Below are 57172 nucleotides of genomic sequence, written 5' to 3'. Positions count from 1 at the left end.
TCCTGATTCATGGCGACATGCTCCTGGATTCAATCGTTGGGGCTCGCGTTTTTTTGGCGAGCTGAACGACTGTACAGCAAGAGTATGCACGCCTGAAAGACCGCTTTCGCGAGCAGGCTCGCTCCCACAGTTGATCCGGGTTGCCGCACATATTGGCGCTCGACACCTGACCCCCTTGTGGGAGCGAGCCTGCTCGCGAAGAGGCCAGCCGCCTCACCACAGGGTCTGAGTCAATCCCGATACCCCGGCGCCACCCGATCCAGCAATCTCAACAACGCCGCCCAGGCCAGTTGCATGGCATCCGGGTCAGTCAGTTCACCCTCCTCCAGCGGCCGCCCCGGGTCATTGAACTGGCGCTCGGTGTGTTCGCACACCTCAGCCGATGGCAGCACCAGTTCGCCGGCAGCTTGCGCGGCCAACTGAATTTCACAGGCCTTTTCCAGGTAATACATGCGCAGGAACGCCTGGCTGACGGTTTCACCCACGGTCAGCAAACCATGGTTGCGCAACATCAGCACTGGCTTGTCGCCCATGTCCGCCACCAGCCGCTGCTGCTCGCTCATGTCCAGCGCCACGCCTTCGTAGTCGTGGTAAGCGACCTTGCCGTAGAACTCCATGGAAATCTGGTTCACCGGCAGCAACCCGCACTTCAACGCGGCGACCGCGCAGCCGGATTTGGTGTGGGTGTGGAGCACGCATTGCGCGTCCTCGCGGGCGCCGTGAATCGCGCTGTGAATCACGAATCCGGCAGGATTGACCGGATACGGCGACGGTTCGACCGCCCGGCCCTCCAGATCAATCTTCACCAGATTCGACGCAGTGATTTCATCGAACATCAGCCCATAAGGGTTGATCAGGAAATGATGCTCCGGCCCCGGCAGGCGCACCGAAATGTGGGTAAAGATCAGGTCGGTCATGCGGAAATGCGCAATCAGGCGATAACAGGCGGCCAGTTCTTCGCGCAGGCGCTGTTCAAGGGTGCTGCGCACAGGCGCGGCAGTCAGGTCATTCATTGTTGTGGTTCTCCAGGCAGATCGGCTGGCAGACATTACGGCTGGACGTGCACCGACGTCCAGCCGCCGTCGTTTACCTGCTGGCCCAGGCGTTGAAGCGTTCCTCAAGCTCCTCGCCATGATCGACCCAGAAGCCGACGTTCATCGACAGCGCACCCTTGAGGTTCTGCGGGGCGGTCGGCACCCACTTGGCCAATTTGTCGTCCAGTTGCGCGGCAGCCAGGGTGTTGGTCGGCCCGTAAGGGATCAGGTTCACATAGTTGACCTGGGCATCCGGCTGATTGGTAAAGGCGATGAAGCGCTTGGCCTGATCAACATGTTTGGAGCCCTTGATGATCGCCCAGTAATCCATGCCGTACAGGCTGCCGGGCCAGACCAGGCCAAGGTGGCTGCCTTTTTGCGCGGCGTCGGCAATGCGTCCGCTGTAGGTCGAAGTCATCACCACATCGCCGGACATCAGCCATTGAGGGGGTTGCGCGCCGGCCTCCCACCACTGGATCCAGGGCTTGAGTTCGGTCAGTTTGGCGAACGCTCGGTCCACGCCTTGCGGGGTGGCGAGTACCTTGTAGACGTCTTCGGTTTTCACCCCGTCGGCAAGCAAGGCGAATTCCAGGTTGTACACCGCACGCTTGCGCAGCCCGCGTTTGCCGGGGGTTTTCTTCACGTCCCAGAAATCGGCCCACGAGGTCGGGGCTTGCGCCAGTTTGTCGGTGTCGTAGGCAATCGCCACGCTCCAGACCATTGCCGCCGATCCACATTCCTGTGCCGCTTCGGGGATCAACTGCTCGGCACGCCCCAGTCGCGTCCAGTCAAGACGCTCGTACATGCCCTCTTCGCAACCGCGCATCAGGTCCGGGCCTTCGATCTGCACCACATCCCAATCGACGTTGCCGGTGTCGACCATCACTTTGATCTTCGCCATCTCACCGTTGTATTCGGCTTGCATGACCTTGCTTTGATCCAGCGTGGCGAAAGGCTGAAAGAACGCCGCGTCGAGGGCTTTCTGCCCGGCCCCGCCGTATCCGACCACCACCATGTCCGATCCTGCCTGAGCGTTGCCAAGGCCCAGGGCCATGGACAACACCAAGGGATAAAAACCGTGCTTGAGCATGTTCGATTTCATCAATGGTTCCTCGTGCAGGTGCCGCCGGATTTGTGTCCGTTTGGCCCTTTTTTATTGTTGGTGAGGTTCGCCCCAGGAGCGGGCTAGAAACGAAACTACTGCAAGCCACAGTAAAAAAACAAGTTGATTTTTTACTGGCGGTAAATTTCTATAGAACAATAATAACAACCGAAAACCTGATACCTCTGTAGGAGCGAGCCTGCTCGCGATGGACGTTAACGAAAACTCGGGCCGCCTGATTCCCCGCGGTGCCCGGACTTCCATCGCGAGCAGGCTCGCTCCCACAAAGGCCAGCCCGCTGGAGTAGCCGTACATGTCGACCCCCGCCTTCGCGCACCTGTTCGAACCCTTGCAGATCCGTGGCAAGCGCCTGAAAAACCGCATCATGTCCAGCGGTCACGACACCTCCATGCCCACCGACAACCTGGTCAACGAGCAGTTGATCGCCTATCACCGGGCGCGCGCCGAAGGCGGTGCCGGGCTGATCGTGTTGCAAGTGGCCGGCGTGCATGACAGTGCGCGGTACACCTCCCATGTGCTGATGGCCACCGACGACGCCTGTATCGACGGCTACCGGAAAATCGCCGACACCTGCCATGCCCACGGCACTGTGGTGCTGTCCCAGGTGTTCCATCCGGGGCGGGAGATTATGGAGTCCAGCGATGGCCTGCTGGCGGTGGCCTACTCCGCCTCTGCGGTGCCCAATGAGCGTTTCCGGGTGATGCCACGGGCGCTGGATCAAGGGATGATCGACGAGATTGTCGCCGGTTATGCCGCCGCCGCCCGACGCCTGCATCAGGCCGGGATCGATGGCGTGGAAGTGGTGGCCAGCCACGGTTACCTGCCGGCGCAATTCATCAATCCACGGGTCAACCGCCGCACCGATGGCTACAACGGTGAACTGGAACAGCGCCTGCGTTTCCTCCGTGAAGTCATCGCTGCAATACGCGCCAGCACCGAACAAGACTTCATCGTCGGCCTGCGGATTTCCGCCGACGAGCGCGACCCCGAAGGCCTGACCGAAGACGAATCCCTGGCCGCCGTGCAATCGCTGCAGAGACAACTGGATTACGTGCACATCGTCGCCGGCACCTCGGCCTCGCTCGGCGGCGCGGTGCACATCGTGCCGCCGATGGCGATTGAAGCGGCGTACCTGGCCAAGGAAGGCGGGACGTTCAAGGCCAGCCTGGACATTCCGTTGTTCGTCACCGGGCGCATCAACCAGCCCCAGGAAGCCGAGCTGATGATCGCCCGTGGCCAGGCCGATGTCTGCGGCATGACCCGGGCGCTGATCTGCGACCCGCAAATGCCCAACAAGACCGACACCGGCCACGTCGAGGACGTGCGTGCGTGCATCGCCTGCAATCAGGCCTGTATCGGCCACTTCCATAAAGGGCTGCCGATTTCCTGCATCCAGGCCCCGGAAACCGGACGCGAGCTGATCTTCGGCCAGCGCCAGGCGGCAAAAACCCGCAAACGCATCATGATCGCCGGCGGTGGTCCCGCCGGGATGAAAGCCGCCGCCGTCGCCGCCCAGCGCGGGCATGAGGTGACGCTGTACGAGGCCAGCTCGCAACTCGGCGGTCAGGTGCTGCTGGCGCAATTGCTGCCTCGGCGCAGCGAATTCGGCGGTGCCAGCACCAACCTGCAGCGGGAAATGGAACTGGCCGGGGTGCGCGTGGTGCGCAACACCCGGGTCGACCGAGCTTTGGTGGAACAGGAAAAACCCGACATGGTGATCGTCGCGACCGGCGCCGAACCCTACTGGCCACACTTCGAGCGCGGGGGTGAATTGCAGGTGGTGGATGCCTGGCAGGTCCTGCGTGATGAAGTGAAGATCGGCCGCTCGGTGGTGGTGGTCGACTGGCGCTGCGACTGGATCGGCCCCGGTATCGCCGAACGCCTGACCCGCGCCGGGCATCAGGTGCAACTGGCGGTCAACGGTACCCATTGCGGGGAAAACCTGCCGTTGTACGTGCGCGATCACCTGGCCGGCGAGCTGCACAAACTGGGTGTGCCGATCACCCCTTATGCGCGGTTGTATGGCTGCGACGACGACACCGTCTACCTGCAACACACCGCCAGCGGCGAAGCGATGCTGATGGAAAACATCGATACGCTGGTGTTGTGCCAGGGCCATCAGCCGGTAGATACCCTTGGCGCCGAGTTGCAAGGGTTGGTGGAGTTCCGACGTATCGGCGACTGCCTGGCACCGCGCACTGCCGAAGAAGCGATTTATGAAGGGCTGAAAGTCGCGTGGGCGCTTTAAGCCTGTTTATACTCCGGGGCCTTTGACGAACAACGCATAAAACTGTGGGAGCGAGCCTGCTCGCGAAGGCGTCATGCCAGTCGATATCAATGTCGTCTGACAGACCGCTTTCGCGAGCAGGCTCGCTCCCACAGGGATTGTGCACATTAGCTCAAGCCCCTCCCCGGTTCGGAATTGACCATGAGCACCAACAGCACCACACAACCCGCAACCGGCGCCGCCGAACAACACTTTCTCGGCACGCGGATTCGCGGCCTGCGCAAACGCCGGGGCATGACCCTGGCGGAACTGGCGCAACAGAGCGAACTCACCGCCGGCTACATCAGCCAGCTGGAACGCAACCTCGCCTATCCATCGATCCCGGCGCTGTTCAACATTGCCCGCAGCCTGGGGGTGACCATCCAGTGGTTCTTCGCCAGCGAAGCCAACACCAACCCCGAAGACGACGGTGTGGTGGTGCGCAAGAACAGTCGCCTGAGCGTGCATTACGAGGACGGCATCGTCGACCAGTTGCTGACCCCGCCACCCAACCGCCAACTGGAAATGCTCCACTCGCGGTTCCCGCCGGGTACTTACAGTCAGCAGAGCTACAGCCACGAAGGTGAAGAAGCCGGATACCTGCTGTCGGGCAGTTTCGAGTTGTGGGTGGGCGAGCGTTATTTCCAGCTCAACGAAGGCGACAGCTTCAGCTTCTCCAGCCAGGAGCCGCACCGTTACGGCAACCCTGGCGAGGTGGATGCGGTGGTGATCTGGGTGATCACCCCGCCCACCTTCTAACGCCGCCCGCGCCCGGGCGGAGTGACACTCGCGCGCTTGAGGGTGTCGCTCGGCAATTCCTTGAACAGCGCGCGATAACTGCTGGAAAACCGACCCAAATGCCAGAACGACCAGTGCATCGCCACTTCGGCCACGGTGGTCTGCGTCGGCGTGCTGCCGAGCAGTTCGCGACGGGCGCTGTTGAGCCGGCGCAGGCGTAGCCATTGGGTCGGCGCCATGCCGGTATAGGTTTTGAAAGCGTGCTGCAACTGACGCAATGAAACCCCGGCGACCTGGGACAGTTCCAGCAGATTCAAGTGTTCTTCCGGCGTGTCCGCCGCCCATTCCCCTACCCGCTTCATGATCGCCCGCTCGCCAGCCCGGCGCTGCAACGCACCCTGGTCCAGGCACACGCAGGCGTTGTCGAGAATGAACAGGCAATCGTCCAGCAATTGCTCGGTCAGGGCTTCCCGGCTCGGGGGATCGAAGGTCTGCGACAGCCGCGTCAGCGTCCCGCTGAGCCAGCGGCTGAACAATGCGTTCTGCTGCGAATTGAGCGGCGCGAGGAACAGCCCTTCGAGCCGGGCGACGTCCAGTTTGTGACGCTGGACAAACTCCGGACCGAACACCACGGCGATTTCCTGATAGTTCTCCGGGGTGATCCAGATGTTGCGGCTCTCGCCATTGAGCACGTACAGCGCGTTGTCGCTGCGATCGAAACAGAACGCCAACGACCCCTGGGGTGCACTGAAATTCTGCTCGACCCGCGTGTTCATCGACTCCTCGTAAATCTCCACGCCCTGCAAATCCAGATAACGCACCAGACCGGCGAAATGCCCCGGCGACATCTGCTGGTAATGCTGGACCCAACCCGGCGTGGCGCGGATTTGCTCGGCGACATCGGCGGTGTTGAAGGCTTGGACTTGTAGTGAGTTACACACGTTCATGGGACGATCTCGCGCACTCTTTTGGTGCGCTTTGTATTGCTTAAAGTGGATAGATGGAACCGCAAGGCTCGCCCAAGATAGTCGTCAACGCGCCACAGGGGAAGTCTCCCGAAGATGAAAACGGCCTTCTCCCGCGTTAACAAAACCAATAACGAGGTCTTTATGAATGCCCCTTTCGATCAGCTGTTCACTTGGCTGAAAGATCACAAGATTACCGAAGTCGAGTGCGTCGTCAGCGACCTGACCGGCATTGCACGCGGCAAAATCGCACCCACCAACAAGTTCCTGCATGAGCGAGGCATGCGCCTGCCGGAAAGTGTGCTGTTGCAAACGGTAACCGGGGATTTTGTCGACGACGACATCTACTACGACCTGCTCGACCCGGCCGATATCGACATGGTGTGCAAGCCGGTGTCCGACGCGGTGTACGTGGTGCCTTGGGCCATCGAGCCGACGGCCATCGTGATTCACGACACCTTCGACAAATTCGGCAACCCCATCGAACTGTCGCCGCGCAACGTGCTGAAGAAAGTCTTGCAGCTGTACACCGACAAAGGCTGGCGGCCAATCGTTGCACCGGAAATGGAGTTCTACCTGACCCAACGTTGCGAAGACCCGGACTTGCCTTTGAAGGCGCCACTGGGCCGTTCGGGTCGCGCGGAAAGCGGTCGGCAGTCGTTCTCCATCGACGCCGCCAACGAATTCGATCCGCTGTTCGAAGACGTTTATGACTGGTGCGAATTGCAAGGCCTGGACCTCGATACGCTGATCCACGAAGACGGCCCGGCGCAGATGGAAATCAACTTCCGTCACGGCGACGCCCTCGACCTGGCCGACCAGATCACCGTGTTCAAGCGCACCCTGCGTGAAGCCGCGCTCAAGCACAACGTCACTGCGACCTTCATGGCCAAGCCAATTGGCGACGAGCCCGGCAGCGCCATGCACATTCACCAGAGCGTGGTGGAGATCGCCACCGGCAAGCCGATCTTCGCCGATGACAACGGCAACATGAGCGAGCTGTTCCTGCACCACATCGGTGGCTTGCAGCGGTACATCCCCAAAGTGCTGCCGATGTTCGCGCCGAACGTGAACTCGTTCCGCCGCTTCCTGCCGGACACCTCGGCACCGGTCAACGTCGAATGGGGCGAAGAAAACCGCACCGTCGGCCTGCGCGTGCCGACCTCCAGCCCCGAGGCGATGCGTGTGGAAAACCGTCTGCCGGGCGCCGACGCCAACCCGTACCTGGCCATCGCCGCGAGCCTGTTGTGCGGCTACATCGGCATGGTCGAGGGCATCGAGCCGAGCGCCGCGGTCCAGGGCCGGGCCTATGAACGGCGCAACCTGCGCCTGCCGATCACCATCGAAGACGCCCTGACCCAGATGGAAGAGTGCGACACCGTCAGCCGCTACCTGGGCGACAAGTTCGTGCGCGGCTACGTCGCGGTCAAACGCGCCGAGCACGAGAACTTCAAGCGGGTGATCAGCTCGTGGGAGCGGGAGTTCCTGCTGCTGAGCGTCTGATTACTCTGCTGTTTGCAAGGGCCCCTTCGCGAGCAGGCTCGCTCCCACATGTTGGAATGCATTCCCCTGTGGGAGCGAGCCTGCTCGCGAAAGCGGCCGCCTGCTCACCAAAGATTCACCTGAAAAAACCAATAATTCCAAGAGGTGTCGACATGCGTCTATTGAAATCCATGGTCCCGCTCGCGCTCACTGTTTTGTGCAGCGCCGTTGCCCAGGCCCAGCCACAGGTCAGCGTCTACAACTGGACCGATTACATCGGCGAAACCACCCTCGCCGACTTCCAGGCGAAAACCGGGATCAAGGTGATCTACGACGTCTTCGATTCCAACGAAACCCTGGAAGGCAAGCTGCTCGCAGGGCGCACCGGGTATGACGTGGTCGTGCCTTCCAACCACTTCCTGGCCCGCCAGGTAAAGGCCGGCGCGTTCCTGAAACTGGATCGCGCGCAGCTGCCGAACTTCAAGAACCTCGATCCGAAGCTGTTGGCATTGCTGGAGAAAAACGATCCGGGCAACGAACACTCGGTGCCGTACCTGTGGGGCACCAACGGCATCGGTTACAACGTCGACAAGGTCAAGCAAGTGCTGGGCATCGACCACATCGATTCCTGGGCCGTGCTGTTCGAACCGGAGAACATCAAGAAGCTCAGCCAGTGTGGCGTGTCGATCATGGACTCGGCGGATGAAGTGTTCCCCGCCGTGCTCAACTACATGGGCATGAACCCGCGCAGCGAGAACCCCGAGGACTTCAAGAAGGCCGAAGCCAAGCTGCTGAGCATCCGTCCGTACGTGACCTACTTCCATTCTTCCAAATACGTTTCGGACCTGGCCAACGGCGACATCTGCGTGGCCTTCGGTTATTCAGGCGATGTGTTCCAGGCCGCCAACCGCGCCAAGGAAGCCAAGAACAATGTGAACATCGCCTACGCCATCCCCAAGGAAGGCAGCAACCTGTGGTTCGACCTGCTGGCCATTCCCGCCGACGCCAGCAACCCGAAAGAAGCCCACGCCTTCATCAACTACCTGCTCGATCCGCAGGTCATCGCCAAGGTCAGCGCCTCGGTCGGCTATGCCAACCCGAACCCGGCCGCCAAGCAGTACATGGACGCTGAACTGGTCAACAACCCCGAGGTTTACCCGTCCCAGGCCGTCCTCGACAAGCTGTACATCTCGACCACCCCGCCGCAGTCGATCATGCGCCTGATGACCCGTTCCTGGAGCAAAGTGAAGTCCAACCAATGAACCAGTACACCCAGGAACATACGCACTCTTACTACGCTGCGTCGGCCCACAGCCTGGCGCCCTTCCCCGCACTGGCCGAAGACCTGGTGGCCGATGTCTGCGTGATTGGCGGCGGCTTTACCGGCGTCAATACGGCAATCGAGCTGGCCCAGCGCGGGCTCTCGGTGATCCTGCTGGAGGCCCGGCGGATTGGCTGGGGGGCCAGCGGGCGCAATGGCGGGCAATTGATTCGCGGCATCGGCCATGACGTCAGCGGTTTCGCCCGCTATGTCGGCGCCGAAGGCGTGCGCTATATGGAGCGCGCGGGCACGGAGTCGGTGGAACTGGTGGGTCGGCGAATCCGTGAGCATGGCATCGATTGCGACTTGCGCTGGGGCTTTTGCGAGCTGGCCAACACCCCGGTGCAGTTTGCCGGGTTGAAGGCCGAACACGCAGCACTGGTCGAGTCGGGTTATGCCCATGAAACCCGCCTGGTCGAACCCGGACAGATCGCCGGGCAGGTGGTGAACTCTGACCTGTATGCGGGGGGATTGATCGACATGGGCTCGGGTCACCTGCATCCGCTGAACCTGGTGCTCGGCGAAGCACAGCTTGCGCAATCCCTTGGCGTGCGGGTCTTCGAGCAAAGCCCGGTGCTGGAGTTGATCCATGGCAGCACGGTGCAGGCTCGCTGCGCCGGTGGCACGGTACGCGCCGGCAGCCTGGTGTTGGGCTGCAATGCCCACCTGGAAGAACTGGAGCCGAAACTCAGCGGCAAGGTCCTGCCGGCGGGCAGTTACATCATCGCCACCGAACCCTTGTCTCCGGAATTGGCGGCGCAATTGATCCCGCAGAACCTGGCACTGTGCGACCAGAAAGTCGGCCTGGACTACTACCGGCTCTCGGCGGACCGTCGCTTGCTGTTCGGGGGAGCCTGCCATTACTCGGGGCGCGATCCCCGGGATATCGCGGCCTACATGCGTCCGCAGATGCTCAAGGTCTTCCCGCAACTGGCCGCCGTGCGCATCGACTACCAATGGGGCGGCAAGATCGGCATCACCGCCAATCGCTTCCCTCAGGTCGGTCGCTTGAGCCAGCACCCCAATGTGTTCTACGCCCAGGGCTACTCCGGCCATGGCCTGAATGTCACGCACTGGTGCGCCAAGTTGCTGGGCGAGGCGATCCATGCCGGGCACAGCCAGGGCTTCGACGTGTTCAGCGCCGTGCCGCACATGACCTTCCCCGGCGGCCGCGCCTTGCGCTCGCCACTGCTGGCCTTGGGCATGCTGTGGTATCGCATGCGCGAAGTACTCGGCTGAAAAAAATCAGATCGTTCCCTCTGTGGGAGCGAGCCCGCTCGCGAAGACGGTCCGGCAATCGACAAACCTGACATCTGACACACCGCTTTCGCGAGCAGGCTCGCTCCCACGGTTTTTTGCGCCGCATGTGCGGTCCTTCGTTGTGTGTTTCGATTTGCTCAATTGCAAGTCGCTTCTATATTGAGGAGGTGCTCATCAATTCCTGACTTCTGTCGAGCTTTGCCAATGGCGACGAGTGAACAACTGATCATCTGCGAGCACTGTGATTGCGTGTACGAAAAAACCACGCTTTCCAAACATCAGAAAACCCTGTGCACGCGCTGCGGCGGTGTGCTTCAGCGTTATAGCGGCCTGACGGTGGAACAACGCCTGGCGTTGACTTTCACCGCGCTGATGCTGTGGATCTTCGCCAACTTCTACCCGGTCATGAGCATCAGCCTGCAAGGGCTCAAAAACAGTGCGACGCTGTGGGACTCGGTGCTGGCCCTGAGCCTGGGGCCGATCACCTTCATCGCGATGGTGGCGGCGATCTCCATGATCATCGCGCCGATCATCCAACTGGCGCTGCTGATCTGGGTCCTGGGTTTCGCCCTGAGCCATCGACGCGCACCGGCGTTCAAATTCTGCATGCGCTGGCTGGAAACCCTCAGGCCCTGGAGCATGCTGGAGGTCTGCCTGCTGGGGGCGATGGTGGCGGTGATCAAACTCGCCGGTTTTCTCGATGTACTGCCCGGTATCGGCCTGATCGCCCTGGCCATCCTCAGCCTGATGATGATCCGTATCGCCGGCCGCGATATCCGTGATCTGTGGGATCTCCCATGACCACACCACCGACAGCCGGCGAGCTCAACCTGTGCCTGTGCCACACCTGTGGCCTGGCCTGTGACATGACCTCTGAGCCCCACGAATGCGAGCGCTGTGGCGCCCCCCTGCATCGACGCAAGACCAACTCGCTGACCCGGACCTGGGCCTATCTGTTCACTTCCCTGGTGTTTTACATACCGGCCAACGTGCTGCCGGTGATGAACACCAAGATGGTCGGCAGCGGCGCCGACAGCACGATCATGAGTGGCGTGCTGGACTTCTGGGCCCACGGTGCCTGGGACATCGCCCTGATCATTTTCATCGCCAGCATCGCGGTACCGGGCATCAAGTTCGTCGCCCTGACCATGCTGCTGGTCACCGTGCAACGTAACAGTCTGTGGGCACAAAAGGAGCGGTCGAAGATGTACCGCTTCGTTGAGGTGATCGGTTACTGGTCGATGCTCGACGTGATAGTTGTGGCCCTGGTGGCCTCGCTGGTGAAATTTCAAGCCCTGGCCGACATCGAGCCGCGTCCGGGCATTCTGTTTTTTGGCCTGGTGGTGGTGTTTACCATGTTGTCGGCCATGAGTTTCGACCCGCGCCTGATCTGGGATGCCAAGGGCGAAGGTTCACATTTGAAGGAGGTCACGGATGAAGCAACAAGCCACTGACGGGCCACAGGCCCCTGGTCAGGCCCCCGTCAAGACCCGTCGTTTCAGCGTGTCGCTGGTCTGGATCGTGCCGATTGTCGCGGTGCTGGTGGGGATTTCCCTGGTGGTACACAGCATCCTGCAGGAGGGGCCGACCATCACCGTCAACTTCAAGACCGGCAGTGGCCTGGTCGCTAACAAGACCGAAGTCAAATACCGCAACGTGGTCATCGGCCATGTGGCTGACGTGGAATTGAGCGATGACCAGAAGAGCGTCAACGCCACCCTCAAATTGGTCAAGCAGGCGGAAAGCTTTACCCGCAAGGACTCACAATTCTGGGTGGTACGGCCACGCATCGGCGCCGGCGGCGTATCGGGCATCGACACCCTGCTGTCGGGCGATTACATCGGCGCCGACATCGGCCAGGACAATAGTCGCGCCAAGAACTTCAAGGGCCTGGAAAACCCGCCGCCGATCACCTATGGCGAGCCGGGCAAACGCTTCACCCTGCATACCGCGGACCTCGGTTCGCTGGACATTGGCTCTCCTGTCTATTACCGCAAGATTCCGGTTGGCCAGGTGGTGGCCTATGCACTGGACCCGGACGGCAAAGGCGTCAACATCGAACTGTTCATCAACTCGCCCAATGATCAGTTCGTCACCGAAAACACCCGATTCTGGAATGCCAGCGGCATTGACGTGAACGTCGGTGCCAATGGTTTCGCGGTCAAGACCGAGTCCCTGTCTGCCATGTTGGTCGGGGGCATTGCCTTTCGCGCACCGGAATACAGCCCCAACGACAAGCCGGCCCCGGAGGAGTACGCGTACGAACTGTTCGAGGACCAGCAAAGCGCCCTCGCCCCGCCCAATGGCAAGCCACAGTTCCTGGCCTTGCGTTTCGATCAGGCGCTGCGCGGGCTCAAGGTCGATGCGCCGGTGGAGTTCCTCGGCGTGGAAATCGGCAAGGTGGTGTCGGTCAATCTGGACTTCGACGCGAAAAAACGCACCTTTCCGGTCAACGTCGGCATCGTGATTTACCCGCAACGGCTGGGCCAGGCGCACACCCGGATGCTTGAAGCGCTCAAACATGACCCCAGCGATGAAGCCGGTGGTGTGCGAATCATCGGCGCGTTCATCGAAAACGGCCTGCGCGCCCAGGCCCGCACCGGCAACCTGCTGACCGGTCAGCTGTACATCGCGCTGGATTTCTATCCGAAGGCGGAAAAGGTCGCGTTCGATCCGACGGCCCGCCCGGTCTCCATTCCGACCGTTCCCGGCAGCCTCGAACAGCTGCAGGAAAAAATCGAAGCCATGGTCACCAAGATCAATCAACTGCCTATCGAGCGAATCGCCGGTAATCTGGACAGCAACCTCGTGGAACTGCGCAAAAGTCTCGGACAATTCAACGCCAAGACCCTGCCAGGCGTGCAGAGCACTTTGACGGACGTCAGCAAGACCCTGCAATCGGCCAATACCACACTGCAATCGGCCAACTCGACCCTGGCCGACGATTCGCCGCAACGGGAAAAACTGGGGCAGACCCTGGACGAGCTGGGGCGTACATCGCGCTCCCTGCGTGACCTGGCTGATTACCTGGGCCGCCATCCGGAATCGCTGATTCGCGGTCGTCCCGACAATGCCGCGCCCATGGATCTGCAAGGGCCGCCAAGCAAATGACCACAGGAGCATCACTCATGGCTTTTCCGCTGAAAGTTGCGTTGATCGCTGCGCTGGCCTTATTGAGCGCTTGCCGCAGCGACCCGATTCAGTTCCACACCCTGACCCCGGCCCAACTGAGCGCTGGTTCGCGGTCTACCGCGGAGATCCAGATCGAAAGCCTTGTTGTACCGCCTCAGGTCGATCGACCACAGATAGTCGTACGTCAGGGAAACACGGGGATTGCCATCCTCGAAACGGACTGGTGGGGAGCCAGCCTGGTGGATGAGTTGCGCAGTGCCCTGCTTGATCAGATGGTCAACAGCAATCCTCAACGCAGGATGTCGGTGAAAGTCGACGTGCAGCGGTTCGATTCAATTCCCGGCCAATACGGGCTGATCGATGCGAAATGGCGCTTGCGCAACGGCGATGACACCCTGCTGCCCTGCCGCAGTACCTTGCAGACGCCTTCCGGGCCATCTGTCGATGAGCTGGTGGCAGCGCAGCAGAACAACGTCAGACGCCTGGCAGCGCTGATCAGCCAGGCGGCGAGCAGTACGCAAAAAGGCTGTCCGTCTGCCAATGCCAGCCAGTAACACAACCCGCTGTGGACACGCATTCCCCTGTCGGAGCCATTCCTCCTGTGGGAGCGAGCCTGCTCGCGAAAAACTCAAGCACGCCGCGTTTATCCAGGATGCTCGCGTCATCGTTAACGACCTTCGCGAGCAGGCTCGCTCCCACAGTTTTTTTCAGGGGTTTTGAATGGGCCCAACGAATTGACGATTTTTTCTCATTTCACCCATTACATTTGCCGCGCCGCAAACATGCAAATGATTCCTATTGATCTACAATAATCGACGTCTTACCCGTCGAATCTGCTTGCTCGAAATCAAAAAAACAGGAGCTGCCTTAGCATGATGTCCCGAATCCCGTCCTTCCTGAAACAAGCCCTGCTGGTCTCTGCGTTAACCTCGGCCCTGGTGAGCGCCGGTCACGTGTATGCCGCCGACGTTGGCATCGTGGTCTACAACGCGCAGCACGAAGGCCTGACCAAGGCCTGGGTCGAAGGCTTCACTCAGGAAACCGGTATTCCGGTCACCTTGCGCAATGGTGACGACACCGAAATGGGCAACCAGATCGTGCAGGAAGGCGCCGCTTCGCCGGCCGATGTGTTCCTGACCGAAAACTCCCCGGCCATGGTCCTGGTCGACAACGCGGGCCTGTTCGCGCCGGTCGACAAGACCACCCTGGAGCAAGTCGATTCCGCCTACCGTCCAGCCCACGGCAAATGGGTGGGGATCGCCGCACGTTCCACGGTGTTCGTCTACAACCCGAGCAAATTGCCGGAAGCGCAACTGCCCAAATCGATCATGGACCTGGCGGCGCCAGAGTGGAAAGGTCGCTGGGGCGCGTCACCGGGCGGTGCCGACTTCCAGGCCATCGTCGCCGCGATTCTGCAACAGAAAGGCGAAGCCGCGACCCTGGACTGGCTCAAGGCAATGAAAACCAACTTCACCGCCTACCGCGGCAACAGTTCAGTGCTCAAGGCAGTGAATGCCGGGCAGATCGACAGCGGCGTGATCTACCACTATTACAGCTTCGTCGATCAGTCCAAGACCGGCGAAAACAGCAAGAACACCGCGCTGCACTACTTCAGGCACAAGGATCCGGGGGCGTTTGTCAGCATCTCCGGCGGTGGTGTCCTGGCGTCCAGCAAGCATCAGGAACAAGCCCAGGCGTTCCTGAAGTGGATCACCGGCAAGGACGGCCAGGCCATCCTCAAGGACGGCAAATCGTTTGAATACGCCGTGGGCAAGAACGCTCAATCCAACCCTAAACTGGTGCCTTTGCAGCAGCTCGACGCGCCGACCGTCGATGCGTCGAAACTCGACAGCAAAAAAGCCGTGGAGCTGATGACTCAGGCCGGACTGCTCTAATTGATACCTGAAATCCTGCCGGCGGGTGTCGCCCAAAGCACACCCGCCAACCTGCGCCGACGGTCACGCGGCCTGTTCGCGAGCCGTGGCGGCGCGTGGGTGGTCGGTTTGTCGGTGCTGGTTTCGTTACTGGCGCTGTTGCCCATCGCCTTCGTCATCGGCGTCTACCTGCAAACCGGTTGGGAGGCCGTGGTGCCGCTGGTGTTCCGGCCACGGGTTGGCGAACTGCTGGTCAATACCGTGTTGCTGGTGGTCATTACCGTTCCTTTGTGCATCGCCCTGGGGGTGACGCTGGCGTGGTTGACTGAACGCACCAACCTGCCGGGACGCCGCTGGTGGTCGTTACTGGCCACCGCGCCGCTGGCGGTGCCGGCGTTCGTGCACAGTTACGCCTGGGTCAGCCTGGTGCCACCGATTCACGGGCTGTTTGCCGGGGTACTGGTCTCGGTCATCGCCTATTTTCCGTTTCTCTACCTGCCGGTGGCCGCGACGTTGCGCCGACTCGACCCGGCCATCGAGGATGTCGCCGAGTCCCTGGGGCTCAAACCCTGGGCGGTGTTTTTCCGCGTGGTGTTGCCGCAATTGCGCCTGGCCATCTGCGGCGGTGCGTTGCTGGTCGGCCTGCACCTGCTGGCCGAGTACGGCCTGTACGCGATGATCCGCTTCGACACCTTCACCACGGCGATCTTCGATCAGTTCAAATCCACCTTCAACGGCCCGGCCGCCAACCTGTTGGCCGGTGTACTGGCGCTGTGCTGCCTGGCGATGCTGACCGTCGAGTCGGCCGCCCGTGGCCATGCGCGCTATGCCCGCGTCGGTTCAGGCAGTGCCCGTGAGCAACGGATTGTCTGCCTGAATACCCCGGCGACGATTCTGGCGCTGGCCCTGCAGATCATCACTTGCGCCCTGGCGTTGGGCGTTCCGCTGATCACCCTGGGCAAGTGGCTGATGGCCGGCGGCGTGCAGGTCTGGGACTTGTCGGAACTGCTGCCGGCACTGGAACAGACCCTGCTGTTCGGCGTAACGGGCGCGCTCCTGACCACCTGCGCCGCCATCCCGATTGCCTGGCTGTCGATTCGCTCGCCGGGTCGACTGCAGCGGGTGCTGGAAAGCTGCAACTACATCACCAGCTCCCTGCCGGGAATTGTCGTCGCCCTGGCGTTGGTCACCGTGACCATCCATTTTGCCCGGCCGATCTATCAGACCTCGATCACCGTGCTGCTGGCGTATCTGTTGATGTTCCTGCCCCGGGCCCTGGTGAGTCTGCGTGCCGGCATCGCCCAGGCGCCGGTGGAACTGGAAAACATGGCCCGCAGCCTGGGTCGTTCGCCAGCACGGGCCTTGTGGCTGATCACCCTGCGCCTGGCGGCTCCGGGGGCTGCGGCGGGAGCGGCACTGGTGTTCCTGGCGATCACCAACGAACTGACCGCTACTTTGCTGCTCGCGCCCAACGGCACGCGCACGCTGGCCACCGGTTTCTGGGCGCTGACCAGCGAAATCGATTACGCCGCCGCTGCACCCTATGCCCTGCTGATGATTGTGCTGTCGCTTCCGTTGACCGGAATCCTTTATCACCAATCCAAAAAAACGGCTGGCCGATGAACGCTCTAGAACTGCATTCGCTCTCCAAATCCTACGGCACGCAAAAAGCCCTGGAAAACGTCAGCCTGTCGGTGCCCACCGGCAGTCGCACGGTGATTGTCGGCCCGTCCGGCTCGGGCAAAACCACCCTGCTGCGGATGATCGCCGGCTTCGAGTTCCCCGACTCCGGGCGCCTGTCGCTCAACGGTCAGACGCTGGTCGACAGCACCCACGAGGTGCCGGCGCATCAACGCCTGATCGGTTATGTGCCGCAGGACGGCGCGTTGTTCCCGCACATGACCGTGGCGGCCAATATCGGCTTCGGCCTGGCGACCAAGGGCAGCGAAAAACAGGAACGTATCGCGGAGTTGATGGACAGCGTTGCCCTGGACGCCAACATGGCCGAGCGTTGGCCCCATGAGTTGTCCGGCGGTCAACAGCAGCGGGTGGCCCTGGCCCGCGCCCTGGCCCAGCAACCACGGTTGATGTTGCTCGACGAGCCGTTTTCGGCACTCGATACCGGTCTGCGCGCCAGCATGCGCAAGCTGGTGGCGCGTCTGTTGGCAGAGGCCGGGGTCACCACCATCCTGGTCACCCATGACCAGAGCGAAGCCTTGTCCTTCGCCGACCAACTGGCGGTGATGCGCCACGGCCGGCTGGTACAGTCCGGACACCCGCTGGACCTGTACCGCTACCCCGACGATGTCCAGACCGCGCTGTTTCTTGGCGACGCCGTGGTCATGCCCGCCCGCATCGAAGCCGGCTGGGCCCATTGCGATCTGGGGCGGATACCGGTCAACAATCATCGCAACAACAATGCCGCGCACATCATGTTGCGGCCCGAGCAATTGCAACTGGCCAGTGTCCTGCCCCATACCGCGGAAGTCGTGGGGTGCCGCGCGGTGGTCACCGATCGGGACTTCAGCGGCAACACCTGCACCCTGACGGTGGAGTTGCAGTCCTCGGCCTCCGGCGAGCAGTCGGGGCGCTCACTGCTGGTGCGCAGCTCCGGCATGTACGCCCCGCCGGCCGGCAGCGCCGTTCACGTCTCGACCATCGGCCATGCCCACGTATTGAGCGAGCCGTGAACCGGGTATTGCACTGAAGTAAGCGTACGCATTCCTCTGTGGGAGCTGGCTTGTCGGGACGCCGCATCGCAGCGATGGCGGCCTGTCAGCCGACCAATCCCTCACAGCCATGTCCCAGATCCCATTGTGGGAGCGAGCCTGCTCGCGAAGGGGTCAGGTCAGTCAACATTTATGCTGAATGACACACCGCCTTCGCGAGCAGGCTCGCTTCCACATTTGAACGGTGTCGTACGTAACTCATGTGTCCACCGATAATCCCCTGTGGGAGCGAGCCTGCTCGCGAAGGGGCCAGGTCAGTCAGCATTTATGCTGAATGACACACCGCATTCGCGAGCAGGCTCGCTCCCACAAGGTTATGACCAGCATGACGATCAAAGATCGAAACGATCCACCGCCCTGCGCCGCTCGTTGTCATCGCGCACGTCGTAGTTGGCGGTCGTCTGGATGTTGCTGTGGTGGGCCAGTTTCTGTGCGATCGACAGGTCGTGCTCCTCGATCACCCGGGTGATGAACGAACGACGGAAATCATGGGGCATGATTTTCACCCCCACCTGGGCGCCGCGCTGCCGGGCAATGTAGTAGATCGCATGTTTGGTGATGCGCTCGCGGGTGATGTGGCTGCCACGGCGAATGCGATTGAACAGGAACGTATCGTCCGCCTCGCCTTCCTTGAGTTGCGAGCGGCGCAACTCCAGCCAGGCATCGAGTTTGGCGAAGGCCCAGGCCGGGGCGTACTTGACCAGTTGCTTGTTGCCCTTGGCCGTGACCAGCAGGCTGCGCTCGGTAAAGTCGACCTGGTTCAGGTCCAGGTTCACCGACTCCGACTTGCGCATCCCCGAGCCGTACAGAATCCCGATGATCGCGGCATCGCGCAGCCCCTGGGGCCGTGGATCGGCGGCGCAGACCTCCATCAGTTCCTGGATCAGCGTGCGGCGAAGATTGCGCCCTTGGGACAGCCGCGTGCCGGCGATGCCCTTGACCGAGCGCATTTTCAGCAAGTGTTCCTGGCTGATCAGGCTCATGCGCCACGCTTCGTTCATCACCCCGCGCACCGCATTGACGTACAGCGACGAGGTGTTGGGCGCATAGCCGTCGGTGCGCAAGGTGGCGACCAACGCAATCACGTCCTCGGGCTGCAACTCATGCCAGGGAATCTCTTCGATGTTCATGTCTTCGAAGCCCAGGCGGTCGGCCGCATCCTGCAGTACGTAACGCATGGTCAGTTGGCTGGACGGCGCCAGGCGCGCCAGATAAACGGTCAGCGGATTGGTGGTCGAGGTATGTGAATCAGCAGCGGGTAAGTCAATCAAACGAAACAGCCTTTAATAAAAACAATTCAGTAAAACAACTAAGAAATGAAACATGACTCATGTAGAGAGCGGCACTTCCGTAGGACTTTTCTTTAACGAGTCGCGATAAACGGTAGAAGTCTGAACAGCCGCTTAATGGCTTTGAGATAAACGATTCCAGCACCGTTTTTTCATGTTCCTTTGACAAAAACGGGCATAACCTTCGATAAACCGGTGAGCCCGCAAACAGGCTCCCAAACTGCCGGCCATGGCCGTAAAAGTCAATTACGGTCCGTCGCATGCCGGCGGTTAACCCCTTGAATTCCTGATTCTTTCGGCATTTGCCGAAGGACGAGCCACGTCCCGAGGTTCTTCATGAGTGATGCGTTTCTCCCCTTCTCCCGCCCCAGTATCGGCGATGAAGAAATCACCGCCGTAGAGCAAGTTCTGCGCTCGGGCTGGATCACCACCGGCGCGAAAAACCAGCAACTGGAAGAACACTTCGCCCACTATGTCGGTTGCCGTCATGCCGTCGCATTGTCCTCGGCCACTGGCGCAATGCATGTCACGTTGCTCGCCCTCGGGATCGGCCCCGGCGATGAAGTCATCACCCCGTCGCAGACCTGGGTGTCCACGGCCAACATGATTTGCCTGCTGGGTGCCACACCGGTATTCGTCGACGTTGACCCCGACACCTTGATGAGTGACCTGGCGAGCATCGAGGCGGCAATCACCCCGCGTACCATGGCGATCATCCCGGTCCACTACGCCGGCGCGGCGTTCGACCTCGATCCTTTGTATGCGCTGGCCGATAAACACGGTGTCGCGGTGATCGAAGACGCCGCCCACGCCGCCGGCACCCTTTACAGGGGGCGTCGCGTCGGCGCCAAAGGCACGGCGATTTTCTCGTTCCATGCGATCAAGAACATGACCTGCGCCGAGGGCGCGATGTTGGTCACCGACGACGAGGCGCTCGCCAATCGGGTTCGCATGCTCAAGTTCCACGGCCTGGGCGTCGATGCCTACGACCGCTTGACCCATGGCCGCAAGCCCCAGGCGCAGGTGGTCGAACCCGGTTTCAAATACAACCTGGCCGATATCAACGCCGCCATTGCGCTGGTGCAACTGGAGCGGCTGGACGAGATCAACGCCAAACGCACGCAACTGGCCAGACATTACCTGCAGCGGCTTGAAGGCCTGCCGGTGCAACCGCTGGCCCTGCCGACCTATCCGCAACAGCACGCCTGGCACCTGTTCATCCTGCGCATCGATCCGGAACGCTGCGGACTGGATCGCGAGGCGTTCATGAAAGCCTTGCAGGAACAGAACATCGGCACTGGCATTCACTTCATTGCCACGCACCTGCACACCTGGTACCGCAAACGCTTCCCCGCCGTTCACCTGCCCAATACCGAATGGAACTCGGCGCGCCTGTGCTCGATCCCGCTGTTCCCCGACATGACCACCGATGACGTCGAACGCGTTGTCGGCGCCATCGAAAACTGCCTGGACAGAAGCCTGTGAGACCTTACCCGATAAACGTCGTGTCGATCGTCATCCCGGTCTACAACGAACAAGCCAGCCTGCCGGAGCTGCTGCGCCGTACCGAAGCGGCCTGCCAGCAACTGCACCACGCCTACGAAATCGTGCTGGTCGACGACGGCAGCCGTGACGACTCCGCCTACCTTCTGGAGCAAGCCGCGTCCCGCCCGGGCAGCCCGGTGGTGGCGGTCATACTCAATCGCAATTACGGCCAGCACGCCGCGATCATGGCCGGCTTCGAGCAGAGCAAGGGTGATCTGGTCATCACCCTCGACGCCGATCTGCAAAACCCGCCCGAGGAAATCCCGCGACTGGTCGCCCAGGCCGAACTCGGCTACGACGTGGTCGCCACGGTGCGCAACAACCGTCAGGACTCGGCCCTGCGCCGCTGGCCGTCGAAACTCATCAACCTCGCCGTACAACGCTCCACCGGCGTGGCCATGAGTGACTACGGCTGCATGTTGCGCGCCTATCGCCGCACCATCGTCGACGCGATGCTCGCCTGCCGCGAGCGCAGCACCTTCATTCCGATCCTGGCCAACAGCTTCGCCCGGCACACCACGGAAATCCTCGTGAACCACGCCGAGCGCGAGCACGGGGAATCCCGATACAGCCCCATGCGCCTGGTCAACCTGATGTTCGACCTGGTCACCTGCATGACCACCACGCCCCTCCGGTTGTTGAGCATTGTCGGCTTCGGCATGGCGGCCCTCGGCGTGCTGTTCGCCATGGCGCTGATTGTCCTGCGCCTGGCCTTCGGCAGCAGTTGGGCCGGCGACGGCACCTTCGTGTTGTTCGCCGTGCTGTTCGTGTTCACCGGCGGCCAATTCATCGGCATGGGTCTGTTGGGCGAATACCTGGGACGCATGTACAGCGACGTCCGCGCCCGCCCCCGTTTCTTTGTCGAAAAGGTGCTGCGCAGCAAGCCCGCCGCCCCTGTTGCCGTTACCAGCACCGATCGCCCTACTTCCTCTACGACTCATCGGGTTCTTCCATGACCGCAAACGCTGTTGTCTTCGCCTATCACGATATTGGCTGCGCCGGCATTGAAACACTGCTCGACGCCGGCTATGACATCGCCGCTGTGTTTACCCACGCCGACGATCCCGGGGAAAACACCTTCTATGGCTCCGTGGCGCAGCTTTGTGCGCGCAAAGGCATCCCGGTGCACGCGCCGGAGGATGCCAACCACCCGCTGTGGATCGAGCGCATCGCCAAACTCGATCCCGATTACCTGTTCTCGTTCTACTACCGCAATCTGCTGAGCGAACCGCTGCTGGCCATTGCCCGAAAAGGCGCCTTCAACCTGCACGGCTCGCTGTTGCCACGCTATCGCGGTCGCGCACCGGCCAACTGGGTGCTGGTCAATGGTGAAAGCGAAACCGGCGTGACCCTGCATCGCATGGTCAAACGCGCCGACGCTGGCGCCATCCTCGCCCAGCAACGGGTGGCCATCGACCCCACGGATACCGCGCTCAGCCTGCACGGCAAGTTACGCGTGGCCGCCGTCGACCTGCTGCGCGACACGCTGCCGGCCCTGCTACAGGGCAAAGTCAGTGAAACCCCGCAGGAGGAGAGCCAGGCCACGGTGTTTGGCCGGCGCACCGCCGCTGACGGCAAACTGCTGTGGCACAGACCTGCGCAAGCTTTGTTCAACCTGGTCCGCGCCGTGACCCAACCTTATCCGGGCGCATTCTGCGCGGTGGGTGAGCACAAGCTGATTGTCTGGAGCGCGCAGGTCGTCAAGGGCAATGACGGCCAGGCGCCAGGCCGGGTGCTCAGCGTCGATCCGCTGCGTATCGCCTGCGGTGAAGACTCGCTGGTGATCAGCGCCGGTCAGCGCAACGACAACGGCCTGTACCTGAGCGGCCCGCAACTGGCCAATGAACTGGGGCTGGTGGACGGTTCCCTGTTAAGCGATGCCCAGTCCGCTCGCGCGCCTCGGCGCACCCGAGTACTGATCCTCGGTGTCAACGGCTTCATCGGCAATCACTTGTCCGAACGCCTGCTGCGCGACGACCGCTATGAAGTCTATGGCCTGGATATCGGCTCGGACGCCATCGAACGCCTGCGCAGCCATCCGAACTTCCACTTCGTCGAAGGCGACATCAGCATTCACTCCGAGTGGATCGAGTACCACATCAAGAAGTGCGACGTGGTCCTGCCGTTGGTGGCGATTGCCACGCCGATCGAGTACACGCGCAACCCTCTGCGGGTGTTCGAACTGGATTTTGAAGAGAACCTGAAGCTGGTTCGCTACTGCGTCAAATACAACAAGCGGGTGATTTTCCCGTCGACCTCGGAAGTCTATGGCATGTGCCAGGACAGCAACTTCGATGAAGACAACTCCAACCTGATCGTAGGCCCGATCAACAAGCAGCGCTGGATCTACTCCACGTCCAAGCAATTGCTCGACCGGGTGATCTGGGCCTACGGCCAGAAAGGCCTGAACTTCACCCTGTTCCGCCCCTTCAACTGGATGGGCCCGCGCCTCGACCGGCTGGACTCGGCACGCATCGGCAGTTCCCGGGCGATTACCCAGTTGATCCTGAACCTGGTGGAAGGCACGCCGATCCGCCTGTTCGATGGCGGCGAGCAGAAGCGCTGCTTCACGGACATTGCCGACGGCGTCGAAGCCCTGGCGCGGATCATCGACAACGACAACGACGCCTGCAATGGCCAGATCATCAACATCGGCAACCCGGACAACGAAGCCAGCATCCGCCAGTTGGGCGAAGAGTTGTTGCGCCAGTTCGAAGCGCATCCGTTGCGTCACAACTTCCCGCCGTTCGCCGGGTTCCGCGATATCGAAAGCAAGGCGTTCTACGGCAGTGGTTACCAGGACGTGTCCCACCGCAAACCGAGCATCGCCAACGCCAAACGCCTGCTGGACTGGGCGCCGACCGTGGAAATGCATGAAACCATCGGCAATACCCTGGACTTCTTCCTGCGCGAGGCGATGCTCGAAATCGCGGCGCTTTCCAAAGAAGAAGCCTACTGATGCAGGCAGGCCTACGAATCGATGTCGACACCTACCGCGGCACCCGAGAGGGGGTGCCGCGACTGTTGGACCTGCTGGATGAAGCACAGATCAAGGCGACCTTTTTCTTCAGCGTCGGCCCCGACAATATGGGTCGGCACCTGTGGCGCCTGATCCGTCCGCAATTTCTCTGGAAAATGCTCCGTTCCAACGCGGCCGGCCTGTACGGCTGGGACATCCTGCTGGCCGGCACTGCCTGGCCCGGAAAACCCATTGGGCGCGACCTCGGGCATCTGATGCGCCGGGCCAGGGCAGCCGGACATGAAGTCGGCCTGCACGCCTGGGATCACCACGGCTGGCAAGCCAACGCCGGTCGTTGGCGCGATGCGCAGTTGGTCGAGCAGATACGTCAGGGCGTGGACACGCTTCACGACATCCTCGGCGAGCATGTCTGGTGCTCGGCCGTCGCCGGCTGGCGCGCGGATGAGCGCGTCATCGAGGCCAAGCAAGCCTTTGGCTTTCGCTATAACAGCGATTGCCGGGGCCATGGCCTGTTCCGGCCGATCCTGGCCGATGGCCGGCCGGGTGTGCCGCAGATCCCGGTGGACCTGCCGACCTTCGATGAAGTGGTCGGCCCGAACCTCGCCGCCAGGGATTTCAACGCCTTCATTCTCGATCGATTCACCCCCGGGAAACTCAACGTCTACACGATCCACGCCGAAGTAGAAGGGATTCTGATGGCCCACGATTTTCGTCAACTGCTGGCCGATGCGCGCCAGCGAGGTATTTCTTTTCAACCGCTGGGCGATCTGCTGCCAGCAAACCCAGACAACCTGACGGCCGGCCGCGTGATACGCGGCGCGCTGGAGGGCCGTGAAGGTTGGCTGGGAGTGCAAGGCGCATGAGCAGACGCTGGGCATTGCCGATGTTGCTGGCCATCATGGCGCTGGCGTACCTGCTGCCGCTGGGCAGCCACGGCCTGTGGATTCCCGATGAAACACGCTACGCCCAGATCAGCCAGGACATGCTCCTGAGCGGCAACTGGGTATCGCCGCACTTCATGAGCCTGCGCTATTTCGAAAAGCCGGCGGCCGGTTACTGGATGATTGCCCTCGGTCAGATGATCTTCGGGCAGAACCTGTTCGGCGTGCGCATCGCCTCGGTGCTCAGTACCGGTTTAAGCGTCTTGCTGTGCTACCTCATTGCCCGGCGCTTGTGGAACGAGCCGCGCAAGAGCTTCGCCTGCGCGTTGCTGTACATGAGCCTCACCGTGATTGCCGGCGCGGCGGGTTATGCCAACCTCGATCCGCAATTCACCTTTTGGGTGAACCTGAGCCTGGTGGCCCTGTGGTTTGCCCTGGACAGCGTCGACCGTGGCCCTCGCCTGATCGGCTGGACGGTGCTGGGGCTGGCGTGCGGCATGGGGTTCATGACCAAGGGCTTTCTCGCCTGGCTGCTGCCGGTGCTGATCGCCCTGCCCTGGATGCTCTGGCAAAAGCGCTGGCGTGAACTGCTGGTCTACGGCCCCCTGGCGATTGGGGTGGCCATCGCCGTCAGCCTGCCATGGGTCCTGGCGGTGCATGCCCGGGAACCCGATTACTGGCGATTCTTCTTCTGGCACGAACACATCCGTCGCTTCGCCGGGGACGACGCCCAGCATGACGCCCCCTGGTGGTATTACCTGCCACTGCTGGTGGCGTTCAGCCTGCCGTGGGCGGCCCTGCTGCCACCGGCGCTGAAACAGGCCTGGCAGACCCGGCGCCAGGCCAATATCGCCTTCCTGCTGTTGTGGCTGTTGATGCCGCTGCTGTTTTTCAGCATCAGCAAAGGCAAATTGCCCAGTTACATCCTGCCGTGCCTGCTGCCATTGGCCCTGCTGCTGGGACACACCCTGGCCGATCGCCTGAAACTTGGGCAAGGCCGCGCCCTGGGCATCAATGGCCTGCTCAACCTGGCGCTGGGGATGGTCACGCTCCTGGCCCTGGTCTACCTGCAGCTGAAAAAACCCTTGTACGACCATGAACTGCACAACCTGGTGCTGGTGTTCATCGGCCTGACCGGCTGGATCATGGCCAACCTGCTGCAAGCCTTTCGCCCCCTGCAATGCTGGGCCGCCCCGGCCTTCGGCAGCCTGCTGCTGATCGGACTGCTGCCGGCGGGGCTGCCCCATTCGGTCGTCGCCAACAAGATGCCCGATCAGTTCATCCTCGAACACGCCGCGGAGCTCGGCCAGACCGAGCGGTTGCTCAGCAATGACCTGGGCGCTGCGTCGGCCCTGGCCTGGCGCTTGAAGCGGCCGAACGTGGCTTTGTACAACACGATAGGCGAACTGAAATATGGCCTTGCTTATCCTGAGGGCGTACAGCAGCGCGTCGATCCCGGCCAGGTCCAGCAGTGGATGCACGACGCCCGCCAGCAAGGCTCGGTGGGCGTGGTGATGCGGGTCAAGGGCGACGACGAGCTGCGCGAACTTGAACGGCTGCCCAAGGACGGCAAGCGCTATGAACAAGGCAACATCGTGATTCTGATCATTCCCCGGACGGCGCCATGAGCCTGCTTCTGTTGCTGGCCGCCTGCCTGCTCACCTGCCTGGGTCAGATCGCCCAGAAGTACGCCGTGGAAAGCTGGCGTGGCCAGGCGTCGAACTTGAGCACGAAACTGCGCTCGCCATGGTTGTGGCTGGCGCTGGTCTCGTTGGGGCTCGGCTTGCTGGTGTGGCTGCTGGTGCTGCAGCGCCTCGAAGTGGGCATTGCCTACCCGATGCTGAGCCTCAATTTCGTGCTGATCACCCTGGTGGCGCGCTTCGTGTTCCAGGAAACCGTCGACAGTCGCCATTGGCTGGGCGTGGCGCTGGTGATCGGCGGTGTGGCTTTGCTGGGGCAACACGCATGACTCGGTATCGCGGCATCACCTTTGCGCTGGGCAGCGTGCTGCTGGTCAGTGCTGCACAACTGGGCATGCGCTGGAGCATGAGTCGCCTGCCGCTGCCGGAGCACTGGCTTGGCGGCGGCATTGATCCCGCGGCCATCGCCGTGGTGCTGGTCGCCATCCTGGCCTACGCCCTGTCGATGCTCTGCTGGCTCGTCGCCCTGCGCGATCTGCCCCTCGGTCGCGCCTACTCGCTGCTGAGCATCAGCTACGCGCTGGTGTATCTGGCCGCTGCCAGCCTGCCGTTCTTCCATGAAGACTTCAGTCTTTCCAAAAGCCTCGGGGTGGCCCTGGTCATCCTCGGCGTCATCACCATCAACTCTCGACCTGCTTACGCGCCCGAACTCAGGAGTGCCCCATGAAGATCAGTGTATTTGGTAGCGGTTATGTTGGCCTGGTCCAGGCGGCCGTTCTGGCTGAAGTCGGCCATGACGTGGTGTGCATGGACATTGACCCGAAAAAGGTCGAGCTGCTGCAACAAGGCCACGTGAGCATTTTCGAACCCGGGCTGGCCAGCCTGGTGCGCGAAAGCCTGGACGCCAAACGGCTGCAGTTCACCACGGACGAAAAGCTCGCCGTGCAACATGGCCAGGTGTTGTTCATCGCGGTAGGTACGCCGTCCCGAGACGATGGCTCGGCGGACTTGCGCTACGTACTGGCAGTGGGTGAAGCCGTGGCGCGGCACCGTGAACAACCGGTGATCCTGGTGGAGAAATCCACGGTGCCGGTGGGTACAGGCGATGCCTTGCGTACGCACATCGACAAATGCCTGATCAAGGTGGGTCGGTTGCTGCAGTTCGATATCGTCTCCAACCCCGAGTTTCTCAAGGAAGGCTCGGCCGTGGCCGATTGCCGGCGCCCGGACCGCATCGTCATCGGCTGCGAGCGCGACGAAGTTCGTGATGTGATGCGTGAGTTGTACGCGCCGTTCAACCGCAACCATGACCGCGTCATGTTCATGGACCTGCGCAGCGCCGAACTGACCAAATACGCCGCCAACTGCATGCTGGCGACCAAGATCAGCTTCATCAACCAGATGGCCGAACTGGCCGAACACCTGGGTGCCGACATCGAATCGGTGCGCCTGGGCATCGGGGCCGATTCACGCATCGGCTACCACTTCATCTACCCCGGTTGCGGCTACGGCGGCTCGTGCTTTCCCAAGGACATGCGCGCCCTGATCCACAGCGCCGAAGAGGCCCACTGCTCCAGCGACCTGCTGCAAGCGGTGGAGGCCATCAACCAGCGACAAAAACACAAGTTGTTCGAACGCATCAAAGCCTTCTACAAGGGCGATTTGCGCGGCAAGACCTTTGCCGTCTGGGGCCTGGCCTTCAAACCCAATACCGACGACATGCGCGACGCGCCGAGCCGGGTATTGCTCGAAGCGCTGTGGGCCGCGGGTGCGAACGTACGGGCGTTCGACCCGGAAGCCATGCAGGAAACCCAGAACCTGTACCCCGACGAAGCGAAACTGATGCTCATGGGCACACCGGAATCGGTGCTCAACGGTGCCGACGCCCTGATCATCTGCACCGAATGGCAGCAGTTCAAGGCCCCGGATTTCGACCTGATCCGTCAGCGGCTCCATGCGCCGGTGATCTTTGACGGGCGCAATCTCTACGACGCCGACCGCCTGGCCCAAAAGGGTTTCATGTACTTCCCGATGGGGCGTGGCGAGTCGCGCAAGTTGCCGATTCCATTGCAGAGCTGGTCTGCTGTTTCGGTGGCTTGAGGTCGTCAGCCAAGCACAGACTCTGTGGGAGCGAGCCTGCTCGCGAAAGCGGCTGTCAGGTGACAAACAGATGGTCTGACACTCCCTATTCGCGAGCAGGCTCGCTCCCACATGAGTTATCCAGTGGCTGCAAGTTTTGTATCCGACGCCGTTGAAATGTGGGAGCGAGCCCGCTCGCGAATGGCCGTGATCCGATATAGTGCCGAACACTACGGAATCTGAATAAGGACATTTGCCCCCCTCGTGGCCACTTACTCGCTCGTTATTCGCCGGCTGCTGATCTGCTCGCTGACCATCGTCGTCAGCCGCGCCATCACCAGCCCCATGCTGACACTGTTTCTGAGCAACAAGCTTGGCCTCAACCAACAGGATGTTGGCTTGCTGCTGGGCATCGCAGTGTTTATCGCTACCCTGCTCGCACTCTATGGCGGTTACATCATCGATCGCCTGGAAAAACGCCGGCTGCTGATTCTGACCATGCTTTCCAGCGCAATCGGCCTGGTGCTGCTGACGTTCGCGGAAAATCTTTACCTGACCACCGTCATCCTGGTGGTCACCGAAACCGCCTCGGCGCTGTTTCTCATCGGTTCCAAAGCGATCCTCAGTGAAAACCTGCCGATAAGCCAACGCGCCAAGGCGTTTTCACTGACTTATACCTTGACCAATATCGGCTATGCCGTCGGCCCTATGCTCGGCGTGATCATTGCCGGCATCTACCCGTTAGCACCGTTTCTGCTGGCGGGCGGCATTGCGTTTTTCAGCATCTTTTTGATGACCGGCATTGCCAGGGACCCGGCGTTGGCGCCGGTAATCGGTCAGGCACAAAGCTTCCTGAAAACACTGATTACGCTAAAAAACGACCGCACCCTGATCATGTTCACCTGCGGATGCCTGCTCAGTACCGTGGTGCACGGCCGTTTTACCTTTTACCTGTCGCAGTACCTGTTGGTCACCAGCGACGACCAGCACACACTGAAAGTCATGGCCGCCCTGCTCGCCTGCAACGCCATCAGCGTGATCCTGTTGCAGTACCAGATCGGGCGGTTTCTCAGGCGCGAGCATTTGCGCTACTGGATCGCTGGGGGTACCAGCCTGTTCATCCTCGGGTTGATCGGCTTCAGCCTGGCGGACAGCCTGATCAGTTGGTGCGTGGCGATGTTCATCTTCACCCTCGGGGAAATGATCATTTATCCCGCCGAGTTTCTCTTCGTCGACACCCTGGCCCCCGAAGCGCTGCGCGGCAGTTACTACGGCGCGCAGAACCTGGCCGCCCTCGGCGGCGCCCTGAGCCCGGTTATTTCTGGTTTCCTGTTGATGCACACGCCGGCACCGACCATGTTTTACGCGCTGAGTGCACTGGCAGCGTTGGGCGGAGCACTGTGTTTCATGAGTGGCCGGCGCGTGGCTTTACATCAGAATTAATGAACTGAAGCTTCATTAATATGAATTTGTCAGCATCAGCAAGGATCGGCAAACTGTCGTCGTTCCTCCCCCAATAGTTGGAACAACTTCAAGGGCTTTCTGGGTATCCCCGGCAAGCCTTTTTTTTTCCTCAGGTTTTTATCAAGGAAATACTTTTCATCATGCTCGCTCGCTGGTTGCCCGCCGCCATCAACACCCGCCCCTCCGAATGGAGTCGCGCCGCTATCGGCATGGCCTTCGGCACCCTGCTCAGCGTGTGGCTATGCGGTCAGGTCTTCGGCATCGAAGTGGCGCAGCATTTGATCGGCCCGCTGGGTGCCTCGGCGGTGCTGTTGTTCGCGGTGTCTTCCGGCGCATTGGCGCAGCCTTGGTCGATTCTGGGCGGCTACTTGAGTGCCGGCGTGGTGGCGCTGCTGGTGGCCCATGTGCTGGGCCGGACGCTGGGCAGTGCGTGCCTGGCGGCGGGCATGGCGCTGATCCTGATGTGCTGGCTGCGCTGCCTGCATCCACCGGCCGGCGCACTGGCGCTGACCCTGGTGCTGGCCGACCCGGCCACCGTTGCCATGGACTGGAAAGCCCTGGGCCCGGTCATGCTCGGCGCGTCGATCATGCTGCTCAGCGCCCTGGCCTACAACAACCTCACGCGCATCCGCTACCCCAAGCGCCCGGCAGAGCCGGTGGCCGTGGTGCCCGCCGATCATCCGCCCACCGACAGCCTGGCCATCACCGCCCAGGACCTGAAACTGGCGTTGGCCGACATGGAGGCCTTTTTCGACGTCACCCCTGAAGACCTGGAACAATTGATTCACGCCAGTGAGTTACATGCCAAACGTCGCAGTATTGGTGAAGTGCTGAGCCGCAGAACCTGACACAACACAGCCCACTGTGGGAGCGAGCCTGCTCGCGAAGAGGCCATATCCGACAACATCAATGTTGAATGACATACCGCCTTCGCGAGCAGGCTCGCTCCCACATTGGGTGTATGTGATCGTCATTGCAAATATGCAGGGAGACCCTGCACATATCCCCGTTGTACATCACAAATTTGCACTGTTACGATCCAGCATCGCTCGCGCGCGAGCTTCTCTATAAAGAACAATAAAAGCAGGGAGTTAGTGATGACTGCTCAGGTTTCTTCTCCAGGGGCCCGGTCCATGGATGCCACGCAAAATGAAGTGCTGGCCGAGGTTCGCAACCACATCGGTCACCTGACCCTCAACCGCCCCGCCGGGCTCAACGCGCTGACCCTCGACATGGTCCGCAGCCTGCAACGCCAGCTCGATGCCTGGGCACAGGATCCGCAGGTGCATGCGGTCGTGCTGCGCGGCGCCGGGGAAAAAGCCTTCTGTGCCGGCGGTGACATTCGCTCGCTGCATGACAGCTTCAAAAACGGCGACACACTGCACGAAGATTTCTTCGTCGAGGAATACGCCCTCGACCTGGCGATCCATCATTACCGCAAACCCGTGCTGGCCTTGATGGACGGTTTTGTCCTGGGCGGCGGCATGGGGCTGGTGCAAGGCGCCGACTTGCGGGTGGTCACCGAAAAGAGCCGCCTAGCGATGCCGGAAGTCGGCATCGGCTATTTCCCTGACGTCGGTGGCAGTTACTTCCTGCCGCGCATTCCCGGTGAATTGGGGATTTACCTGGGCGTCAGCGGCGTGCAGATCCGTGCGGCGGATGCGCTGTATTGCGGTCTCGCCGACTGGTATCTGGACAGTAGCAAACTGGCCGAGCTGGACGAGAAACTCGATCAATTGGAATGGCACGACACGCCGCTGAAAGACTTGCAGAGCTTGCTGGCCAAACTCGCGGTGCAGCAGCTGCCCGACGCACCACTCAAAGCGCTGCGCCCGGCCATCGACCACTTCTTCGCCCTGCCCGATGTGCCGAGTATTGTTGAACAATTGCGCGAAGTGACGGTTGCCGACAGTCATGAGTGGGCCGCGACCACCGCCGACCTGCTGCTGACCCGCTCGCCACTGGCCATGGGTGTGACCCTGGAGATGCTGCGACGCGGCCGGCACCTGAGCCTGGAACGCTGCTTCGCCCTTGAGCTGCACCTGGACCGCCAGTGGTTCGAGCGCGGCGACCTGATCGAAGGCGTGCGCGCCTTGCTGATCGACAAAGACAAGAACCCGCGCTGGAACCCGCCCACCCTGCAGGCGCTGGACGCCGAGCACGTGGCGAGTTTCTTCACCGGGTTTGATCAAAGCGGGAGCTGAGCCATGCACGATATCGAATTGAGCGAAGAGCAAGTCATGATCCGCGACATGGCCCGGGACTTTGCCCGTGGCGAAATCGCCCCCCACGCCCAGGCCTGGGAAAAGGCCGGCTGGATCGACGATGCGCTGGTGGCGAAGATGGGCGAGCTGGGTCTGCTCGGCATGGTCGTGCCCGAGGAATGGGGCGGCACCTATGTCGACTACGTGGCCTATGCCCTGGCGGTGGAAGAAATCTCGGCAGGCGACGGCGCCACCGGCGCGCTGATGAGCATCCACAACTCCGTGGGCTGCGGGCCGGTGCTCAACTACGGCACCGAAGAACAGAAACAGACCTGGCTGGCGGATCTGGCCAGCGGCCAGGCCATCGGTTGCTTCTGCCTGACCGAACCCCAGGCCGGTTCCGAAGCGCACAACCTGCGCACCCGCGCCGAACTGCGCGACGGCCAATGGGTGATCAACGGCGCCAAGCAATTTGTCAGCAATGGCAAACGGGCAACACTGGCGATCGTGTTTGCCGTGACCGATCCGGATCTGGGCAAGCGTGGCATCTCGGCGTTCCTGGTGCCCACCAGCACGCCTGGGTTTACCGTCGACCGCAGCGAACACAAGATGGGCATCCGCGCCTCCGACACCTGCGCGGTCACCCTGAACAACTGCACCATTGCCGAAGCCAACCTGCTGGGTGAACGCGGCAAGGGCCTGGCCATCGCCCTGTCCAACCTCGAAGGCGGCCGCATCGGCATCGCCGCCCAGGCACTGGGCATCGCCCGCGCCGCGTTTGAAGCGGCACTGGCCTACGCCCGGGACCGCGTGCAGTTCAACAAGCCGATCATCGAGCACCAGAGCATCGCCAACCTGCTGGCGGACATGCACATGCAACTCAACGCAGCGCGCCTGATGATCCTGCATGCCGCCCGGTTGCGCAGCGCCGGCAAGCCATGCCTGTCGGAGGCATCGCAGGCCAAGCTGTTCGCCTCGGAAATGGCCGAGAAGGTCTGTTCGTCAGCGATCCAGATTCATGGCGGGTATGGGTATCTGGAAGACTATCCCGTAGAGAAGTACTACCGGGATGCGCGGATCACGCAGATTTATGAAGGGTCGAGCGAGATACAGCGGATGGTGATTGCCCGGGAGTTGAAAAACTACCTGGTGTGATGCCCTGAATGACGCGGGGGGCCTGAATCGACTCCGCGCCCTCAGGTTTTTCGCGAGCAGGCTCGCTCCTACAAATAAACAAAAAAGCTTCGCGAGCAGGCTCGCTCCCACAGTGGATCTCTGGTGTTCATGAGATCCTTTGTGGGAGCGAGCCTGCTCGCGAAGAGGCCCGCAAAAACGCTACATCACTTCCCTTGGAATTCAGCCTCACGCTTGGCAATGAACGCCGCCATCCCTTCCTTCTGATCCTGCGTCGCAAACGCCGCATGGAACACCCGGCGTTCGAAACGCACGCCTTCGGACAGGCTCACTTCAAAGGCGCGATTGACGCTTTCCTTGACCATCATCGCAATCGGCAGGGACTTACTGGCAATCAACGCCGCGACTTTCAACGCTTCGTCCAGCAGTTCATCGCTCGGCACGATCCGCGCCACGATGCCGCAACGCTCCGCTTCCTCGGCACCGATCAGGCGTCCGCTCAGGCACATTTCCATGGCCTTGGCCTTGCCCACGGCACGGGTCAGGCGCTGGGTGCCGCCCATGCCCGGCAGCACGCCGAGGTTGATTTCCGGCTGACCGAACTTCGCGTTGTCGCCGGCCAGAATGAAATCGCACATCAATGCCAGTTCACAGCCACCGCCCAGGGCAAAGCCGTTGACCGCGGCGATGATCGGCGTGCGGCGGTTGGCCACGCGATCGCTGTCGCTGAACAGGTCGTCGAGGTAGATCTGCGGGTAAGTCAGCTCAGCCATTTCCTTGATATCGGCACCGGCGGCAAAGGCTTTTTTCGAGCCGGTCAGCACGATGCAGCCGATGTTCGAGTCGGCCTCAAAACCATCGAGGGCGTGGTTGAGTTCGCTGACGATCTGCGCGTTCAACGCATTCAGCGCCTGCGGACGGTTCAGGGTAATCAGGCCCACGCGGCCATGGGTTTCCAGCAAAATCGTTTCGTAGTTCACGAGTTTTTTCCTTCTCTCAAAGATTGCGCGAAATGACCATGCGCTGAATATCGCTGGTGCCTTCGTAGATCTGGCAGACCCGCACGTCGCGGTAGATCCGCTCCAGCGGGAAATCGTTCAAGTAACCGTAACCGCCCAGGGTTTGCAACGCCGAAGAACAGACCTTCTCGGCCATTTCCGAGGCGAACAGCTTGGCCATCGAGGCGGCGACCAGGGCCGGTTGGCCGCTGTCACGCAGGGCGGCGGCGTAGTGCACCATTTGCCGGGCCACCGCGATTTGGGTCGCCATGTCCGCCAGGCGGAACGCGACCGCTTGATGCTCAATGATCGGCTTGCCAAAGCTTTCGCGCTCACGGGCGTAGTCGCGGGCCGCTTCGAAGGCGGCGCGGGCCATGCCCACCGATTGCGAGGCAATGCCGACGCGGCCGCCTTCAAGGTTGGCCAACGCGATCTTGTAGCCCTCGCCCTCTTCGCCCAAGCGGTTGGCCACCGGGACTTTCACGTCTTCAAACAGAATCTGGCAGGTGTCGGACGCATGCTGGCCGAGCTTGTCCTCGACCCGGGCCACTTTGTAGCCGGGCGAGTCGGTCGGCACGATCAGGGCGGTGATACCGCGTTTGCCAGCACTCGGATCGGTCACCGCAAACACAATCACCACCCCGGCGTTCTGCCCGGAGGTGATGAATTGCTTGCAACCGTTGAGCACGTAGTGATCGCCCTCAAGACGCGCGCGGGTTTTCAGGCCGCTGGCGTCGGAACCCGCCTGGGGTTCGGTCAAGGCGAAAGCACCGAGCATCGCCCCGCTGGCCAGCGGTTTGAGGAAGCGTTCTTTCTGGTCGTCGTTGCCGTAGTGGAGGATCGGCACGCAACCCACCGAGTTGTGCACGCTCATGATGGTCGAGCAGGCGCCATCGCCGGCGGCGATTTCTTCCAGGGCCATGGCATAGGCCAGGTAACCGGTGTCGCAACCGCCCCACTGCTCCGGCACCAGCATGCCGAAGAAGCCCAGGTCGGCCATCTCGCCGATGGCTTCCTTGGGGAAACGGTGCTCGCGGTCCCATTCGGCGGCGAAGGGTTTCAGCCGTTCCTGGGCAAATTGCCGGGCCGCGTCGCTGATCTGTTGTTGTTCGTCATTGGGGATCATAAATTTGAGCCTTAATACAATTTAACCTGTGGGAGCGAGCCTGCTCGCGAAAGCGGTGTGTCATTCAACATCAATGTTGACTGACATGGCCTCTTCGCGAGCAGGCTCGCTCCCACATGGGCCTGCATCAGTTTCAGTACAGGCACTCCACGGCCATCGCCGTCGCCTCGCCACCGCCAATGCAGATCGCCGCCACGCCACGCTTCAGGCCTTTCTGGCGCAGGGCCGAGAGCAAGGTCACGAGGATTCGCGCACCAGACGCACCGATCGGGTGGCCCAGGGCACAAGCGCCGCCGTGCACGTTGAGCTTCTCGTGGGGGATTTCCAGGTGGGTCATCGCAGCCATGCCAACCACGGCGAAGGCTTCGTTGACTTCGACCAGGTCCACCTGATCCAGGGACCAGCCGGTTTTTTTCATCAGTTTCTTGATCGCGCCAATCGGTGCCACCGGGAACAGGCCCGGGGTATCGGCGAATGCTGCGTGGCCATGGATCACCGCCAGCGGTTTGAGGCCGCGCTTGTCGGCTTCGGAGCGGCGCATCAGCACCAGCGCCGCTGCACCGTCGGAGATCGAGCTGGAGTTGGCCGCCGTCACGGTGCCGCCTTCGCGGAACGCCGGTTTCAGCGAGGCGATCTTGTCCAGCTTGGCTTTCGGCGGTTGTTCGTCGTGGCTGATGATCACCTGTTCCTTGCCGACGGTGACGGTCAACGGCACGATCTCGTCCTTGAAGCTGCCGTCCTTGATCGCCTGTTGTGCACGGGTGGTCGAGGCAATGGCAAATGCATCCTGGGCTTCGCGGCTGAAGTCGTTGGTTTCGGCACAGTCTTCGGCAAAGGTGCCCATCAGGCGGCCCTTGTCGTAGGCGTCTTCCAGGCCGTCGAGGAACATCGAGTCCAGAACGCGGCCGTGGCCCATGCGGTAACCGGCACGGGCGCGGTCCAGCAGGTACGGCGCGTTGGACATGCTTTCCATGCCGCCGGCAATCACCACCTCGGCACTGCCGGCCAACAGCATGTCATGGGCCAGGATGGCGGTTTCCATGCCGGAGCCGCACATCTTGTTCACGGTGGTACAGCGGGTCGACTTGTCCAGCCCCGCACCCAGCGCCGCCTGACGCGCAGGGGCCTGGCCAAGGCCGGCCGGCAATACGCAACCGACCAGCACTTCATCGACCGCATCCGGCGCAACACCGGCACGCTCCACAGCAGCCTTGATCGCAGCAGCACCCAGTTGCGGCGCGGTCAGGCTTTTCAGTTCGCCCTGGAAACCACCCATCGGGGTGCGGACGGCGCTGACGATAACGATTGGATCGTTGGCAATAGTCATGACAAATCCTCCTTATTTGGCCGCCATGCGCAAGGCGCCGTCGAGACGGATCACCTCGCCATTGAGCATGCTGTTTTCAATGATATGCCGGACCAGCGACGCGTACTCGGCCGGTTTGCCCAGGCGCGGCGGGAATGGCACGCCGGCGGCCAGGGAGTCGCGCACTTCCGGGGTCATGCCGGCCATCATCGGCGTTTCGAAAATGCCCGGGGCGATGGTCATCACGCGGATGCCGAAACGCGCCAGCTCACGGGCCGCCGGCAAGGTCAGGCTGACAATGGCGCCCTTGGAAGCCGCATACGCCGCTTGGCCAATCTGGCCGTCATAGGCCGCCGCCGATGCCGTGTTGATGATCACGCCGCGCTCGCCACCGGCGTCCGCTTCGGTTTCGGCAATCGCCGCCGACGCCAGGCGTAGCATGTTGAAGCTGCCAATCAAGTTGACGTTGATCACCTGGCTGAAGCTGCCCAGCGTGTGCGGACCGTTCTTGCCGAGGATCTTCTCGCCACGCACGATGCCCGCGCAGTTGACCAGGCCATTGAGGCCGCCAAAGGCCTTGACCGTAGCCTGCACCGCCGCTTCGGCCGCCGCTTCGTCGCTGATGTCCGCCACCACGCTTTGCGCGCCCAGACGCTGGGCCTGCGCCGCGACAGCCTCGGCATTCATGTCCACCAGCATCACTTTGGCGCCCGCGTCGACCAGCATTTCAGCGGTGGCCGCACCCAGACCGGAAGCACCGCCGGTGACGAGAAAAACCTTGTTTTCGATCTGCATCATTGTTTCCTTGGATTCAAGCTGAAACGTTCTTCGCCGCAGCCTCTTGAGCCTTGGCGATTTCCTGGTTGCGCAAGATAAAGCGCTGCAATTTGCCGCTTGGGGTTTTCGGCAACTCACTGACAAATTCGATTTCACGGGGGTACGAGTGTGCGGCCAGGCGCTTGCGCACGTGCTGGCGCAGTTCTTCGGCCAGTTCCGGCGCCGCGCGGTATTGCGCGCCAAGCACCACGAAGGCCTTGACCAGTTCGGTGCGCTCCGGATCGGGCTTGCCGACCACTGCCGCTTCCACCACCGCCGGGTGTTCGATCAGGGCACTTTCCACATCGAACGGACCGACGCGGTAGCCAGATGTGGTGATCACGTCGTCACTGCGACCGACGAAGCTGATGCTGCCGTCCGGATTCCATTCGACAGTGTCGCCGCTCAGGTAGTAGTTGCCGACGAACGCCTTGGTCGGCGCGCCTTCGTAACCGGCGAACCAGCACATCGGCGACTGGGTGCGGTCGATGGCCAGGATGCCCGGTTGACCGACACCCAGTTCCTTGTATTCATCGTCCAGCACCACAATGCGGTGGCCGGGCGAGGCAAAACCGGCGGCGCCCATGTGGATCGGGTGCTCCAGGCCATGGTGGTTGCACAGGACCATGCCCAGTTCAGTCTGGCCATAGTGGTCATGGATCACCACACCCAGGTTGTCGGCAAACCAGCGAATCACTTCCGGGTTCAACGGTTCGCCAGCGCTGCTGACGATGCGCAGTTTGCCTTTGATCGATTTGGCGAACTCGTCGCCGCCCGCAATCAACAGGCGATAGGCAGTCGGTGAACCGGTGAGGTTGGTGATGCCGTATTTGTTGATCACCCGGCAGGTGCTTTCAAGGGTGAACGGGCCATCGTAGAAGGTGATCGGGTGCCCCATGGCCATCGGGCCGGTGACGCCGAAATAGATGCCGTAGGCCCAACCCGGATCAGCCACGTTCCAGAACGCGTCTTCGGGACGCAGATCCACGGCGTCGCGGGTGTAACTCTCGAACGCGACGATGGCCTTGAGCGGCACCGACAGCGCTTTCGACGGGCCGGTGGTGCCGGAGGTGAACATCAGCAGGAACGGATCTTCGCCGGTCAGCAGCACCGGTTCGCAGACGTTGGAATAGTTGGCCAGTTCGGCCCAGAAGCTGTAGTCGCCCCGCACAATGCCCTGCCCTTTGGGGCCGGCGACGGTGACGATGGTCGGGCAATCGGCGACTTCGTCGAGTTTTGAGCGGTTGACCGCATCGGTGACCACCACTTTGGCACCCGAGCTGCCCAGGCGGTGCTCGATGGCTTTCGGGCCGAAGGCCGTAAACAGTGGCTGATAAACCGCACCGATGCGCCAGGTGGCAAACACGGTGATCAATAATTCGATGTTGCGTGGCAGCAGGCCGGCGACCTTGTCGCCCTTCTGCACGCCCTGGCTCAAGAGGAAATTGGCGAAACGCGCGGCCTTGTCCTGCAGGTCGCTGAAGGTATACGTGGCGCTAGTGCCATCACGACCTTCCCAGAACAGCGCGATGCGCCCCGGCAAGGCATGCCGGTCGCAACACTCGATACAGGCGTTGAGGGCAGTCAGATCGCCTGCGAGTGCGGCGTCGACGGTGTGCTGATAATTGAACTGTGAAACAGCAGACAAGTAATCGCGCATTGCCAGAATCCCTCTATGTTTTTTATTAGGTTGGGGAACCTTATCCAACAGAGAAATACTCGCTCCGCGCGGGGTGACGGGCAATGGTCAAAGTTATCAAGTTGCTTGACTGGTTTGGCCAAGGTTTCGAGAGACTTAGCGTCTGTGAGGGCCTCTTCGCGAGCAGGCTCGCTCCCACAATTGAAATGCAGTCCCCTGTGGGAGCGAGCCTGCTCGCGAAGGGGCCGGCTGCTTCAGTACAAAATCCGGATCAGGTCGCTTCGTTGAGGATCAAACTGCGGTAATGCCCCGGATTGGACCCCGACCACTTGCGAAACGCCTTGTAGAACGAACTCGCATCGGCAAATCCCAATCGGGAAGCGATTTCGACGAAGCTGATGCTCGGCTCCCCCAGCCAGACAATCGCCAGCTCCTTGCGCACGCTGTCCTTTAGCCCCTGGTAGGTCTGACCCTCCTCGGCCAGTCGGCGGCGCAGGGTCGACGCCGACATGCACAAGCGTTGCGCCAGGGCTTCGGTTTCCGGCCACTGCTGGGCGGGCAGCTGCCGCAGATCGTGCTTGATCCGGCTGGCCAGGCTCTCTGGATCACGATATTTCACCAGAATGTTCGCTGGCGCATGGGCCAGGAAGCGCTTGAGCTCTTCGGCAGTGCGCTTGATCGGCAGGTCCAGGCAATCGGCGGAGAAAATCATCCGCGTGCGCGGCCGATCGAAACGCAGGTTCTCGGAAAACATCACCTGGTAGTCATCGCAGAAATCCGGCCTTGGGCAACGCAATTCGATGGCCAGGATCGGTATCCGTCGCCCGGCCAGCCAGCACGCAACCCCGTGCACGATCATCCAGTAGGTGAAATAGGTAAAAGCACGGCGCGGCTCGTGGTCATCCTCCGCCAGCACGATTTCCGCCAGGCTTTGCTGGCGAACCAGTTCGGCAGGCATGCGTTCGAGCATCAGCGAAAGGAACTCCAGCCCGCTGGCCAGCCCCGCCGCCAGGCTCGGCTGGACCATGGCACAGCGGCAAAGAAACTCGAGACTGCCGGACTTGAGCTTGCGCGGGTCCATGCCGAAAAACTCATCGTCCCCCCGCCGCGCCAGCAACCGCCAGAGCCGTGCATAGGCAGTGGCCGGTACGCGGGCGACGCTGCTGTGCAGCAAGGCTGGATCGATGCCCACTTTGTCGAGCACCTCTTCGGTGGCGACGCCCGGGGGGCAACTCTGCAACAGCGCTTCACGCACCAGTTGAATGGAGATGGTGTCTTTTTCCGACATTGAGCGAGGTGTGCCCTGATCTTGTTTTGGGTGGTGGGCATAGTAGCTGAAACCTCATCGCAGATGCCGGTGGGCAAGCCAATCCTTGTGGGAGCGAGCCTGCTCGCGAAGAGGGCTCCGAGCTCGATAAAGGGGTGACTGACACTGCGCTTTCGCGAGCAGGCTCGCTCCCACAGGGATTTGGGGGATATTCAGAGTTGTTCAGCTTAGGTTCAGGTAAATGTCAATGATTGCCATTTGGGAATGAGTGTCATTATGTTACAACTTAGCTCCCTATCTATTCGTGACACGGTGCTGAATGCTCGTTCCCTTTCTGATCATGCTGCGCGAAGGCATCGAGGCCGCGTTGATCGTCGGCATCATCGCCAGCTACCTCAAACAGACCGGTCGTGGCCAGTGGATGCCGGCGGTCTGGATCGGCGTATTCCTCGCCGCCGCCCTTGCCCTGCTGGTCGGTGGCGGCCTGGAGTGGGTGAGCGCCGAGTTTCCGCAGAAACAACAGGAACTGTTTGAAGGCGTGGTGGGCCTGGTGGCGGTCGGCATCCTCAGTTCCATGGTGTTCTGGATGCGCAAGGTGGCGCGTTCGATCAAGCATTCGCTGCAGGCGTCCCTCGATCAGGCGCTGACCGGTTCCAGGCATCAGGTGACCGCGCTGATCGCCATGGTGTTTTTCGCCGTGGCCCGGGAAGGCCTGGAAACGGTGTTCTTCCTGCTCGCGGTATTCCAGCAAAGCGAAGGCCCGGCGGCACCGATGGGCGCCCTGCTCGGCCTGATCCTGGCGATCGTCATCGGCTTCCTGATCTACACCGGCAGCATGCGCCTGAACCTCGGCGCGTTTTTCCGCTGGACCGGCCTGTTCATCCTCGTCGTGGCCGCCGGCATCCTCGCCAACTCGGTACAGGCGCTGCATGAGGCCGGCGTGTGGAATCACCTGCAAACCGTACTCTTCGACATCAGCGCGACACTGCCGATGGACGGCCCACTGGGCTCGGTGCTGGCCGGGATGTTCGGTTACCAGGATGCTCCGACCGTCAGCACCCTCGGCGCCTATCTGATTTATCTGCTGGTGGCGTTGGTGATGTTCTTTCTCCCGGCTCCTGCCCCCAACACCACCACTCCCTGTAGGAGCGAGCCTGCTCGCGATGGTCGTCAACGATAACGCGTAGTGCCTGATACCCCGCGGCGTCTGTGGGTTCATCGCGAGCAAGCTCGCTCCTACAGGGTCACGGGCCAGCACATTCCAGTTTCCAGTCAGTAAGGGCAACCATGCCAAATCAAGCCCCAACCCAGGCTTCCCCTCCCCGCGCCTTGCGCTGGGCGGTGGCCGGTTCGGTGATCGTGATGATCGCCGCCGGCGGCCTCTTCTATTACGCCTCGAAAATGGCCGCAGCCAAGCGCCAGGCCAACCATGACGAAGTGCTGGTGACCATTCACCCGCACAGTTGCGAACCCAATGCGCTGACGGTGCCGGCCGGCCGCGCCAGCTTTCGGATCGTCAACCGTTCCGATCGCGCCGTGGAATGGGAAATCCTCGACGGCGTGCTGGTGGTCGAAGAGCGGGAAAACATCGCCCCCGGCCTGAGCCAGGTAATCAACGCCAACCTGTTGCCCGGCGATTACGCGATCACCTGCGGCCTGTTGAGCAACCCGCGCGGCACCCTGCACGTCACCCCGACGGCAGCGTCGGATGCGGCCGCCAGGGCCAAACCCTCAATGGTGGCCTTCGTCGGGCCGTTATCGGAATTTCGCGTGTACCTGAGCAGCCAGGGCACCGCCCTGATCAACGCCGTCAGCGCCCTCGATCACGCCATCGAAACCGGCGACTTGGGCCAGGCACAAGCGTTGTACGTGCCGGCCCGCGTCGCTTACCAGCGGCTGGCCCCGGCGGCGCAACGCCTGGCCGAGCTGGACAACGCCATCAACGCCCGCGCCGATTACTTCGAAAAACGCGAGCAGGACCCGGCCTTCACCGGTTTCCACCGACTCGAATACGCATTGTTCCAGCAACGCAACCTCGACGGTCTGGCACCGGTCGCCCAGCGCCTGCTCGCGGATGCCGCCAGCCTCAAGCAACAGCTGCTGGCCCAGTCGTTGCCGCCGGAGCAACTGGTGAGCAGCGTGGTGCGCAACCTCAACAGCCTCGCCGACGTTCGCGCCAGCAGCGGCGAGGAGGAACGCTACAGCCACACCGACCTGAACGGTTTCGCCGGCAACCTCGACGCCGCGCACAAGGTCGTCGAACTGCTGCGTCCGCTGCTGGCCAAGTCCGCCGCCGACCTGTTGCCGAAGATCGACCACGCCCTCACAGCGTTCGATGCCGAGCTCAAGGGTTTCAAGGTCAACGACGGTTACGCCAGCTACGACAGCGTCAGCACCGAACAACGCCAACAGATCGCCGGCAAGGCCAAGGTGTTGGCCGCTGCACTCGATGGTATCGATCCCGCCCTTGGCCTTTCCGGCCTGTAAGCAGAAGACGAGTTTCAAATGAACGATTCTGAGTCATTCAACCCCCAGCGCCGTCGTGTATTGATGGGCATGGGCGCCGCCGGCGTCGCCTTGGCCGGTTCGGCGCTGAGCTGCCCGGCCATGGCGGCCAGCCCCGCACAGGTCACCGAAGCTCCCAGCAGCGACCGCACCGAAGATCATCACGACTTCCACGGCAAACACCAGAGCGGCATCGTCACCCCGCGCCCGGCGTCGGGCATGTTGGTGGCATTTGATGTCTTGGCCAGTAACCGTGAAGACCTGGAGCGACTGTTTCGCACGCTCAACGAGCGCATCGCGTTTCTGATGAAAGGCGGCCCGGTGCCCCAGGTCGATCCGAAACTGCCGCCGGTGGATTCGGGGATTCTCGGCCCGATCGTCACGCCCGATAACCTGACCATCACCGTCTCGGTGGGTGCCTCTCTGTTCGATGAGCGTTTCAGTCTGGCGGACGTCAAACCCAAGCGCCTGACCCGCATGGTCGGCTTTCCCAATGACGCGCTGGAGGCCGATTGCTGCCACGGCGACCTGAGTCTGCAGTTCTGCGCCAACACCGCCGACACCAACATCCATGCCCTGCGCGACATCGTGAAAAACCTGCCGGACTTGCTGCTGGTGCGCTGGAAACAGGAAGGCAGCGTGCCACCCCAGGCCCCGGCGAAACCCGGCGTACCCGCGCAAAGCGCACGCAACTTCCTCGGTTTTCGCGACGGTTCGGCCAACCCCAATTCCAACGATGGCAACGCCATGGACCGCATCGTCTGGGTCCAGCCCGGCAGCGATGAACCGGCCTGGGCCGCTCATGGCAGCTATCAGGCCGTGCGGATCATCCGTAATTTTGTCGAGCGCTGGGACCGCACGCCCCTGCAGGAACAGGAAAGCATTCTCGGCCGGGTCAAAAGCACCGGCGCACCGATGGGCGGCAGCCATGAAACCGAGGTGCCCGACTACGCCAAGGATCCGCAAGGCAAGTTGACCAAACTCGACGCCCACATCCGCCTGGCCAACCCGCGCACCGCCGCGACCCAGGCCAACTTGATCCTGCGCCGGCCGTTCAACTACTCCAACGGGGTGAACAAGAACGGTCAGCTGGACATGGGCCTGTTGTTCATCTGCTACCAGGCGGATCTGGAAAAAGGCTTCATCACCGTGCAAACGAGGCTCAACGGCGAACCGCTGGAGGAATACCTCAAGCCAGTCGGCGGCGGGTACTTCTTCACCTTGCCCGGTGTCGTCGACGCCCAGGACTTTCTCGGTCGTTCACTGCTCAACGCTACTCAACCAAAAACAACAACCTGATCCACAACGGAGCCCTTCCATGAAAAAGTCGCCACTGGCACTCATGCTGACCCTAGGCTTGCTCAACACCCCGCTTTCGGCTTTCGCGGCGACGGCGCCGCTGGAGTTGGTGCAGCCGATTTCCGACTACAAGATCTACGTCACCGAACAACTGGATGAGCTGGCCAGCCACACCCGGCAGTTCACCGACGCGGTGAAGAAAGGCGACCTGGCCACCGCGAAAAAACTCTACGCGCCGACCCGGGTGTACTACGAGTCGATCGAGCCGATTGCCGAGCTGTTCAGTGACCTGGATGCATCCATCGACTCCCGTGTGGACGACCACGAAAAAGGCGTGAAGGCTGAAGACTTCACCGGCTTCCACCGCATCGAGTACTCGCTGTTCTCGGAAAACAGCACCAAAGGACTCGGTGAACTGGCGGACGGCCTGGACAAAGACGTCCAGGACCTGCAAACCCGCGTCGCCGGCCTGACCTTCCCGCCGGAAAAAGTCGTCGGCGGTGCCGCGGCCCTGCTGGAAGAAGTGGCTGCGACCAAGATCTCCGGCGAAGAGGATCGCTACAGCCACACCGACCTCTACGACTTCCAGGGCAACATCGACGGCGCGAAGAAAATCGTCGACCTGTTCCGTCCGCAAATCGAGAAACAGGACGCGGCGTTCGTCGCCAAAGTGGACAAGAACTTTGCCACGGTGAACACGATTCTGGCCAAGTACAAGACACCGGGCGGCGGTTTCGAGACCTATGACAAAGTGAAGGAAAACGACCGCAAGGCGCTGGTCGGGCCGGTCAATACGCTGGCTGAGGACTTGTCGACCTTGCGTGGGAAGCTGGGTTTGAACTGAGTTTTTGTAGCGCTTTGGCGGGCCTCTTCGCGAGCAGGCTCGCTCCCACAAGGGTGATGTGCCGAGCACAAATCCACTGTGGGAGCGAGCCTGCTCGCGAATGCTTTCTTACAAAATGCGGTAGAGCAACCGCTCGATCCGCACCCGACTCACACGCTTGAGAAACTTCGCCACACCCGCAGGGTACTCCGGCAATGTTTCCAGATCCTGATACCGCTCTATGCGCGTCGTGTGCTGGAAGATCTCTTTCAGTTCCCTGCGACGCGGCTCGAGCAGTTCGCCTTTCGGATCGTCGATCAGCAAGGCGTTTTCCAGATCGAGGCGGAACGCCCGCGGATTGAGGTTGTTGCCGGTCAGCAAGGTGTAGCGCTTGTCGATCCACATGCCCTTGAGGTGGTAGGTGTGATCGCCGTCCTTCCACAGGTGCAGGTTCAACTGGCCGCTGTCGATGTTGCGCTGATGGCGCTTGGCGAAGCGGCGCAGGCTGATTTCGTAGAGATATGGCAGCGCCGAAATGACCTTGAACGGTTCGCTCGGCGGGATGTAGAAGTCGTTGGCGGTCTTGTCGCCGACCACGATGTCGATCTTCACGCCTCGGGCGAGTGCCCGGTTGACTTCGCGGATAATCGCCAGCGGCAGGTTGAAGTACGGCGTGCAGATAGTCAGTTGCTGCTGGGTGCTGGCGATCAGCTCGCAAATCGCCCGGTTCAGCGGGTTGTTTTTGCCCACGCCGAGCAATGGGCAGACCGACAGGCCGCCCCTGTCCGTGGTGCCTTGCGTGGTGTCGTAGGCGGCATGCTTGAGGCGACTGCGCAGGTCGCCGATGTCGTTGCGCAGGCTGCGGGTGGTCGGCAGGTTCGGCAGATCCAGGCGATGCACTGCTTTGGAAGCCACCAGGCCATGCTGGACCAGGTGCTGCATGGAATCGGCCAGGTCACGGTTGTGCAGCAGGTGATAGCGGTCGTAGCGGTATTTGTCGAACTTGTGCAGATACACATTGTTCAGGCTGGCACCGCTGTAGATCACGCAGTCATCGATCACGAAGCCCTTCAGGTGCAGCACCCCGAACAATTCGCGGGTCTGCACCGGGACGCCGTACACCGGCACCACGCTTTCATGGGTGCGGGTCATTTCCTGATACCAGGCGGCGTTGCCCGGTTGCTTGCCGGCACCGATCAGGCCGCGCTGGGCACGCAGCCAGTCAACGACCACCACCACGTCCAGTTGCGGACGCGCCAGTTTGGCGGCGTGCAAGGCATCGAGAATTTCCTGGCCGGCCTCATCCTGTTGCAGGTACAGGGCGACGATATAGATGCGCTGGGTGGCGCTGGCGATTTTCTCCAGCAGGCAACGACGGAACTCGGCAGCGCCAGAGAGGATGGTGACGGCTTCGGCGGTCAGCGGAAAACTGCGCAGTTTGGGCAGCAGGGAACGTTTGAAAAGCAACGGCATAGGGCTCGCAATCGGGTCGAATCCAGAGAGTTTGAGAGCTTACACCATGGATGGGCTTCGGTCTTGTCAGCGTCTGTAATGGCCTCTTCGCGAGCAGGCTCGCTCCCACATTTGACATGCATTCCCTCTGTGGGAGCGAGCCTGCTCGCGAAGGCCATTTCACTGACAAAAAATATTTTCTTGACCAAGGAGAACGATCGTTCTACTGTTAGCCACATGAACGACATTACTAGCAACGACACACGCGACATCATTCTGGATGTCACCGAAAAGTTGATCTACAAAAGTGGCATCGCTGCCACCGGCATGGATCTTCTGGTGAAAACCGCCGGCGTCTCCAGAAAAAGCATCTACCGCTACTTCGCCAACAAGGAGGAGCTCACCGTCGCGGCCTTGCAACGCCGGGACCAACGCTGGATGCACTGGTACAGAAGCGCAGTCGACCAGGCCGAAACCCCGGCCGATCGCCTGCTCAACCTGTTCACCGTGCTCAAGTCCTGGTTCGTTTCCGAAGGCTTTCGCGGCTGTGCGTTCATCAACACCAGCGGCGAAACCGGCGACCCGCAAGATCCGGTTCGCCTGGTTGCCAAAGAGCATAAACAGAAACTGCTCGACTACGTGTGCGAGCTGTGTACCGAACATGGCGCCGAGGATCCGCAACTGCTGGCCAAACAGCTGCTGATCCTGATTGACGGCGCCATAACCGTGGCGCTTGTAATGGGTGATCACAGTGCCGCCGATAATGCGCAATGCATGGCGCGAAAGTTATTGGACCTGTAATAACTTAATCAAGCCCTTCAACTAGCTTGAACTTTAATTTTACGGAGACTTGAAATGTCTAACGCCGAAGTTCGTCCGCCATTGCCGCCCTTCACCCGTGAATCGGCTATCGAAAAAGTCCGCCTGGCCGAAGACGGCTGGAACTCCCGCGATCCGGAACGCGTATCGCTGGCCTACACCCTGGACACCAAATGGCGTAACCGCGCCGAGTTCGCCTACAACCGTGAAGAAGCCAAGGGCTTCCTGACCCGTAAATGGGCCAAGGAACTGGACTATCGACTGATCAAGGAACTGTGGGCCTTTACCGATAACCGCATCGCGGTGCGCTATGCCTATGAATGGCACGACGATTCGGGCAACTGGTTCCGTTCCTATGGCAACGAAAACTGGGAGTTCGACGAGAACGGCTTGATGGCCAACCGGTTTGCCTGCATCAACGACATGCCGATCAAGGAAAGCGACCGCAAGTTCCACTGGCCGCTGGGGCGTCGTCCGGATGATCATCCGGGGCTGTCGGACCTGGGCCTGTAATTTCACACTGTCCAACCTGTGGGAGCGAGCCTGCTCGCGAAGGGGCCGTCAGATTCAACATCCATGTTGACTGATGCACCGCTTTCGCGAGCAGGCTCGCTCCCACAGGGGGGAAGTGCGTTAACCAATGTGGGAGCGAGCCTGCTCGCGAAGAGGCCACACAGGTCGCCGCAGATCGTGGATATCGGTAAGATACCTGCCCTTCCCCGCAGCCCCTTGCTGCACCCTGCCGATTAAGCCGATTCCATGCCTTTCGAACTCAGCGTTGACCTCACCACCCTGGCCATTCTGGCCCTTGTCGCTTTCATTGCCGGTTTCATCGATGCCATTGCCGGCGGTGGTGGCCTGTTGACCACCCCGGCGTTGCTCACGGCGGGTCTTCCGCCCCATCTGGTGCTGGGCACCAACAAACTCAGTTCGACCTTCGGCTCGGCGACCGCCAGCTTCACCTTCTACCGTCGCAAGCTGTTCCACCCCAAACAGTGGATGCACGCCATCGTCGGCACCCTGGTCGGCGCGCTGACCGGTGCGGTGGTCGCGCATTACCTGCCGGCCGAATGGCTGAACAAGATGCTGCCGGTGATCGTCTTCGCCTGCGGACTTTACCTGCTGTTTGGCGGTACACCGAAAGCGCCGCTGGACAGCGATGCGCCGATCAAGAAGAAGTGGCAATCGAGCCAGGGCTTCAGCCTCGGTTTCTACGATGGCGTGGCCGGTCCCGGCACCGGAGCGTTCTGGACCGTCAGCAGCCTGCTGCTCTACCCCATTGATCTGGTCAAGGCCAGCGGCGTGGCGCGCAGCATGAACTTCGTCAGCAACATCGCGGCGCTGTCGGTATTCATATTTTCAGGGCAAGTGGACTGGATCATCGGCCTGTGCATGGGCCTGTCGGTGATGGTCGGGGCGTTCTTCGGCGCTCGCACCGCCATCAGTGGCGGCGCGAAGTTCATCCGTCCGGTGTTCATCACCGTGGTGCTGGGGCTGACCGTGCGGCTAGCCTGGCAACACTGGTTCAGCGTGGCCTAAACGCCGCGCCACATAGATGTCGATCAGGTAACGGGCAATCGAGCGCGACGCCGGCAACGGCGGCAGCGCGTGGACGTTGAACCACTGGGCGTCTTCGATCTCGTCTTCCTGGCAGACGATCTCGCCACCGGCGTATTCGGCATGGAAGCCGAGCATCATCGAATGCGGGAACGGCCAGCACTGGCTGCCCATGTATTGGATGTTCTTCACCTCGATCCGCACTTCTTCACGCACCTCGCGAATCAGGCAATCCTCGGCCGATTCGCCAGGTTCGGCAAACCCCGCCAACGTGCTGTAGACCCCGGTGACGAAACGCGGCGAGCGTGCCAGCAGCACTTCATCGCCACGGGTCACCAGCACGATCATGCTCGGCGAAATGCGCGGATAACTGCGCAAATCGCACGGCTGGCAGTACATCGCCCGCTCCCGCGGCACCTGGATCATCGCCTGGCCGCAGTTACCGCAAAAGCGGTGCTCACGGGCCCAGGTACCGATCTGCGCGGCATAACCCAGGACCTTGTAGAGCGTGTGATCGCCTTCGAGCATGAACGCCCGCAAGCCTTTCCAGTTGCAGCCCGGCACTTCGCCGGGATTGCGCAACTCCAGCAGGTACACCGGCTCGCCGTCGAGGTGACCGATGCCATGCTCGGCGAGCACCGACAGTTCCTGGCGCTTGAGCCATTCACGGGGGAACAGCGCGCCATTGTCATCGAACAGAAAGCCTTCGGGGCTGCGTGCCACGGCCCAGCCGCCAGGTTGATCGGTGTCCAGAACTGCAGTGGTCCAGCGTGAAGTCATTTTTCAATCAATCCAGAAATTCGGGTTTCTGTTTGCTCATATGGGCGGCCATGGCCACGCGCAAATCGGTGGATTGCAGCATGGCGGCGTTCCAGGTGGCAACGTATTCCAGGCCGTCGTCGATGCGATGATCGCGCATGTAGCTGATCATTTCCTTGGTGCCGGTGACGGCGATCGGTGACTTGCTCGCGATCTCGCGGGCAATGCCCATGACGCCATCGAGCAGGCTGGCGGTGTCGCTGTAGACGCGATTGACCAGGCCCATGCCACGGGCTTCTTCGGCGCCAAAGGTGCGACCAGTGTAAGCCAGTTCACGCAGCATGCCGTCACCAATGATTCGCGGCAAGCGTTGCAGCGTGCCAACGTCGGCGGCCATGCCGATGTCGATTTCCTTGATCGAGAACTGCGCATCTTCGGCCGCGTAGCGCATGTCGCACGCAGCGATCAGGTCGATGGCACCGCCCAGGCAATACCCCTGAATGGCCGCCAGCACCGGTTTGCGGCAGTTGTCGACGGCGTTGAAGGAGGCTTGCAGGTTGAGGATCTTGCGGCGCAGCAGACGCGCATTGCGTCCGACGTCCTTGCCCAGCTCATTGGCTACGTTGGCCAGCATCATCAGGTCGATGCCCGAGGAGAAATGCTTGCCGGCACCGCTGAGCACCACCACGCGCACTTCGTCGGTGTCGTCGATCCACTGGAAAATCTCGACGATTTCGCTCCAGAACGCGGCGTTCATCGAGTTGATTTTCTCCGGGCGATTGATCTGCACATGAGCGATTTTATCGACCAGTTCGACGCTGAACGCGGTGTATTGAGACATGCCGGTGATCCTTTTAGCGGGCAAAAAAGAGGCCCGACTATAACAAGGCAGGATGGGTTGCAGTAAGGCCGTGGTTCGGCCAAATGCGGGACTGCTCTTAGACATCGGGTGTCTGGGCTGGCCCCTTCGCGAGCAGGCTCGCTCCCACATTTGAAATGCAATCCCCTGTGGGAGCGAGCCTGCTCGCGAAGGCCGCGCCGTCGATTCAACTGGCCTTCACCGCCACAAACACCGCCGTCTCATAAGGCACGGTCACCACTTCCCGCCCCCTCAACTCTGGCTCGCCCGCAATCATCGCCCGGATCTGCTCATCAACCTTCGCCCGCTCAACCTCCGGCAGCGCCGCAATGAAACTGGTCGAGCGCGCCCGATTGAAGATCACATCTTCCGGCGAGCCGGTGTGGCCATGGCTGAAGCGCTGCCCCTGTAACGGCCCGAACGCCGGGTGCGGGAAGGCCGTGCGCCAGGCACCGGTGTAATAACGCGGCGTATCGCCTTCATGCGCGTTGACGATCGCATCCAGTTTTGGCACCCAACCGACGCGGGTGTCACGCAGGTTCCACACCAGCCCCAACCGGCCGCCGGGCTTGAGCACACGGGCGATTTCGTCGAGGGCGTCCTTGCTCGCGAACCAGTGGAACGCCTGGGCGCAGACCACCACGTCCACCGATTCGTCCGGAAGCGGCAGGTCCGTCGCGGTGCCGTTTACGGCCAACACGTCGGGAAACGCCGTGGAGAGTTTTTCCAGCATCTGCGCCACGGGCTCCACGGCGATCACCTGCGCGCCGGTTGCCACCAGACGCCCCGTGAATTTGCCGGTACCGGCTCCCAGGTCGACCACGGCGGCCTGCGCGTTCAGCCCAAGGGTGCCCGTCAACCAATCGGCCACCTGCGGCGGGTAATCCGGGCGACCGCGTACGTAAGTATCGGCGCCCGTCTTGTAACCCGCGGCCGCGGCGTGGTGAACCTGATCGTTCATGGCGGATCTCCAGTTCAATGATGGATGACAACGAGCATAACCCGTCGATTTGAGCTTTCCTTAAGCAGAACGCCGCAAAAAAATGAATAATTGTTCACACTGTGGTGTTCATAGATTGCTGGCCGCCGACTTCCGTGGAGCATGCCCATGAATAGCCGTTTTTCGATTTTCACCGCACCGCTGATATTCGCTGTCGTGTTGGCCGGCTCACAGGCATGGGCCAACGGCGAGGAAGAGACGCCCGCCAAACCCCAGTGCCCCAGAGGACAGGTCTTCGACAAGAAGGCCCGCAAATGCGTGGTGCAGACCAGCAAGTTGGTGCCGGACGCCGACCGCACCGATTACGCGTATCAACTGGCCAAGCACGGGCGCTACGAAGAGGCCTTGGCGCTGCTCGATACGCTCAAAGACCCCAATACCGCCAAAGCCTTGAACTATCGTGGCTACGCGACGCGTAAACTGGGGCGTACCGACGAAGGCATCAGTTATTACCTGCAATCGGTCAAACTCGATCCACACTACGCCAAGGTCCGCGAATACCTGGGCGAAGCCTATGTGATCAAGGGTCGGCTGGATCTCGCCCAGGAGCAGTTGCAACAGATCAAATCGATTTGCGGCGGCACCGCCTGCGAGGAATACCAGGACCTGGCTGAAGCCATCAACGACTCATCGAAAACCTGATACCCCGAAATAACGGAGGCCGTTATCGCCAGCGATCAGGCAATACGGGCAGAATTGGGTCAGCACCTGGCGCGTTTGTGGCGTTACGGGCTGCTGTTGTCCAGGCAAAGACATGTCGCCGAAGACCTGGTGCAAGCCACCTGTGTGCGGGCACTGGAACGGGCCGGGCAATTCGAGTCGGGGACGCGCATGGACCGCTGGCTGATGAGCATTCTGCATTCGGTCTGGCTCAACGAAGTGCGCGCCCGGCGGGTGCGTCAAGGTCAAGGCACGATAGAGGGCGAAGAAGTGTTGTCGTTCGACGGTGAGTACGCAGCGCAAACCCATGTCCTGGCGGCACAAGTCATCCGCCGTGTCGATGCGTTGCCCGAAGCCCAGCGCGAAACGGTATTTCTGGCCTACGTCGAGGGATTGTCCTACCGCGAAGTGGCCGAGGTGCTGCAAGTCCCCATCGGCACCGTGATGAGCCGCCTGGCCGCCGCCCGGGGCAAACTCGCCGAATACCCGCCCCTGCATTGCGTGCCGAATCCCTCCAGCGGAGAACGTCGATGAACGCGCGAATCCCGGATGAGCAACTGGTGGCTTATCTGGACGACCAACTCGACAGCGAACAGCGCCAGCGTATCGACGACGCCATCGCCGAAGACCCGATGCTGGGCCTGCGCCTGCAATGGTTGAACCGCAGCAGCCTGCCGTTCAAGGCGGCCTATGACGAACTGGGACGCCAGGCGCCGGTGATTCGCCTGCAAGCCATGCTCGACACCCTGCCCTCGCCAGCCCGGCCTGCACTCAATCGCCGCTGGTTCCTCGCGGCGGCCGCGGGGTTGGTATTCAGCGGCGTGCTGGCGGACCGTTTGTTCCTCGGCTGGCAAACCAGCCAGCAGAAAAGCAACTGGCGCCAATTGGTGGCGGACTACATGGTGCTTTACGTGCCGGAAACCCTCGACCACCTGCCCAGCGACGAAGCCACCCAACGCTCGCAACTGCGCACCATCGATGCGCGCCTGGGCCTGAACCTCGCGCCCGCGCAGTTGGCCTTGCCCCGTGCCGAACTCAAACGCGCACAAATCCTCGAGTACGACGGCGTGCCGATCGCCCAGATCAGCTACCTCGATCTCGTTCATGGCCCGATGGCGCTTTGCGTCACGCGCTCCAACGGTGGCAACCGGCATTTCGCCCGGGAACGCCGACACGAGATGAACATTGTCTATTGGGCCGACCTGGAGCATGCGTGGATGTTGATCGGGCGTAATCCGATGGCGAATCTGGAAGAAATGGCCAAAGCGCTGCGCACCCGGCTGAACACCTGATGATCAGGCTGACGCCTGCCTTCCGTGGCGGCAGCCAGACTCACCTTTAAATGTCTTTGCTGACGATGGGCCCCGGATTGCCCGCCTCGTCTTCTCCAAACGCGCAGACACGCCACTGCCTATCCTTTGATAAATAGAAGCTAACGTCGTATGCCTGGTATCCGTCCATATTTGCGCATTCTGTCGTGGACTGCGGACCGTATTTGATGTTGGCGCGCGCGTTTTCATTCGCTGTGAGCTGCAATAACACCCCCCACCTATCGCCATTTTCCTGCACTGCGATCTCGGGTACATGGACAGGGGGAGTGTTATCAATTTCACGCAATTTAACCGTGGCATATGGCATGGGTTGCGAAGCAGTTTCATCAGGTTTGATACCAATCACGCACATGGACCTGACCCCCTCCTCCGGACCGACGGGAAGTTCGATAAGCGGCTGGTCTGCCGCTCTCAAGGGCGCACCATATCCTTTGGCCAGTTCACATCGAGTTGAGTAGGCGGGACCAGTTTTGTAGCGAATGAACTCAAAACCATCGTTAATCTTCAAGTTCCATTTGGCAGGTTGCACATTGCCGTCTTCACCCTTGATTTGAGCTTGGGTGGACCACGACCCCGTTCGCTCCAGGGCTACCCCGGTACCAGGATCCAGTTTGCTCAGATCAAGGGTATTGTCACTTTCAAGCGCCTTGAGGATGGAGCCAACCGAAACAAAATAAACCGCTTCCGGACGACTGATGACGCCGTTTGCGTTGACTTCACAAGGGCGTCCCCATCCACAGCCATTGAAGTTGGGCGTTACGGCCGTGGACAATACGCCGATCACGCGGGTGCCGTCCTTCGCGAAGACTGGGGCCCCTGAAGATCCCCCGTACACTCCGATGCAATCGGTAGGTATGGCTTGCGGAAAAAACCAGGGTGTATCTTCACGAATGGGTTGAAACCCTTCGAAAACGGCTTGAGGCGACAGGGCCTGGCAGATCGAATGACGAAGGAAAAACCCTCCGGGGAATAAGCCCATTGGTATGTGTACCGCTTCGTTCGTGCTATCCGTAGTCTTCAACTCCTCCAATAACAGCGGTTTTATTCCTAGCGACTTCATAAAGCCATAAGTCACCCCAAGTTCCATGACCGCAACATCAGTCGATTTCATCGTGGAATACACAATCCGTTCGATCGGCACCTGCACGTGCTCATCTTTGTTGTCATGAAAATATTTGGCGGTGAACTTCCAACCTTCGCCCATGGGTTGATCGATAACAACCTCATTGTCACCCGTCATTCTCGCGCAATGTCCGGCAGACAAAATTCTTGCACGTTGGTTGTCGTTCGGGGTTTCGCTGCTGGCAAACAGCGTGGCGGTGCAATTCCACCCCTCGCCTTTGGTCCCGTGCAATCTGCCCACCGCAAAAAACCGTTCCGATCCGGGGGCGCTGACTGAGAGTAAGGGTGCAATCCCGGCGTTGGCTGATGCTTTTGGATTGGAGACCGGCACCGGCATGCTATCGACCCGATTGGCACAGGCCCCAAGGCTTGAAAGGAAAATCGCTATCACAGAACACTGCAAAGCGATCGTCGCGAACCGGGCGTTGATGTCCATCGGTACACTCCCTGTCGATCAGTGTTCTTTGGTTGAATGACCAAACACTGTGGGTGTAGTGAACCACTGGCAAACAACTCGGACTACTGTCAGAAGTAACAGGTCAGTGCACTTTTCCGGTATGAATCAATACCGTCGGTCGAATCAAAAGTTACCTTTACAACTTTGTAGCCAACCACAACCGGAACCGCGCCCCGCCCAACGGTGACGCTTCGACCGTGAGCGTCCCCCCCTGAGCCTCCAGCGCCCGGCGACTGATCGCCAGCCCCAGACCGAAGCCGCCCGTGGCACGATCGCGGCTGCGGTCCAGGCGGTAGAATGGCTCGAAAATCCGCTCCCGCTCGTCATCCGGTATGCCGATGCCGTCATCGTCGACCCAGATTTCACACCCTTTGGGGCACACCTTCACGCCGATCTGAATGCGCTTTTCGCAGTAACGCATGGCGTTGCGCAGCAGGTTCTGCAAGGCGCGGGCGGTCAGGCGCGGGTCGAGGGTGAAACGTTCGAGCTGGCCGTGCAGCAGCACGTCGATGACGATGTCCGGTGATTGTTCTTCATCGACGCTGCCCAGAATGCTGTCGATGAATTCGTCCAGCGACACCTCGACCTGTTCTGGCACCCGCGCCGGGTTTTGCAGGCGGCTGTAGGACAGCAGTTCCAGCACCAGTTCATCGAGTTCGCGAATGTGATCCACCAGGCCTTGCAGGCGTTCGCGACTGGCGGCTGGCAAGTCGTCGGACAGGGCAAGGGCCAGGCCGAAATCCAGGCGCGTCAGCGGTGTGCGCAGTTCGTGGGACACGGCATTGAGCAGATCGCGCTGCTGGTTCAACAGGTTCTCGATATCGCCGGCCATGGTGTCGAACACGTTGGCCAGGCTGCCGATGTTGGAGCTGGGGGCAATCTGCGTGCGTTCGCTCAAGTGGCCCTTGCCGAAGCGCTCGGCGGTGCCTTTAAGTCGTTCCAGGTCGCGCCAGTGCGGGCGCAACCACAGCAACAGGCACGCGAGCATGGTCGCGCCGATCAGCACGTTGATGCTCCAGTACAGCAGGCTGACGTCCATCGGGTCCGGCGGCACCACCATTTGCACCACCGCGTGCTCGTTCAGCGGCGCCACCGCCAGGGTGCGCCAGCCCCAGTCACCGATGCGCACGACGTTCTCGCCACGCTGCAATCGCTGCTGTTCATCAAGGGAAAACGCATGATCGTCGTTGGCGCTGAGCACGATGTGCAGCGGATGGAAATCCTTGTCCATTTCCGCCGCCAGCGCCGGCCACTGTTCGGTGGGGACGGCCTTGAACTGTTTGACGATCAGGGTTTGCAGTCCCCGGGAGTAATCGAGGTTGTAGGTCAGGAAACGCTCGTGGAAAACCTTGATCACCAGGTCCGGCACCAGGTAGATCGCTGCGCTGTACGAAATGATCGTCACCAGGTACAGGCGAAACAGGAGTCTGAACATGGCCTCAGTATTCCCACTCGGAACGGCTGAACAGATAGCCCTTGCCCCACACGGTCTTGATCTTGCGCGCCTCGCCGGCGTTGTCGTCGAACTTGCGCCGCAGCTTGGAGATCGCCACGTCCACCGAGCGATCGGTGCCATTGAACTCGATGCCGCGCAGGCGCTGCAGGATCTGGTCGCGGCTCAGCACTTCGCCGGCATGCCGGGCCAGCACTACCAACAGGTTGTACTCGCCACTGGACAGCTCCACCGGTTGATCGCGCCAGGTCACGGTGCGCTCGGACAGGTCGATGCACAGGTTGCCCATGAGGATGCGGTCGTTGGCGGTCTGCGGTTCGCTGAGGCTGCTGCGGCGCAGCAAGGTGCGCACCCGGGCCAGCAGCACCCGGGGTTCGCAGGGTTTGGTGACGTAGTCGTCGGCGCCCATTTCCAGGCCCAGCACCTGGTCATGGCTGTCGTCACGGGCGGTGAGCATCAGGATCGGCAGCGTCGCCGAATCGGCGCGCAGCAGGCGACAAACCTGCAAGCCGTCGAGGCCGGGCAGCATCAGGTCGAGGATCACCAGGTCCGGCGGACTGACCCGGGCCCGTTCGCGCACCTGGTCGCCACGACCGATCACGCTGACGGAGTAGCCGTTGCGTTCCAGGTAACTGGCGATCAGTTCGGCTAGGGCGGTGTCGTCTTCGACCAGGAAGATGTTGGGCATGGGGTGTTTCCAGAAAGTGCAGTGGCGCCAGATAGACCGCTTTCGCGAGCAGGCTCGCTCCCACAGTTGAAATGCATTCCCCTGTGGGAGCGAGCC

At 61.3% G+C, this 57172-nt stretch carries 52 protein-coding genes (1 of these 52 cut by a window edge); 34 read left to right on the top strand and 18 right to left on the bottom strand.

What is annotated here, in order from left to right; all coding sequences use genetic code 11:
- The 3 genes from HNQ83_RS12685 to HNQ83_RS12675 form a co-directional block, all read right to left on the bottom strand.
- On the bottom strand, positions 1-11 hold the start of the coding sequence (locus HNQ83_RS12685) for a TetR family transcriptional regulator C-terminal domain-containing protein (protein WP_175389274.1). 637 nt of this gene lie to the left of the window's left edge; 11 of the gene's 648 nt are visible here — the first part of the coding sequence; its start codon is at positions 9-11; its stop codon lies beyond the left edge, outside the window.
- Between the two features lie 219 nt (positions 12-230).
- Positions 231-1013, bottom strand: a complete 783-nt coding sequence (locus tag HNQ83_RS12680; RefSeq protein WP_175389273.1) for a class II aldolase/adducin family protein — start codon at positions 1011-1013, stop codon at positions 231-233.
- Positions 1014-1086: 73 nt separating this feature from the next.
- Positions 1087-2136 (bottom strand): ABC transporter substrate-binding protein, encoded by a 1050-nt coding sequence (locus tag HNQ83_RS12675; protein ID WP_175389272.1) that lies wholly within the window; start codon positions 2134-2136, stop codon positions 1087-1089.
- Positions 2137-2449: 313 nt separating this feature from the next.
- Here HNQ83_RS12675 and HNQ83_RS12670 point away from each other — a divergent pair, with 313 nt between their 5' ends.
- Positions 2450-4405 carry an FAD-dependent oxidoreductase gene (locus HNQ83_RS12670; RefSeq protein WP_175389271.1) on the top strand — a complete coding sequence of 652 codons (1956 nt, stop codon included), beginning with the start codon at positions 2450-2452 and terminating at the stop codon, positions 4403-4405.
- 180 nt (positions 4406-4585) lie between these two features.
- Complete coding sequence (locus HNQ83_RS12665) at positions 4586-5182, top strand: cupin domain-containing protein (RefSeq protein ID WP_175389270.1); 597 nt, start codon at positions 4586-4588, stop codon at positions 5180-5182.
- On the opposite strand, the gene HNQ83_RS12660 is transcribed toward HNQ83_RS12665, so the two are convergent.
- Positions 5179-6108, bottom strand: a complete 930-nt coding sequence (locus tag HNQ83_RS12660) for a helix-turn-helix domain-containing protein (RefSeq protein WP_175389269.1) — start codon at positions 6106-6108, stop codon at positions 5179-5181. The two genes, HNQ83_RS12665 and HNQ83_RS12660, sit on opposite strands and share 4 nt — an antisense overlap.
- A 162-nt stretch (positions 6109-6270) precedes the next feature.
- On the opposite strand from HNQ83_RS12660, the gene HNQ83_RS12655 reads away from it, so the two are divergent.
- The 10 genes from HNQ83_RS12655 to HNQ83_RS12610 all read left to right on the top strand — a co-directional run bounded on the left by HNQ83_RS12655 (position 6271) and on the right by HNQ83_RS12610 (position 17885).
- Positions 6271-7629 carry a glutamine synthetase family protein gene (locus HNQ83_RS12655; RefSeq protein ID WP_175389268.1) on the top strand — a complete coding sequence of 453 codons (1359 nt, stop codon included), beginning with the start codon at positions 6271-6273 and terminating at the stop codon, positions 7627-7629.
- A gap of 152 nt (positions 7630-7781) precedes the next feature.
- Positions 7782-8870, top strand: a complete 1089-nt coding sequence (locus HNQ83_RS12650; protein ID WP_175389267.1) for a polyamine ABC transporter substrate-binding protein — start codon at positions 7782-7784, stop codon at positions 8868-8870.
- The gene (locus tag HNQ83_RS12645; protein ID WP_175389266.1) at positions 8867-10168 is read left to right on the top strand and encodes an FAD-binding oxidoreductase; all 1302 of its coding nucleotides are present in this window, start codon (positions 8867-8869) and stop codon (positions 10166-10168) included. Before HNQ83_RS12650 ends, HNQ83_RS12645 begins: the two co-directional genes overlap by 4 nt.
- A 225-nt stretch (positions 10169-10393) precedes the next feature.
- Positions 10394-10990, top strand: a complete 597-nt coding sequence (locus HNQ83_RS12640) for a paraquat-inducible protein A (protein ID WP_175389265.1) — start codon at positions 10394-10396, stop codon at positions 10988-10990.
- Positions 10987-11643 carry a paraquat-inducible protein A gene (locus HNQ83_RS12635; RefSeq protein ID WP_175389264.1) on the top strand — a complete coding sequence of 219 codons (657 nt, stop codon included), beginning with the start codon at positions 10987-10989 and terminating at the stop codon, positions 11641-11643. The genes HNQ83_RS12640 and HNQ83_RS12635 overlap by 4 nt, the downstream gene beginning before the upstream one ends.
- Positions 11624-13300 carry an intermembrane transport protein PqiB gene (locus tag HNQ83_RS12630; RefSeq protein WP_175389263.1) on the top strand — a complete coding sequence of 559 codons (1677 nt, stop codon included), beginning with the start codon at positions 11624-11626 and terminating at the stop codon, positions 13298-13300. Before HNQ83_RS12635 ends, HNQ83_RS12630 begins: the two co-directional genes overlap by 20 nt.
- A 17-nt stretch (positions 13301-13317) precedes the next feature.
- Positions 13318-13875 carry a membrane integrity-associated transporter subunit PqiC gene (locus tag HNQ83_RS12625; RefSeq protein ID WP_175389262.1) on the top strand — a complete coding sequence of 186 codons (558 nt, stop codon included), beginning with the start codon at positions 13318-13320 and terminating at the stop codon, positions 13873-13875.
- Positions 13876-14193: 318 nt separating this feature from the next.
- On the top strand, positions 14194-15216 hold the full coding sequence (locus HNQ83_RS12620; RefSeq protein ID WP_175389261.1) for an iron ABC transporter substrate-binding protein: 1023 nt from the start codon (positions 14194-14196) through the stop codon (positions 15214-15216).
- Between the two features lie 3 nt (positions 15217-15219).
- A complete protein-coding gene (locus HNQ83_RS12615) occupies positions 15220-16818 on the top strand; it encodes an ABC transporter permease subunit (RefSeq protein WP_175389322.1) in 1599 nt (532 codons plus the stop codon).
- Complete coding sequence (locus HNQ83_RS12610; protein ID WP_175389260.1) at positions 16815-17885, top strand: ABC transporter ATP-binding protein; 1071 nt, start codon at positions 16815-16817, stop codon at positions 17883-17885. Before HNQ83_RS12615 ends, HNQ83_RS12610 begins: the two co-directional genes overlap by 4 nt.
- 371 nt (positions 17886-18256) lie before the next feature.
- Here the strand turns inward: HNQ83_RS12610 and xerC are convergent, their stop codons facing one another.
- On the bottom strand, positions 18257-19195 hold the full coding sequence (gene xerC / locus HNQ83_RS12605; RefSeq protein WP_175389259.1) for a tyrosine recombinase XerC: 939 nt from the start codon (positions 19193-19195) through the stop codon (positions 18257-18259).
- A gap of 354 nt (positions 19196-19549) precedes the next feature.
- Between xerC and arnB the strand changes: the two genes are divergently transcribed.
- From arnB to HNQ83_RS12545, 12 genes are all read left to right on the top strand, one after another.
- Positions 19550-20698, top strand: a complete 1149-nt coding sequence (arnB, locus tag HNQ83_RS12600) for a UDP-4-amino-4-deoxy-L-arabinose aminotransferase (protein ID WP_175389258.1) — start codon at positions 19550-19552, stop codon at positions 20696-20698.
- A complete protein-coding gene (gene arnC, locus HNQ83_RS12595; RefSeq protein ID WP_175389257.1) occupies positions 20695-21714 on the top strand; it encodes an undecaprenyl-phosphate 4-deoxy-4-formamido-L-arabinose transferase in 1020 nt (339 codons plus the stop codon). Before arnB ends, arnC begins: the two co-directional genes overlap by 4 nt.
- A complete protein-coding gene (arnA, locus tag HNQ83_RS12590) occupies positions 21711-23717 on the top strand; it encodes a bifunctional UDP-4-amino-4-deoxy-L-arabinose formyltransferase/UDP-glucuronic acid oxidase ArnA (protein WP_175389256.1) in 2007 nt (668 codons plus the stop codon). Before arnC ends, arnA begins: the two co-directional genes overlap by 4 nt.
- Positions 23717-24601 carry a 4-deoxy-4-formamido-L-arabinose-phosphoundecaprenol deformylase gene (arnD, locus tag HNQ83_RS12585; protein ID WP_175389255.1) on the top strand — a complete coding sequence of 295 codons (885 nt, stop codon included), beginning with the start codon at positions 23717-23719 and terminating at the stop codon, positions 24599-24601. The genes arnA and arnD overlap by 1 nt, the downstream gene beginning before the upstream one ends.
- Positions 24598-26247, top strand: a complete 1650-nt coding sequence (gene arnT, locus HNQ83_RS12580) for a lipid IV(A) 4-amino-4-deoxy-L-arabinosyltransferase (protein ID WP_175389254.1) — start codon at positions 24598-24600, stop codon at positions 26245-26247. Before arnD ends, arnT begins: the two co-directional genes overlap by 4 nt.
- A complete protein-coding gene (arnE, locus tag HNQ83_RS12575) occupies positions 26244-26588 on the top strand; it encodes a 4-amino-4-deoxy-L-arabinose-phosphoundecaprenol flippase subunit ArnE (RefSeq protein WP_175389253.1) in 345 nt (114 codons plus the stop codon). The genes arnT and arnE overlap by 4 nt, the downstream gene beginning before the upstream one ends.
- Entirely contained in the window at positions 26585-26986 is a 402-nt protein-coding gene (gene arnF, locus HNQ83_RS12570; protein ID WP_175389252.1) for a 4-amino-4-deoxy-L-arabinose-phosphoundecaprenol flippase subunit ArnF, read from the top strand. Before arnE ends, arnF begins: the two co-directional genes overlap by 4 nt.
- Positions 26983-28359, top strand: a complete 1377-nt coding sequence (locus HNQ83_RS12565; protein ID WP_175389251.1) for a UDP-glucose/GDP-mannose dehydrogenase family protein — start codon at positions 26983-26985, stop codon at positions 28357-28359. The genes arnF and HNQ83_RS12565 overlap by 4 nt, the downstream gene beginning before the upstream one ends.
- 243 nt (positions 28360-28602) lie before the next feature.
- The gene (locus HNQ83_RS12560; RefSeq protein ID WP_175389250.1) at positions 28603-29781 is read left to right on the top strand and encodes an MFS transporter; all 1179 of its coding nucleotides are present in this window, start codon (positions 28603-28605) and stop codon (positions 29779-29781) included.
- 161 nt (positions 29782-29942) lie between these two features.
- Positions 29943-30650 (top strand): HPP family protein, encoded by a 708-nt coding sequence (locus HNQ83_RS12555; protein ID WP_175389249.1) that lies wholly within the window; start codon positions 29943-29945, stop codon positions 30648-30650.
- Positions 30651-30899: 249 nt separating this feature from the next.
- On the top strand, positions 30900-32006 hold the full coding sequence (locus HNQ83_RS12550; RefSeq protein ID WP_175389248.1) for an enoyl-CoA hydratase/isomerase family protein: 1107 nt from the start codon (positions 30900-30902) through the stop codon (positions 32004-32006).
- 3 nt (positions 32007-32009) lie between these two features.
- Positions 32010-33161 (top strand): acyl-CoA dehydrogenase family protein, encoded by a 1152-nt coding sequence (locus HNQ83_RS12545; RefSeq protein ID WP_175389247.1) that lies wholly within the window; start codon positions 32010-32012, stop codon positions 33159-33161.
- 185 nt (positions 33162-33346) lie between these two features.
- Here HNQ83_RS12545 and HNQ83_RS12540 read toward each other — a convergent pair whose 3' ends face one another.
- From HNQ83_RS12540 to HNQ83_RS12515, 6 genes are all read right to left on the bottom strand, one after another.
- On the bottom strand, positions 33347-34120 hold the full coding sequence (locus tag HNQ83_RS12540; protein ID WP_175389246.1) for an enoyl-CoA hydratase: 774 nt from the start codon (positions 34118-34120) through the stop codon (positions 33347-33349).
- Between the two features lie 16 nt (positions 34121-34136).
- On the bottom strand, positions 34137-35264 hold the full coding sequence (locus HNQ83_RS12535; protein WP_175389245.1) for an acyl-CoA dehydrogenase: 1128 nt from the start codon (positions 35262-35264) through the stop codon (positions 34137-34139).
- Between the two features lie 133 nt (positions 35265-35397).
- A complete protein-coding gene (locus HNQ83_RS12530) occupies positions 35398-36591 on the bottom strand; it encodes an acetyl-CoA C-acyltransferase (protein WP_175389244.1) in 1194 nt (397 codons plus the stop codon).
- Between the two features lie 12 nt (positions 36592-36603).
- On the bottom strand, positions 36604-37365 hold the full coding sequence (locus tag HNQ83_RS12525; protein WP_175389321.1) for an SDR family NAD(P)-dependent oxidoreductase: 762 nt from the start codon (positions 37363-37365) through the stop codon (positions 36604-36606).
- A 16-nt stretch (positions 37366-37381) separates the two neighbouring features.
- Positions 37382-39046, bottom strand: coding sequence for an AMP-binding protein (locus tag HNQ83_RS12520; protein WP_175389243.1), 1665 nt, complete (start codon positions 39044-39046; stop codon positions 37382-37384).
- A 250-nt stretch (positions 39047-39296) separates the two neighbouring features.
- Entirely contained in the window at positions 39297-40313 is a 1017-nt protein-coding gene (locus HNQ83_RS12515; protein ID WP_175389242.1) for an AraC family transcriptional regulator, read from the bottom strand.
- A gap of 298 nt (positions 40314-40611) precedes the next feature.
- On the opposite strand from HNQ83_RS12515, the gene efeU reads away from it, so the two are divergent.
- The 4 genes from efeU to efeO (HNQ83_RS12495) all read left to right on the top strand — a co-directional run bounded on the left by efeU (position 40612) and on the right by efeO (HNQ83_RS12495) (position 44940).
- A complete protein-coding gene (gene efeU / locus HNQ83_RS12510) occupies positions 40612-41472 on the top strand; it encodes an iron uptake transporter permease EfeU (protein ID WP_175389241.1) in 861 nt (286 codons plus the stop codon).
- Positions 41473-41579: 107 nt separating this feature from the next.
- Positions 41580-42779: an iron uptake system protein EfeO gene (gene efeO, locus HNQ83_RS12505; RefSeq protein WP_175389240.1), complete on the top strand. Its 1200-nt coding sequence runs from the start codon at positions 41580-41582 to the stop codon at positions 42777-42779.
- Positions 42780-42797: 18 nt separating this feature from the next.
- Positions 42798-44096 (top strand): iron uptake transporter deferrochelatase/peroxidase subunit, encoded by a 1299-nt coding sequence (efeB, locus tag HNQ83_RS12500; RefSeq protein ID WP_175389239.1) that lies wholly within the window; start codon positions 42798-42800, stop codon positions 44094-44096.
- A gap of 19 nt (positions 44097-44115) precedes the next feature.
- Positions 44116-44940, top strand: a complete 825-nt coding sequence (gene efeO / locus HNQ83_RS12495) for an iron uptake system protein EfeO (protein ID WP_175389238.1) — start codon at positions 44116-44118, stop codon at positions 44938-44940.
- A gap of 108 nt (positions 44941-45048) precedes the next feature.
- Here efeO (HNQ83_RS12495) and pssA read toward each other — a convergent pair whose 3' ends face one another.
- Positions 45049-46392: a CDP-diacylglycerol--serine O-phosphatidyltransferase gene (gene pssA, locus HNQ83_RS12490; protein ID WP_175389237.1), complete on the bottom strand. Its 1344-nt coding sequence runs from the start codon at positions 46390-46392 to the stop codon at positions 45049-45051.
- Positions 46393-46608: 216 nt separating this feature from the next.
- Here pssA and HNQ83_RS12485 point away from each other — a divergent pair, with 216 nt between their 5' ends.
- From HNQ83_RS12485 to HNQ83_RS12475, 3 genes are all read left to right on the top strand, one after another.
- The gene (locus HNQ83_RS12485; RefSeq protein WP_175389236.1) at positions 46609-47172 is read left to right on the top strand and encodes a TetR/AcrR family transcriptional regulator; all 564 of its coding nucleotides are present in this window, start codon (positions 46609-46611) and stop codon (positions 47170-47172) included.
- 54 nt (positions 47173-47226) lie between these two features.
- The gene (locus HNQ83_RS12480) at positions 47227-47703 is read left to right on the top strand and encodes a nuclear transport factor 2 family protein (protein ID WP_175389235.1); all 477 of its coding nucleotides are present in this window, start codon (positions 47227-47229) and stop codon (positions 47701-47703) included.
- Positions 47704-47949: 246 nt separating this feature from the next.
- Positions 47950-48729 carry a TSUP family transporter gene (locus HNQ83_RS12475; RefSeq protein WP_175389234.1) on the top strand — a complete coding sequence of 260 codons (780 nt, stop codon included), beginning with the start codon at positions 47950-47952 and terminating at the stop codon, positions 48727-48729.
- Here the strand turns inward: HNQ83_RS12475 and nudC are convergent.
- From nudC to HNQ83_RS12460, 3 genes are all read right to left on the bottom strand, one after another.
- Positions 48697-49527, bottom strand: coding sequence for an NAD(+) diphosphatase (gene nudC, locus HNQ83_RS12470; RefSeq protein WP_175389233.1), 831 nt, complete (start codon positions 49525-49527; stop codon positions 48697-48699). The genes HNQ83_RS12475 and nudC overlap by 33 nt on opposite strands.
- A 7-nt stretch (positions 49528-49534) precedes the next feature.
- A complete protein-coding gene (locus tag HNQ83_RS12465) occupies positions 49535-50347 on the bottom strand; it encodes a crotonase/enoyl-CoA hydratase family protein (RefSeq protein ID WP_175389232.1) in 813 nt (270 codons plus the stop codon).
- Positions 50348-50552: 205 nt separating this feature from the next.
- The gene (locus HNQ83_RS12460; RefSeq protein WP_175389231.1) at positions 50553-51326 is read right to left on the bottom strand and encodes a class I SAM-dependent methyltransferase; all 774 of its coding nucleotides are present in this window, start codon (positions 51324-51326) and stop codon (positions 50553-50555) included.
- A gap of 147 nt (positions 51327-51473) precedes the next feature.
- On the opposite strand from HNQ83_RS12460, the gene HNQ83_RS12455 reads away from it, so the two are divergent.
- From HNQ83_RS12455 to HNQ83_RS12445, 3 genes are read left to right on the top strand one after another with little or no spacing between them, the layout of a single operon-like run.
- Positions 51474-52007, top strand: a complete 534-nt coding sequence (locus HNQ83_RS12455) for a tetratricopeptide repeat protein (protein WP_175389230.1) — start codon at positions 51474-51476, stop codon at positions 52005-52007.
- 54 nt (positions 52008-52061) lie between these two features.
- Entirely contained in the window at positions 52062-52559 is a 498-nt protein-coding gene (locus HNQ83_RS12450) for an RNA polymerase sigma factor (RefSeq protein WP_175389229.1), read from the top strand.
- Positions 52556-53317 (top strand): anti-sigma factor, encoded by a 762-nt coding sequence (locus HNQ83_RS12445; protein ID WP_175389228.1) that lies wholly within the window; start codon positions 52556-52558, stop codon positions 53315-53317. Before HNQ83_RS12450 ends, HNQ83_RS12445 begins: the two co-directional genes overlap by 4 nt.
- A 46-nt stretch (positions 53318-53363) precedes the next feature.
- Here the strand turns inward: HNQ83_RS12445 and HNQ83_RS12440 are convergent, their stop codons facing one another.
- The 3 genes from HNQ83_RS12440 to HNQ83_RS12430 all read right to left on the bottom strand — a co-directional run bounded on the left by HNQ83_RS12440 (position 53364) and on the right by HNQ83_RS12430 (position 57076).
- Positions 53364-54914, bottom strand: a complete 1551-nt coding sequence (locus HNQ83_RS12440) for a trypsin (RefSeq protein ID WP_175389227.1) — start codon at positions 54912-54914, stop codon at positions 53364-53366.
- Between the two features lie 157 nt (positions 54915-55071).
- Positions 55072-56370 carry an ATP-binding protein gene (locus HNQ83_RS12435; protein ID WP_175389226.1) on the bottom strand — a complete coding sequence of 433 codons (1299 nt, stop codon included), beginning with the start codon at positions 56368-56370 and terminating at the stop codon, positions 55072-55074.
- A gap of 4 nt (positions 56371-56374) precedes the next feature.
- A complete protein-coding gene (locus HNQ83_RS12430) occupies positions 56375-57076 on the bottom strand; it encodes a response regulator transcription factor (RefSeq protein ID WP_175389225.1) in 702 nt (233 codons plus the stop codon).
- Positions 57077-57172: the final 96 nt, after the last annotated feature.

The sequence above is a fragment of the Pseudomonas sp. C2B4 genome (assembly GCF_013359695.1).
Lineage (GTDB): Bacteria > Pseudomonadota > Gammaproteobacteria > Pseudomonadales > Pseudomonadaceae > Aquipseudomonas.
Note: the sequence above shows the minus strand (reverse complement) of the source record. Positions and strands in the feature narration are given on the sequence as shown.

What these genes read in the sequence shown, in the direction of transcription:
- HNQ83_RS12680 (WP_175389273.1), bottom strand. Translation starts at nt 1,013, where the DNA reads ATGAATGACCTGACTGCCGCGCCTGTGCGCAGCACCCTTGAACAGCGC.
- HNQ83_RS12675 (WP_175389272.1), bottom strand. Translation starts at nt 2,136, where the DNA reads ATGAAATCGAACATGCTCAAGCACGGTTTTTATCCCTTGGTGTTGTCC.
- HNQ83_RS12670 (WP_175389271.1), top strand. Translation starts at nt 2,450, where the DNA reads ATGTCGACCCCCGCCTTCGCGCACCTGTTCGAACCCTTGCAGATCCGT.
- HNQ83_RS12665 (WP_175389270.1), top strand. Translation starts at nt 4,586, where the DNA reads ATGAGCACCAACAGCACCACACAACCCGCAACCGGCGCCGCCGAACAA.
- HNQ83_RS12660 (WP_175389269.1), bottom strand. Translation starts at nt 6,108, where the DNA reads ATGAACGTGTGTAACTCACTACAAGTCCAAGCCTTCAACACCGCCGAT.
- HNQ83_RS12655 (WP_175389268.1), top strand. Translation starts at nt 6,271, where the DNA reads ATGAATGCCCCTTTCGATCAGCTGTTCACTTGGCTGAAAGATCACAAG.
- HNQ83_RS12650 (WP_175389267.1), top strand. Translation starts at nt 7,782, where the DNA reads ATGCGTCTATTGAAATCCATGGTCCCGCTCGCGCTCACTGTTTTGTGC.
- HNQ83_RS12645 (WP_175389266.1), top strand. Translation starts at nt 8,867, where the DNA reads ATGAACCAGTACACCCAGGAACATACGCACTCTTACTACGCTGCGTCG.
- HNQ83_RS12640 (WP_175389265.1), top strand. Translation starts at nt 10,394, where the DNA reads ATGGCGACGAGTGAACAACTGATCATCTGCGAGCACTGTGATTGCGTG.
- HNQ83_RS12635 (WP_175389264.1), top strand. Translation starts at nt 10,987, where the DNA reads ATGACCACACCACCGACAGCCGGCGAGCTCAACCTGTGCCTGTGCCAC.
- HNQ83_RS12630 (WP_175389263.1), top strand. Translation starts at nt 11,624, where the DNA reads ATGAAGCAACAAGCCACTGACGGGCCACAGGCCCCTGGTCAGGCCCCC.
- HNQ83_RS12625 (WP_175389262.1), top strand. Translation starts at nt 13,318, where the DNA reads ATGGCTTTTCCGCTGAAAGTTGCGTTGATCGCTGCGCTGGCCTTATTG.
- HNQ83_RS12620 (WP_175389261.1), top strand. Translation starts at nt 14,194, where the DNA reads ATGATGTCCCGAATCCCGTCCTTCCTGAAACAAGCCCTGCTGGTCTCT.
- HNQ83_RS12610 (WP_175389260.1), top strand. Translation starts at nt 16,815, where the DNA reads ATGAACGCTCTAGAACTGCATTCGCTCTCCAAATCCTACGGCACGCAA.
- arnB (WP_175389258.1), top strand. Translation starts at nt 19,550, where the DNA reads ATGAGTGATGCGTTTCTCCCCTTCTCCCGCCCCAGTATCGGCGATGAA.
- arnA (WP_175389256.1), top strand. Translation starts at nt 21,711, where the DNA reads ATGACCGCAAACGCTGTTGTCTTCGCCTATCACGATATTGGCTGCGCC.
- arnD (WP_175389255.1), top strand. Translation starts at nt 23,717, where the DNA reads ATGCAGGCAGGCCTACGAATCGATGTCGACACCTACCGCGGCACCCGA.
- arnT (WP_175389254.1), top strand. Translation starts at nt 24,598, where the DNA reads ATGAGCAGACGCTGGGCATTGCCGATGTTGCTGGCCATCATGGCGCTG.
- arnE (WP_175389253.1), top strand. Translation starts at nt 26,244, where the DNA reads ATGAGCCTGCTTCTGTTGCTGGCCGCCTGCCTGCTCACCTGCCTGGGT.
- arnF (WP_175389252.1), top strand. Translation starts at nt 26,585, where the DNA reads ATGACTCGGTATCGCGGCATCACCTTTGCGCTGGGCAGCGTGCTGCTG.
- HNQ83_RS12565 (WP_175389251.1), top strand. Translation starts at nt 26,983, where the DNA reads ATGAAGATCAGTGTATTTGGTAGCGGTTATGTTGGCCTGGTCCAGGCG.
- HNQ83_RS12555 (WP_175389249.1), top strand. Translation starts at nt 29,943, where the DNA reads ATGCTCGCTCGCTGGTTGCCCGCCGCCATCAACACCCGCCCCTCCGAA.
- HNQ83_RS12550 (WP_175389248.1), top strand. Translation starts at nt 30,900, where the DNA reads ATGACTGCTCAGGTTTCTTCTCCAGGGGCCCGGTCCATGGATGCCACG.
- HNQ83_RS12545 (WP_175389247.1), top strand. Translation starts at nt 32,010, where the DNA reads ATGCACGATATCGAATTGAGCGAAGAGCAAGTCATGATCCGCGACATG.
- HNQ83_RS12535 (WP_175389245.1), bottom strand. Translation starts at nt 35,264, where the DNA reads ATGATCCCCAATGACGAACAACAACAGATCAGCGACGCGGCCCGGCAA.
- HNQ83_RS12530 (WP_175389244.1), bottom strand. Translation starts at nt 36,591, where the DNA reads ATGACTATTGCCAACGATCCAATCGTTATCGTCAGCGCCGTCCGCACC.
- HNQ83_RS12525 (WP_175389321.1), bottom strand. Translation starts at nt 37,365, where the DNA reads ATGCAGATCGAAAACAAGGTTTTTCTCGTCACCGGCGGTGCTTCCGGT.
- HNQ83_RS12520 (WP_175389243.1), bottom strand. Translation starts at nt 39,046, where the DNA reads ATGCGCGATTACTTGTCTGCTGTTTCACAGTTCAATTATCAGCACACC.
- HNQ83_RS12515 (WP_175389242.1), bottom strand. Translation starts at nt 40,313, where the DNA reads ATGTCGGAAAAAGACACCATCTCCATTCAACTGGTGCGTGAAGCGCTG.
- efeU (WP_175389241.1), top strand. Translation starts at nt 40,612, where the DNA reads ATGCTCGTTCCCTTTCTGATCATGCTGCGCGAAGGCATCGAGGCCGCG.
- efeO (WP_175389240.1), top strand. Translation starts at nt 41,580, where the DNA reads ATGCCAAATCAAGCCCCAACCCAGGCTTCCCCTCCCCGCGCCTTGCGC.
- efeB (WP_175389239.1), top strand. Translation starts at nt 42,798, where the DNA reads ATGAACGATTCTGAGTCATTCAACCCCCAGCGCCGTCGTGTATTGATG.
- efeO (WP_175389238.1), top strand. Translation starts at nt 44,116, where the DNA reads ATGAAAAAGTCGCCACTGGCACTCATGCTGACCCTAGGCTTGCTCAAC.
- pssA (WP_175389237.1), bottom strand. Translation starts at nt 46,392, where the DNA reads ATGCCGTTGCTTTTCAAACGTTCCCTGCTGCCCAAACTGCGCAGTTTT.
- HNQ83_RS12485 (WP_175389236.1), top strand. Translation starts at nt 46,609, where the DNA reads ATGAACGACATTACTAGCAACGACACACGCGACATCATTCTGGATGTC.
- HNQ83_RS12480 (WP_175389235.1), top strand. Translation starts at nt 47,227, where the DNA reads ATGTCTAACGCCGAAGTTCGTCCGCCATTGCCGCCCTTCACCCGTGAA.
- HNQ83_RS12475 (WP_175389234.1), top strand. Translation starts at nt 47,950, where the DNA reads ATGCCTTTCGAACTCAGCGTTGACCTCACCACCCTGGCCATTCTGGCC.
- nudC (WP_175389233.1), bottom strand. Translation starts at nt 49,527, where the DNA reads ATGACTTCACGCTGGACCACTGCAGTTCTGGACACCGATCAACCTGGC.
- HNQ83_RS12465 (WP_175389232.1), bottom strand. Translation starts at nt 50,347, where the DNA reads ATGTCTCAATACACCGCGTTCAGCGTCGAACTGGTCGATAAAATCGCT.
- HNQ83_RS12460 (WP_175389231.1), bottom strand. Translation starts at nt 51,326, where the DNA reads ATGAACGATCAGGTTCACCACGCCGCGGCCGCGGGTTACAAGACGGGC.
- HNQ83_RS12455 (WP_175389230.1), top strand. Translation starts at nt 51,474, where the DNA reads ATGAATAGCCGTTTTTCGATTTTCACCGCACCGCTGATATTCGCTGTC.
- HNQ83_RS12445 (WP_175389228.1), top strand. Translation starts at nt 52,556, where the DNA reads ATGAACGCGCGAATCCCGGATGAGCAACTGGTGGCTTATCTGGACGAC.
- HNQ83_RS12440 (WP_175389227.1), bottom strand. Translation starts at nt 54,914, where the DNA reads ATGGACATCAACGCCCGGTTCGCGACGATCGCTTTGCAGTGTTCTGTG.
- HNQ83_RS12435 (WP_175389226.1), bottom strand. Translation starts at nt 56,370, where the DNA reads ATGTTCAGACTCCTGTTTCGCCTGTACCTGGTGACGATCATTTCGTAC.
- HNQ83_RS12430 (WP_175389225.1), bottom strand. Translation starts at nt 57,076, where the DNA reads ATGCCCAACATCTTCCTGGTCGAAGACGACACCGCCCTAGCCGAACTG.